The sequence below is a fragment of the Wocania arenilitoris genome (genome assembly GCF_021728535.1).
Lineage (GTDB): Bacteria > Bacteroidota > Bacteroidia > Flavobacteriales > Flavobacteriaceae > Wocania_A > Wocania_A arenilitoris.
In genome coordinates this window covers 148,195-205,865 of record NZ_JAKKDU010000004.1, presented here as the reverse complement: position 1 = coordinate 205,865, position 57,671 = coordinate 148,195, and the positions used below count along the sequence as shown (strand labels likewise).

The following is a 57,671-nucleotide window of genomic DNA, read 5'->3' as shown; positions in this document are numbered from 1 at the left end:
CATCCAACTCAAAAGTAACAATAACCCATTTTTCATTGGGTGACGATTGTGGAAACCTCCCTAAATACCCATTAAAAAGAGGTTCGCTATAGAGATCGTTTAGAAGGTAATTTGAAAAATCATCTTTATTAACTTGAGCATTTTGGGTTTCATAAAACCGAATATTAATAGCTCCTGCTTCTGGGTAATAAAACGTTAAAACATCGTTTGTTTTTTCATCACTTGCTGCACAAGCAATAACAGCTCCCATTTCAAAAGATTTATTTAAAATATAAACATCTAAAGTATTCCCTAAGTTGTCATCATTATCATTTAAACAAGATGTAAAAACTAAAAAACTAACAAATATGTACTTTATTTTGTTCATTTAGAATTTAATAAACTGTTCACGCAATACAGTTTCTACAGGTTTATTTTGTGGGGTAAATTGAGTGTTATCTAAACCCCCAACTTTATTATGATTAACAAACCATTTCCAAACAAAACCACCTGCAAACCAGTCTTCATTCCAAAAGGTTTCAAATAGAGCTTTAGTTGTATTAGTTTGAGCTTCTAAATTAACTTGATTCATGCTTCTATCGCTTTTCCAAGGTTCTTTTCCTGCATAATCTACACTTCTATAGCCAAACTCGGTAAACAAAATTGGTTTTTTAAAAGTACTCGAAAGTGCTTTAATAACTGGTTTATGCTCTTTCCATCCATTTAAACAATCTTCAACTGTTGGTGTTTTACTCTCACTAACGGGAAAATATGCATCAACCCCAATAAAATCTAAATCACTCCAAAATGGAGTGCGTTTAAACTCATCCCAATTTGCTGCATAAGTTAATTTGCCTTTATATATATTCTTTATTTTAGCTATTAAATTATTCCAATACTTTGGTCTGTTTACAATAAACTTTTCAAGTTCGGTACCAATACAAAATATTTCGGCATTTACTTCTTGAGCTAGTAAAGCATATTCCATTATAAAACTGGTATATGAATCTTCTAACAGTTTCCAATTAGTCTCATCTTTCATTTCAATATAACCAGTAAATTCGCCATGCCAAACCCAAATTTGGGGTTTTAACATGATTTTAATCTGCTGCTCTCTAAGTACTTCTATATATTGCTTTGCTCCTGCTCTAGTTTCTCCAAACCATTGTCTATCTGTGTTATGAACTATTTCTGGGTGGTTTAAATTTTTTATAAACCCAAAAGGCATGACTGCCGCATAATTTGCATTAACACTAGTAACAGGCTTTACATGAACCTTCTTAAGAGCTTCTCTTGAAGCCACAAAACTTACTCCGTTAATTTTTTCAATTTGACTTGAGCAAGCTTGAAAACTTAATATAAAAAAAACAATTAGAAGCTTAAATAGTTTCATTATAAAACAATTAATAAGCTTCTAATTTACATTATTAATTAGAATAATGCTCTTAAGCCTATATTAAACGTTTGTCCCAAACCTGTAGAATTTCCTCTAACAAAATTGGTGTACAAGGTTTCAATATTTAACTCATCAGTCAATTGATATTTTAAACCGCCTCCTAGAGCTGTAAAATCTTGAGAAAAATCATTTCCCACATCAATTAATTGCGAGTGTTGTATTAATGCTAAAATGGTGAATTTAGAACTTGGGAAATAACTTAAAAACACCCCTGGTGTTAAGCGCAAACTATTGTTAGCAAAACTTCCTTCAATTTGGTTTCCATTATTATCTCTAGTTAGTTTTTTACCAAAATTATATTCTGTGTTTAATTCAGAAAACAATTGCCAATCGCCACTTGTAAAACTATAATCATAAAAAAATCTGTTTTGGAAAATGAAGCCTTTTTGGTCTAAAAACACGCCGTTTTCATCTTCATTATCAACTAAAGGAATGTGAAAAGCGGTTTGAATAGTAAAATTACCTACATTTTTTATTGGATTGAATTTTATTGCAGGTGCAAATGATGTAAACCCAGAACGCGCAGATCCTCTTTGACCGTCGAACTTCAAAACATCTAAAGCTTTTCTTCCTCCAATTACATTTGAACGAAATTCTAAAATAAGCCCCAAATTAAATTTACCACTGTCTGATACCCCTGTAAATACATCCACTGTGGAAGTGAAAAAAGTATTTCTAGGAATATTCTGTTTTTGATTACCATTTGGACCACCAAATAAATCTTTTGTTTCAGTATAAAGATTATTGAACCATTTTATATCCCATTGACCCTTTTTAAGCAAAATTGATGGTGTATAAGTTTGAATAACACTGCGTTTTTGTTCTTGATCTTCTTCCTGAGAAAACCCTGAAAATGTTATCACTAAAAACACGAGTAATGCTATTATTTTTTTCATCTTATGTATTCTTAAATTTAATTGGTTAGTTATTGTTTGTTTAATTCCCAATCATAAGGAAAGTAGCTTAGTTTATACTTTCCTTCTAATTTTGTTGTTATGTATTTGTTTATAAAATCTATTTCATCCATTCCATTCATTGTAAAATCTTCTTTATACCATTCCATTATTTGAGATACTTGAACACGTTTTTTCTTAGCATTCACATTTATAAAACTTCCATTTATAGCCTTAACGGTTTGTGCTTCTAATTGCGAATCTAAAGTACTTGGTAAATACGCTTTATTAATTAATGGCGGACAACCAACGGCACCACAGACTAATACAAAATGAAACCGAGCATCGTTAAATTGGGCTCTCAGCAATTTGTGTTCAATATCATTTAAGGTAATGTTTTTACCTGCTAAACTATAAGTTGTTTTATCAAAAAAACCAGCGTTATCTATAGGCGATTGAGTAGGGTAATTATCTATAATTCCTTTTATTACAGATAAATTATAGGCATTAATCCAAAAGGCCTGATATGTTTTTGCATCATTTTTTGAAACCGAAACAACTTCTGCTATTTTTAATAATTCATTTAAATCACTTTGGTCCTTATGAATTTCTGAGTAAGCCACTTTTCCATTAACAACATGGGTTTTAAAAAACACATCAGCTTTATTAAGAAAGCCATTTATATCTTGCGAAAATCCTATACTACTAACTAAAATAATTACTAATATGATTATTTGTTTTTTCATTCGATTTAATTTTTCGTTTACAAAGCAACAACATCTATGTCGTATAAAATGTTAGTTAACTTACATTGTTAAAAAAAATTGCCCTCTGTAAAAAATTTAAACCTCACACTATTGTTTCAATTTAAAGCAATTCTAAATTAATACTTCAAGTTAAGTTATTATATTTAACTTCGACCTATTACAGCATAACTAACAAAATCATGGAACACATCGTTATTATAGGAAACGGAATTTCTGGCGTAACTGCTGCAAGACATATTAGAAAACTTTCCGACAAAAAAATTACTATTGTTTCTGCCGAAACTGATTATTTCTTTTCTCGTACTGCATTAATGTATGTGTACATGGGTCACATGAAGTTTGAACATACACAACCATATGAGGATTGGTTTTGGAAAAAAAACAGGATTGAACTTAAAAAGGGCTTTGTAAAGCAGATTGAAACTAAATCTAAAACCTTGCATTTTGCAGAAGGTGACACCTTACAGTATGATAAATTGATTATTGCTACGGGCAGTAAACCCAACAAATTTGGATGGCATGGGCAAGATTTAGATGGTGTGATGGGGATGTACCATAAACAGGATTTGGAAAAACTGGAAAAATATGCACCAAACAACAAAGTTTGCAAACGTGCTGTAATTGTTGGTGGTGGCTTAATTGGAATTGAGTTGGCAGAAATGTTACATTCCAGACATATTCCTGTTACTTTTTTGGTACGAGAAAGTAGTTTTTGGAATGGTGTGTTACCAGAAGAAGAAAGTACGATGATAAATCGCGAAATATTAGCCAACGGTATCGATTTAAGATTATCTACCAATTTAAAAGAAATAGTTTCCGATGAAAATGGACAAGTAAAATCGGTAATTATTCAGGAAACAGGTGAAGAAATTCTTTGTAATGTAGTTGGACTTACTGCTGGTGTTTCACCTAATATCGATTTTATAAAAGATTCTAGCATTGAAACAGGAAGAGGCGTAAAAGTAAATCGCTATTTAGAAACTAATATTCCTGATGTTTATGCCGTTGGAGATTGTGCCGAACAACATGAAGGTATTGACCAACGCAGAACCATTGAAGCGGTTTGGTACACAGGACGCATGATGGGAGAAACCGTTGCACAAACCATTTGTGGAAACCGTATTCAATATAAACCTGGACATTGGTTTAACTCTGCAAAATTCTTTGATATTGAATATCAAACTTATGGTTGGGTTTGGGCGCAACCTAGAGAAAATGAAGCGCGTTTTTATTGGGAACATAAAGATGGTAATAAATGTATTCACATTAATTATGATAAAAATACACGAGGATTTATAGGCATAAATACCTTCGGCATTAGAATGCGCCATGAGTTTTTTGATAAAGTTTTAACCAAAAAAGAGTCTGTAGATTATGTTTTAGAATACTTAGCAGACGCCAACTTCGATCCTGAGTTTTATAAACTTCACGAGAAAGACATCGTTAAAAAATTTAATACAGAAAACAATACTAACATTCAACTTAAAAAGAAAAGTTGGAAACGCATATTCGCTTAAAAAATAAAGACATGAAAATAATAAAACAGTTAGGATTAGTCTTATTTTTAATAGGCTTAGGCATTTTTACCGGAACACTCTTTACAGGTAGTTTTAGTTTATCAGAAGCTGAATTTGATGAATTCATAACATCAAAAAACTATAAAAGTGAAATTATAAAAGAGGAACTTAAAAAAGCTACAGTTACCGAGGAAGACTTAAATATTTTTGAGTTTTCTAGTCGCGTTCGAAATGCTTATGAAACTTCCAACAACCATTATGATACATTAATAGCAAAGTATGATGCTGAAAAAAACTGGGACAAAAAAGGTGAACAATACCAATATAAAATCTATGGAAAACCTCATACTTTAAGTTATGAAATAGCAAAAAAAGCGGGTTCTGGATTTGTGAAGAAACATGGTGGTTTACTATGGTGGTTCACGTTTGGGCTAGCAATTATTGGCGCACTACTCTTTATACTACCAAACATTATTTTATTAGGCAGACCTGGTATTAAACACAACGGTATTTATCATGAAGCAAGTACCAATCGTGGTTGGATTGCTTGGTTAGTTTTAGTGTATTTAGTGGTATTTTATTTATTGCTATATTTTATGGCAGATTATGTTGTTAATTGGACATATATTCTTGACCCTATAAGTAAATTTCTAAATGGTGGACCAGCAAGTCAATGGTTTGTTTATGGGTTTTTGTATTGTGTAATTATGCTAGTTATGGCAGCACGTATGTACATAAAATATAGACATAACAAATACCAAATCATTCGTACTACTTCGGTGTTGTTTTTTCAAATTGTTTTTGCGTTCCTTATTCCTGAAATCATGACAAGTCTTAATATGCCTGGATACGATTTTAAAAATGCATTTCCTTTAGATTACGATTTCTTTTTTGAATGGAATTTAGATAGCTTAAGAGATAGTGGAGCAATTGGGCTTTTTATATTGGTTTGGGGTATCATATTAACACTTATAATCGTACCCGTTATGGTATATTTCTTTGGAAAACGCTGGTATTGCTCATGGGTTTGTGGTTGTGGTGGTTTAGCTGAAACTTTAGGCGACCCGTATAGACAACACTCCGATAAAAGTTTGAATGCTTGGAAATTAGAGCGCTGGTTAATTCACTCCGTTCTAATGTTCTCATTAGTAATGACATTGGTGACTTTATACTGCTATTTTTCAGGAGATGAAGCATTTCTTGGTATAAAATCACAATGGATAAAAGACACCTATAGCTTCTTAATTGGAGCTTGGTTTGCAGGTGTAATTGGCACTGGCTTCTACCCTATTTTTGGTAATCGCGTGTGGTGTCGTTTTGGTTGCCCGTTAGCAGCCTATTTAGGTTTAGTACAGCGTTTTAAATCTCGATTTAGAATTACAACAAATGGAGGACAATGTATCTCTTGCGGAAACTGCTCTACCTATTGCGAGCAAGGAATTGATGTTCGTGCTTATGCGCAGAAAGGAGAAAATATAGTGCGCTCTAGTTGTGTAGGTTGTGGTATTTGTTCTGCAGTTTGCCCACGAGGTGTTTTAAAACTAGAAAATGGACCAGAAAAAGGTCGTATTAATCCGACTGATATTTTATTGGGCAACGATGTAGACCTTATGGATTTAGTAAACCAAAAATAAACCCTTTTGAAGTATTCAATTATAATTTTTAGTTTAATATGTTGCTTTACTATCGAGAGTAATGCGCAAAAAACATATAAGAGAATTTATTACAACAATGGGAGTCTGCAAGCTGAGGGTTGGCTAAATGGCGATACGAAAACCAAGTATTGGACATTTTATTATCCTAACGGTAAAGTGCAAAAAGAAGGTCATTTCAAAAACAATAAGCCTATAAAATATTGGTATTTTTACCGTGAAAATGGCACTAAAGAAAGTGAAGGACATTTTATAAATGGACAGAAGAATAATTGGTGGTTAATTTATGATAATATAGGGAAAATTAATCATAAATGCCAGCTAAAAAACAATTTGAAAAACGGTTATTGTTTCATGTATTTTAATAAAGAATTAGTTTCTGCTAAACGCTTTAAAGAAGGTAAACAGATTAATGAATGGACAGATTTTAAGTCTTTCAGAAAAGACAATAATCTTAAAGATTTAAAATGACTAAAATAAACGTAATTATTCCAGCTTATAACGAAGCTGACTCCATATCACATGTTATTAAAGATATTCCATCGATAGTTGAAGAAATTATTGTAGTGAGTAACAACTCAAGTGACGCTACTGAAGAAAACGCCAAAAAAGCTGGCGCTACAGTTCTTAAAGAAAATAAACGTGGGTATGGTTACGCATGTTTAAAAGGAATGGATTACATTTCTAACAAAAAAGATAAACCAGACATCATTGTTTTTTTAGATGGCGATTATAGTGATTACCCTGAAGAGCTTGAAAAAATAGTAGCACCAATAATTAAAGATGATGTAGATTTTGTAATTGGAGCGCGAGTAAAACGACTACGTGAAAAAGGTTCTATGACCATGCCTCAAATATTTGGGAATTGGTTAGCTACCTTTTTAATGAAATTAATGTTTAATGCAACGTTTTCAGACTTAGGCCCTTTTAGAGCAATAAAATACAATAAGCTTTTGGTTCTTAAAATGGAAGACAAAACCTATGGCTGGACAGTTGAGATGCAACTTAAAGCCCTAAAACAAAAACTAAGTTATGTTGAAGTGCCGGTAAATTATCGAAATAGAATTGGCATTTCAAAAGTTTCAGGAACAGTAAAAGGTGCTATATTTGCAGGCATAAAAATATTGACTTGGATTTTTAAATACAGTTTTAAATAATGTATATAGAAACCGTAATTATTGTTGTTTATACCATTGCGTTATTGCTCATTTTTATGTATGCATTGGCTCAGTTAAACCTATTATTTAACTACTTATCTGCAAAAAAAAGTACCACCGATTTAAAATTCAATTTATCTAATCCAGAAGAAGTACCCTTTGTAACTATTCAACTTCCTGTCTATAACGAAATGTATGTTATGGAACGCTTGCTGGATAATATTGCAAAAATTGATTACCCAAAGGAAAAACTAGAAATTCAAGTTTTAGATGATTCTACTGATGAAACTGTTGAAACTACTCGTACTCATATTAAAAAACTTCAGTCTAAAGGTTTAGACATAAAACATATTACCAGAAAAATACGAACAGGATTTAAAGCTGGTGCATTAAAAGAAGGACTTGAAGTTGCAAAAGGTGAGTTTATTGCCATTTTTGATTCAGATTTTCTACCTCAAAAAGATTGGTTAAAACGCACAGTGCCTTATTTTAAAAATAGCGATATTGGTGTTGTACAAACACGTTGGGGGCATATTAATAGAGACTTTTCAATACTTACCAAAATTCAAGCATTTGCCTTAGACGCACATTTTACTTTAGAGCAAGTAGGAAGAAATAGCAAAGGCCATTTTATAAACTTTAATGGTACAGCTGGTATTTGGAGAAAAACGTGTATAATAGATGCTGGAAATTGGGAAGGCGATACCCTTACAGAAGATTTAGATTTGAGTTATCGTGCTCAACTTAAAAACTGGAAATTTAAATACTTAGAGGATGTAGAAACACCAGCAGAGCTTCCTATAGTTATTAGTGCAGCACGTTCGCAACAATTTAGATGGAATAAAGGAGGTGCTGAAAACTTTAGAAAAATGATGTGGAAAGTATTAAAAAACAAAAATATTTCGTCTAAAACAAAAGTTCACGGTTTACTACATCTACTAAACAGCACTATGTTTTTAAACATATTAATAGTGGCAATTTTGAGTATTCCTATGCTTTATATAAAAAATGAATTTGAACACTTAAAACCTTACTTTATTGTTATGAGTTTCTTTGTAGCAAGCACGGTTATATTTTTTATTTGTTACTGGATTATGTATCGAAAAATTTACGGTGGTGGTATTAAAAACTTTATGAATTACATAGGGATGTTTTTTGTTTTTTTCTCTATAGCTATGGGCTTTTCTTTACATAATTCTATTGCCGTTTTAGAAGGGCATTTAGGCAAAAAAAGTGAATTTGTACGCACGCCTAAATTTAATATAGGCAACATTAAAGATGCTTGGAAAAAGAATAAATACCTTAAAAAAAGACTTTCGGTAAACGTTATTTTCGAAGGACTTTTAATGTTATACTTTGCCTTTGGAATGTACAGTGCATTTATAGTTGGTAATCAAGGTGGCGATTTTGGTCTTTTCCCATTTCACCTTATGCTCTTTTTTGGGTTTGGTTATGTGTTTGTAAAATCGTTAACTTCTAAAGTTTAGTTTTAATTTTTGTGCTAGTTGTTTTCTTTAAACTCATCAAACTTTGATTTTGCATCAACTTTTGGAAAGCTATTGTTATCCATATCAGTATCAGCAAACTCAAAATTAGGGTCTAGATTTACTTTAGCAACTTCCTTTTCTTTTATAAATGTTTGTTTAACCTCGTATTCATTTCTTCGCCAAATTTGAGCAGGTAATTTATCTAAGTCTTTTGATCCATCAGTATAAATCCATTCGATGGTAACAGGCATAATTAATCCGCCTTTATTTTTAATAGTTACTTCATAAATATTTTTTCCTGACACTTGTTTTCTAACTTCCGCTTCATCAATTCTAGATAAAAACTGGCCATAAGCTGCATCTGGAGTTGCAGCCATATTTATAACTTCTGGTCCGCTAGAAAAATCTTTAGCTTTTTTACCTGCGTTTTCACCTTCAATTTTAAATTGAGATTTTTTCTTTTGGTCTTCAATGTTTGTGTTTTCTTCAAAAACTTTAAACCATTTTACATCGGCTAGCTCCATGTCAACATTATCGGTTGTAAAAAACCAACCTCTAAAAAACCAATCTAAATCGGTTGCTGTGGCATCCTCTAAAGTTCTAAATAAATCTCCCGGATTTGGATGCTTGTATTTCCAGCGGTTAGCATACTCTTTAAAAGCTTGATCGAATAACTCTTTACCAATAATTGAGTTACGCAACATTTGTAAGCCAACAGTAGGTTTTAAATAAAAATTAGCCCCAAATTGACTCATCAATTCATTATCCGAAGTCGTCATTATAGGTCTCAAAATATTTTTATCACCACTCATAAATGGCACAATACTCTTTGGAGTTTTAGTATTAAAATCTGGATAACGCTCTGCCACAGTACGTATATTTAAAAATGTATTCAACCCTTCGTCCATCCACATCCATTTCCTTTCGTCTGAACTTACAATCATCGGAAACCAATTATGCCCTACTTCGTGAATTATAGTTCCAATCATACCCTGTTTAGCACGGTCACTTATTTTTCCATTTTTCGGTCGTCCACCATTAAAACTAATCATTGGAAATTCCATACCAATATTTGATGTATTTACCGAAATACAAACAGGGTAAGGATAATCAAAAGTTGCTTCAGAATATACTTCTAAAGCATGCATAATCGCTTTTGTAGATTCTTCTTTCCAAACAGGTAAACCTTCCTTTGGATAAAAAGACATCGCCATAACAGTATTAGTTGGCAACTTTACAGCCTGTGCATCCCAAATAAACTTACGCGACGATGCAAATGCAAAATCGCGAATATTTTTTGCATTGAATTTCCACGTTTTTAATTTTTTTGATTTTGTTTTTTCATTAGCCTCAGCTTCTTCTTTTGTAATAATCATTATAGGTTTATCGAGTGATTTACGAGCTTCATCTAATCGTTTCTGTTGTGTTTTTGACAATACTTTTTCGCTATTTTGAAGAACTCCTGTTGATGCTACAGTATGATCTTCAGGGACAGAAATTTCAACTTCGTAATCACCAAACTCTAAAGCAAACTCACCTAATTTCTGAAACTGCTGATTTTGCCAACCTTCAGTATCATTATAAACAGCCATTCTAGGAAACCAATGCGCAATTAAATAAACCGTATTATCATCTTCTGGAAAATACTCGTAACCTTCTCTAGAAAGCAAATACATGCTACGATCTGTTATTGGGTAAGACCAAGCGATAGAAAAACTCATTGATGCACCCGATTTTAAAGGTGTATCAAGCAAAACTTTCATCATTGTATTATTAACTAAAGATTTTATAGGGTTTCCATTTCCATCCTTTATATATTTTATAGAATAGCCAGCAGGAAAATCAATAGCTCTAGTGAGAAATTGCATTTGTCTGGCATTTATTCCTTCTCTTATATTGTTATTTATACTTCCAAAATCTTCATTTTCCTTTTTATTTACATTTTGTTCTAATTGAATCCATAAATAACTTAAATCATCTGGCGAATTATTAAAGTAAGTAATGGTTTCTTCACCAGAAATCGTATTATTAGCTTCATCTAAAACAGCCTTAATTTTATAATTAGCACGTTGTTGCCAGTATGCTTTTCCAGGTGCACCACTTGCCGTACGATATATATTTGGAGCTGCAATCATATTGTCAATGGGTTCAAATTTACCTTGCCACTTTTGGGCTTGAGCTTTAATTGAAAAAAGAATAAGAAATGCTAGGAGAATATGTCGCATGATTTTTAAAATATTTAAATGAGTTAGTCATGCACAATATAATAAATATTAGCAGTTTAACTTTTAAAAAGATTATGAAATTAACTTAAAATTAGGTAATTACAAATACTAGAAATTGTAAGTGCTTTTAGTTGTTTTAAGAATAAGTGTTCAGTACCTTTGCAGCCCAAAAAAGAGATTAAATATGAGTAAGAAAAAAGCATTAACTTTTGATGTATTGATTGAAATACCTAAAGGAAGTAGAAATAAATACGAATACGACTTTACATTACATAAAATTCGTTTTGATAGAACTTTATTTTCATCTATGATGTATCCAGGAGATTATGGATTTATTCCTGAAACTTTGGCCTTAGATCAAGACCCATTGGATGTGCTTGTACTAGGAACAGAACCAACTTACCCCATGGTGGTTATGGAAGTTAAACCTATTGGTGTGTTTCATATGACTGATGAAAAAGGTCCTGACGAAAAAATAATTTGCGTACCTGTTTCAGACCCTGTTTGGAGTAAAAGAACTGATATTTCAGATTTAAACCCTCACAGACTAAAAGAGATTGAACATTTTTTTCAAGTATACAAAGATTTAGAAAAGAAAAAAGTAGATACAGGCGGTTGGGGTAATTCTGAAGAAGCTACCAAAATTTACCACGAATGCATAAAGCGTTATGATGAAAGTGAACACAAGAAGAAAAGAACTTTCACTATTTAAACAGGCGCTAAAAACATATTAATTTAAAAATAAGCCACCTTGAATTTAAGGTGGTTTTTTTTATCACTTATATTTTCCTATTTTTAGCCTCGTTAAAAAAATAATAACTAAATAATTAACTAATTTTAATATGGAATTAATTGTAAAAATTTTACCACTTTTTGGTGTACTAGCACTTTTATTTGTGTTTATAAAAAGCGCATGGGTTTCTAAACAAGATCAAGGTACCGATAAAATGAAAAGAATAGCAAAAAACATTGCAGATGGTGCTATGTCTTTCCTTAAAGCTGAATACAAAATTTTATCAATTTTTGTAGTTGCTGTTGCTATTCTATTGTACTTTAAAGGAAATGCTGAAGCTGGGTCTAACGGAATGGTCGCTGTATCATTTATTGTTGGGGCTATTTGTTCTGCATTAGCAGGATTTATAGGAATGAAAGTTGCTACAAAAGCAAATGTAAGAACCACAAGTGCAGCAAGAACATCTCTTGGAAAAGCTTTAGAAGTTGCTTTTGCAGGTGGTGCTGTTATGGGGCTTGGTGTAGTAGGACTTGGTGTTTTAGGGCTAAGTGGTTTATTTGCCTTATATAGTGAAATGGGTTGGGGGCTAAACGAAGTACTTAATGTGCTTTCTGGATTCTCACTTGGTGCATCTTCAATTGCATTATTTGCTCGTGTTGGTGGTGGTATTTATACTAAAGCTGCAGATGTTGGTGCAGATTTAGTTGGTAAAGTTGAAGCTGGTATTCCAGAAGATCACCCATTAAACCCTGCAACAATTGCAGATAATGTTGGTGATAATGTTGGTGATGTTGCTGGTATGGGAGCCGATTTATTTGAATCGTATGTTGGTTCAATTATAGGTACTATGGTATTAGGTGCATTTATTTTAACACCAGATTTTAATGGTTTAGGCGCTGTATACTTACCATTAGTACTAGCCGCTGTTGGAATTATTATGTCTATTATAGGAACATTCTTTGTTAGAGTAAAAGATGGAGGAAATCCGCAAACAGCTTTAAATATTGGAGAATTTGGTTCGGCAGGCTTAATGGTTGTCGCATCTTATTTTATTATTAATGCTTTAATCCCAGAATCTGTTGAAGGTTTACCTTTCGGATCTTGGGGTGTTTTTATGGCGACTATTGCTGGTTTAGTAGCTGGTTTAGCTGTTGGTAAAGTAACCGAATATTATACGGGTACAGGTAAAAAACCTGTAAACTCTATTGTTGCTCAGTCAGAAACTGGAGCAGCTACAAATATTATTGCTGGATTAGGAATTGGGATGATGAGTACTGCAATTCCAATTATTTTAATTGCTGCTGCTATTTTAGTATCGCATCATTATGCAGGTTTATACGGTATCGCTATTGCTGCGGTAGGTATGTTAGCAAATACAGGTATTCAATTAGCTGTTGATGCTTACGGACCAATTTCTGATAACGCTGGTGGTATCGCTGAAATGGCAGAATTACCAAGTGAAGTTAGAGAACGTACAGATAAATTAGATGCTGTTGGCAATACAACTGCCGCCATTGGTAAAGGATTTGCTATTGCTTCTGCAGCATTAACTGCTTTGGCTTTATTTGCTGCTTTTATGAAAACTGCTGGTGTTACCGCAATTGATGTATCTAAGCCAAATATTATGGCTGGATTGTTAGTTGGCGGTATGTTGCCATTTGTGTTTTCAGCATTATCAATGAATGCAGTTGGTCGTGCTGCTATGGCAATGATTGAAGAAGTACGACGTCAATTTAGAGATATTCCACAATTGAAAGCGGCTCTAGAAGTAATGAGAGCAGTAGATTCTGATATGTCTAAAGCAACAAAAGAACAACGAGAAATTTTTGATGCTGCTGATGGTTATGCTGAATATGATAAATGTGTAGATATATCAACAAAGGCTTCTATTAAAGAAATGGTATTACCTGGGTTATTAGCTATTGCTGTTCCTGTTGCTGTTGGATTTATTGGTGGTGCAGAAATGCTTGGAGGTTTACTTGCTGGTGTTACAACTTGTGGTGTACTTATGGCAATCTTCCAATCTAATGCTGGTGGTGCTTGGGATAACGCTAAAAAAACTATTGAAGAACAAGGTAAAAAAGGAACAGACGCTCATAAAGCTGCAGTTGTAGGTGATACCGTTGGAGACCCTTTTAAAGATACTTCTGGACCTTCATTAAATATCTTATTAAAATTAATGAGTGTTGTAGCTTTAGTTATTGCTCCTAGTATTGCAATTACAGCAGAAGGTGTTGCAGCATACTCTGAAGAAAAAGAAACTACTGAGTTAGTTACTCAAAATATTTCAAAAGAAATTAAAGTAGAAATGAGTGAGCTTGAAGAAGGTGTTTTTAAAGCAATTGTAACTACTGTAGTAAACGAAAATGGAGAAAAAACTACAAATTACCAAACCTTTGAAGGTACTGAAGCTGAAGTAAAACAAGCTGTTTCAGACTTAAAAGAAGCAGATAATAGCTAATAAACCATAATTGATTAATAAAAATTAAGAAGCTGTCTCAAAATCGAGGCAGCTTTTTTTTTTGTTAAAAAAACAATGATTATGTGCATGATCTTTTGTGTCTTATATATTGAATATCAGACATATGAATACTAATTTTAAAAACTACAATCAGTAGCAAAATTGGCTTTTTCCACCTAGTATTGAAGAACTTATTCCTAGCGAGCATCCTGTACGTGTGGTTAACGGAGTTATTGAGCAACTTAACCTTGATTTATTGATTAATCAATACCATAGAGAAGGTAAGCCTAGTTATCACCCAAAGATGATGCTCAAGATTATGGTTTATGTCTACATGGATAACACCTATTCTTCACGTAAAATAGAAAAAGCCATACGCGAGAATATCAATTACATGTGGTTATCGGCTAATCAAATTGCCGACCATAATACTATTGCTCGTTTTCGAAGTAACAAACTCAAAACCATTTTTAAGGATATTTTAAAGCAAATCGTGTTATTATTAGCCGATGAAGGCTTGGTAACCCTTAAGGAAGTTTATACCGATGGCACTAAGATAGAATCCATGGCGGGCAGATATACTTTTGTATGGTGTAATGCTATTAAAACCCGTACAGAAAAATGTCTAAGCAGTTGGAAAAACTTTGGCAATATGCCCAGAGCATAGCCAATGTAGAAGACAAAGACCCTACGCCACCAGACTTTAAGTAAATAGATAAAGATAAAGGAACCAAAACTGCTGCAAAGATTAACAAAATACTTAAAGGCAATCCAAAGACAACAAGCAAACAAAAAGCCAAAGCACGCTATATTGAAAAGAATTTTCCAGCTAACCTTGAAAAGTACGAGCAGCAAGAAAAGGTACTTGCAGGGCGCAACAGTTAAAGCAAAACTGATCCTGATGCCACTTTTATGCGCATGAAAGAAGATCTCATGCTTAACGGCCAGCTTAAACCAGGCTATAATGTGCAAATCAGTTCAGAGTCTCAATTTGTTATCCATTACAGCATACATCAAACCACTAACGATATACATACTTTAAAACCTCATATAGCATCTTATGAGTATCTGTATGAAACGCTTCCCGATTACCTCACCGCAGATGCAGGCTATGGCAGTGAAGAAAACTATGATTTACTAGAGCAAAAAGGTATTCAAGCCTATGTGAAATACAACCCCTTTGATAAAGAAGAGCAAACTTATAAATCAAAGAAAAAGAAAAAAGCTAAAAATGATTTCCACAGAGATAATTTATACTATAATGCTGAAAAAGACTGTTACATCTGTCCGATGGGACAGCAAATAAACAACATCTATCACACAAAGAAAACTACAAAATCTGGCTATAAGCAAACTTATAGTGTCTATCAAACTCAAAACTGTCATGGTTGTCCATTACGAGCAGTATGCCATCGCTCTAAATACAATAATAGAAAAATAGAGAGAAATCACAATCTGGAGGGTCATAAACAGATTATGAGGGAAAGGTTAACAAGTAATGATGGATTAAAGCGGCGTAAAAAACGTACCGCTGATGTAGAACTTGTTTTTGGACAAATCAAACCGAAACTTCAAACGATTTAATCATAAAGGTATCGAAAAAGCAGAATTAGAGTTCGGTTTACATGCTTTAGCGCATAATATGAGCAAAAAAATGGCTTAAATGACTTAACTAAAATCAAAAATAGAATTTATCAAACCTATTTCTCCATAAAATGAAAAAACCGCCTCTTTTTGTTAATGAGACGGTTTCTTTTATTTAACACACTTTTATCAAATCCATGCAAAGGTTTTGTATCTTTATACGTCTATTAAAAAAGAAAAATATAAATCATGAAACGTATTATCCCTTTATTGGCATTAGCATTAACATTTAGTTGTCAAAATACTGCCCAAGTAAATAAAAAGCAACTCGATGTAATTAACGCAGAACCTATAGAAGTACCTATTAAAAAAGGAAAAGCACGTGCTTATTTTGCAAGCGGATGCTTTTGGTGCGTTGAGGCTATTTACGAAAGCGTAAAAGGTGTTGAAGAATCAATTTCGGGATATGCTGGCGGACATACAAAAAACCCAACTTATGCATCAAGTAACACAGGAAGCACAGGACATGCTGAAGCTGTAGAGATTATTTACGACCCAAAAGTTGTTAGCTTTGAAACTTTGGTTGATGTGTATTTTGCATCTCAAAATATAACTCAATTAAATGGGCAAGGTCCAGATCATGGTTCGCAATACCGTTCTATTATTTTTTATCAAAATGAAGCCCAAAAGCAAGTTATTTTAAAAAAGAAAGCGGCCTTAGCAAAAAAACTAAATGCAAAAATAGCTGCCGAAGTTTATCCATTTCAAAAGTTTTGGGTAGGCGAAGATTATCACCAAAACTACGAAAGATTACATCCAAATCATCCTTATATAAAAAATGTATCTATTCCTAGATTAAATAGGTTTAAAGCTAATTACCCAAAAGAGTTACTTAAAAGTAAAAGTCATTAGTTAATAAATTGAATCTTATAATATTAAAACCCCGATATAAACTATTGGCATTTTCTGTTTTTATAGTTTTATATTACTTCAATACTTCGTTAAGATTTTAGGCAGCTCTAGTACCGTAAAATCTTAACGAAGTATTGATAGACAGCATAAATTATAAATCGGGACATATGTGCACAATCTACAAACAAATAAACGAAACCTTATCAAATTAATTGTAAGAAAAAATATTAAAATTATTATCTATTTCGCCAGAAGAAAGGCGTAAATAAAATAAGCACAGTAAAGAGCTCTAAACGACCTAAGAGCATTAAAAAAGCACACCATAGCTTGCCAGTACTTGGTAAAGTAGCATAGCTATTAACGGGACCAAAATCGCCTAAAGCTGGACCCACATTACCCAAACTTGATGCTGCCAAACCTATGGAAGATCTAAAATCAATTTCCATCATAGAAAAACCTAAAGCACCAATAATAAAGGATAACATATATAAAATAAAAAAGGCCAGAATGTTAAAAACAATATCACCTGAAACAGCTCTTTTATTATAACGCACTGGTACTATAGCATTAGGATGCAAGGTACGTTTAAACTCTAAAAAACCATTTTTAATCATTAACAAATGTCTTACCACTTTTACACCTCCAGAGGTGCTACCTGCTGAACCACCAAGAAACATTAACCCAAAAAAGAACACAACTAAAAAGGGTGTCCACATGGTAAAATCTGCTGTAATAAAACCTGTTGTAGTAATAACAGATAACACTTGAAATAAAGCATGTCTAAAAGCACTTTCTGCTTCACCAAAAACCATTGGATGGTCTATTGAAGAAGCAGACACATCTGCCCTAAAATAAATGATTAATGCCGAAATAACTGTAAATACAATAATGAATTTAAAATAGAGCTTAAACTCTTCATCTTGAAGAATTTTTTGAATTTTCCCTTTAAACGCAAAATAACTCAACACAAAATTTGTTCCAGCTAAAAACATGAATAATATCACTATATATTGAATTATAGGTTGACCATTATAATGTGCTAAACTCGCATTTTTGGTAGAAAAACCACCCGTAGATAAGGTACACATACTATGATTTATGGCATCAAAAAAAGACATTCCTGCAACGTTTAACAAAATAGTTTCAGCTGCAGTATATCCAAAGTAAATAAGCCACAACCGTTTAGCAGTATCTGTAATTCTTGGATGCAATTTATCGGCACTTGGCCCTGGTGCTTCGGCAGCAAACAACTCCATACCTCCAATTCCTAGTAAAGGAAGAATAGCTATAGCTAAAACTATAATTCCCATGCCACCAATCCAATGTGTTAGACTTCTCCAAAATAGTATTCCTTTTGGTAATATTTCAATATCTGTTAAAATTGTAGCTCCTGTAGTGGTGTACCCTGAAATGGTTTCGAAAAAAGCATTAGTAAAGTTTGGGATAGCTCCTGTAAACATGTACGGGAAAGCACCTGAAAGTGCCATTATAATCCAACCAAAAGTTACAACAATATAACCTTCGCGCTTATTCATTTCTTTTTTATGCTTTAAAGACAACAGCATAAATACTACTCCCAAAACCAAAACCGAAACTCCTGCTAAAAATAAATTTAAGGTAATTCCGTCTTTGTAAATAAAGCTAACAATTGCTGACAAAAGCATAAAAGCTCCATTAAACAATAATAGTAGACCAAAAAAGTGGATTATAATTTTAAAATTAAGTTTCACACAAATGCTTTTAGGCTAAAAGAAAAAACTTTCAACTCTTTTAATTGAAGTTGGCAAACAGCACACTACTACTCTATCTCCTTCTATTATTTGAAAGTTACCAAGAGCAAGCATTCCTTCTCCATTTCTAATAACTCCTCCTATAATTGCTGTTTCTGGAAAGTTTAAATTTTTAATAATTTTATTACAAATTTTCGATTTTGGCTTTACTATAAACTCTAAAAGTTCAGCATCCATGCTACTAAGCTTTGTCATAGCTACAACATCTCCTTTTCTAATATATCTAAATATGCTATTTGCTGCTAAAAGTTTTTTATTTATTAAGGTATCTATACCAATAGAATGAGAAAGTTCAAAATAATCTATATTCTCAACGAGTGCAATGGTTTTTTTAACACCCTTATTTTTTGCTACTAGACTTGAAATAATATTCGTTTCAGAATTTCCTGTAACAGCAATAAAGGCATCCATTTCAGCTATATTTTCCTCTTCTAAAAGTTCTACATTTCTACCATCACCTTTAATTATCAATGTGTTTGGTAGTCTATCTGCTAATTCAAAAGCGCGTTCTTTACTATTTTCTATTAGCTTAACATTAAATCTTCCGTTGCTTTTTTTAGCTAAACTTTTTGATGTTTTCCTTCCTATTCTTCCACCACCAAGAATCATAACATCTCTAATCTCAGTTTTGTAAATACCTGCTAATTTACACAACTCCTCGTCACCACCTTTTGATGTAATAAACACCACATGGTCGCCTTCTTCTAATGTTGTATATCCTCTTGGAATTATTGTTAAATGAGAACCTTGACGCTGAATTGCTATTGGAAAAAAATGAACATCTGGAATCATTTGAGCAGCTTCTTTAACAGATTTACCAATAAATTTGGCGGTATTGGTTAAATTTAAACCTAACATGGTTAACGCGCCATTTTCAAACTCGTAAGTATCATTAAAAACCGATTGATTTAGTAATAATTCAATTTCTTGGGCTGCTAATTGCTCGGGAGAAATCAACTCATCAATTCCAAATTTAGTAAATCCTACTTCATCTTTAAAGTCAATAAATTCTGTATTAGAAATACGTGCAATGGTTTTTTTTGCACCTAATTGTTTGGCTAAAACACAAGCTGTAATATTAGTAGTTTGCGAAGAAGTTACCGCAATAAACAATTCTGTTGAACTGACTTTTGCTTCGTTAAGCATCTTTATCGATGTAGCATCTCCATTTAACGCTTTAATATCTAAATGCGACTCAGCATACACTAAACTAAGTTTGTTGGGATCTATTAACGTAATTTCCTGAGATTCGTACGATAATAGCTTTGCTAAATGAAATCCAACTTCACCAGCTCCTGCAATGATTATTTTCATTAGTAAATATCCATAATAAGTATAACAAATATATAGTATTTTAATGTAATACAATTATTTGTTTTGAAGTTTCTTAATAGGTCTTTAATAGTTTATATTTGTGCAAAAATTTGAGGTTTGTCAAAAATAAAACCATATAAAAATAGTGATTTAGGCAAAAAGGAACAGGTTACCAAAATGTTTGACACCATTTCTGGTGATTACGATGGATTAAACCGCGTAATATCCTTTGGTATAGATATTAAATGGCGAAAAAAGGTAGTTAAATTGGTTAAAGAAAAACAACCTGAAACTGTTTTAGATATTGCTACAGGAACAGGTGATTTAGCTATTAATCTTGCTGAAACCAATGCTACTAAAATTGTAGGTTTAGATATTAGTAGTGGCATGCTAGATATTGGAAAAGAAAAAATTAAAAAGAAAAAATTAGAATCTAAAATTGAAATGATTCTAGGTGATTCTGAAAGTATGCCTTTTAACAACAATAGCTTTGATGCTATTACTGTTGCTTTTGGTGTACGTAATTTTGAAACTTTAGAAAATGGTTTAAAAGAAATACTTCGCGTTTTAAAACCTAACGGCATTTTTGTGATTTTAGAAACATCAATACCAGAAAAGACACCATATAAACAAGGTTATAATTTTTATACAAAAAACATTTTACCTGTTATTGGCAAAGTATTTTCAAAAGATAGAACTGCTTATAAATATTTATGCGAATCAGCATCAGTTTTTCCTTATGGTGAAGCGTTAAACAATATTTTACGAGAAATTGGGTTTATTAATGTTGAAGATTTTCCGCAAACCTTTGGGGTTGCGACCATCTATACAGCATCAAAACAATAAAAATGAAGCACCTTTTTTTGTTATTAACATTTCTTTTAGTAGTTCAAACTTCTAAGGCTCAGCTCTTTAAAAAAGAAAAAGTAACTTATGATGCCAACCAAGGAAAAGGCAGCACAGATAATAATCTACTACGTTGGGGCTATTTTCTAGGTGTTAACAATTACGATTTTAACTTTGACTATAATAACGATTTACGAGATATTTATGTAAAAAGAAGTCCTGGTTTTAGTGTTGGCTTAATAGGAAATTTACGCATAAATAAGTTTATCGATTTACGTTTAGAACCTGGTTTATTAATTACTACAAGAGAGCTATATTATAGTCAAACCTATTTTCAAGGTTTTCCTGATTTTAACAGCTCCGATTTAACCAGAGAGGTAAAATCTACATACATTCATATTCCCTTGTTAGTAAAAGTTTCAACAAAACGTATTAATAATTTTAAGCCTTTTATTGTTGGAGGGTTTTCTACGGCTTTAAATCTTTCAAGTAACGAAACCAATCCAAATGATAATAGCAATGGGCAATTTAGAACCAAAAAAAATATGCTGTTTTATGAGCTTGGTTTTGGCATAGATTTGTATTTATATAATTTTAAGTTTACACCTTCTATTCGTGGTCTTTTTGCTATTAATGATGAGCTTATTAGAGATGAAGATCCTAATAGCCCATGGACAAGTAATATTGCTAACATGAAAACACGTGGGGTTTTTATTAATTTTACGTTTCAGTAAAAGCTTGTCGTTTAATTGTTTGTTGTAAAACCAATAACTTAACAATTAACTCCTCCTAAACTCACTTAAAAAAATAGCAGTTGCTGTAGCTACATTTAAACTTTCAGTAGCTTGTAAATTTCCAAATCTTGGAATAGATATTTTTTCTGTTATTATAGCCTCAACTTCTTTTGAAACACCATTGGCTTCATTTCCCATAACTAAAACACCTTCTTTTAGCAATTTTTTAGTGTAAACGGTTTCTCCATCCATAAAGGCACCAAAAACTGGCAAAGTTACTTCATTCAAAAAATCAACCAAATCCACGTAATTTATATTAACTCTAGCTATTGATCCCATTGTAGCTTGTATTACTTTGGGGTTAAAACAATCAACAGTAGCTTTGCTACAAACCAAATCTGTAACTCCAAACCAATCACAAAGTCTAATAATGGTACCTAAATTTCCAGGATCTCTAATGGCATCAAGTGCTACAATTAAACCTTTTCTATTAATAGATTTTGGTTCGGGTATTCTAAAAACTGCTAATGCTTTATTTGGTGTCGTTAAAAAACTAATACGTTTTAATTCGGTTTCAGAAATTAAAATTTCATCTTTGGCATCAATATTGAATGATTCTGTCGTATATAAAGCATGAAGTACAAATTTAGACTGCAACAGCTCTTGTATTGTTTTAACACCCTCAACAACAAAAAAACCATGTTGCATTCTATATTTTTTTTGCTTTAAACACGTTATAAATTTTATTTGGTTTTTAGAGAGCATTAAAATCTTTTTTTATTATTTCATTTTTATTTTTTATAAAGAAATGAAAAATATTAATAAGGTTACATTACACTTAAATAATTTAGGTGTTTTCTGAGGAAATAATGTATTTTTGAGTCCATAAGTTAGGCCTTTAGTATTATTTCTTTTTAATTAAAACAAACTCTTAAATACTTAACTTGAATTAAATACAATTTCGTTTGTACCAACAACTCTTAAAAATACTAATCTTATTTTTTATTGCAGGATATATAACCTCTTGTAATACCGTTAAAAGAGTTGCTGAAGATGAGCATTTGCTGGTAGAAAATACGGTTTATGTTAATGATAAAAAAAGTAAAACTGAAACCATAACCAGTTTATTACATCAAAAACCAAACAGCAAACTACCCTTAATTGGTAATTTAAGGCTTAATATATACAATTTAGCGCGCCCAAACAGGGATTCTATTTTTGAAGCTTGGCTTGATAAAAAACCCAATAGACGTGAACGATTAAACAAAGCGTATTCACAAAAGCAAGTTGATAGACTTAAAAACTCTGCTTTAGGGTTTAATAATTGGTTAAAAAAAACTGGCGAGCCACCAGTAATTGTTGATGAAGAGAAAACAAAAAAAACTGTAAAACGTTTAAAATCTTATTACAAATTAAATGGCTTGAGTAATGTTGATGTAAACTATAAAATAAACACAAAAGATAATAAAAGAGCAAGTATTGACTATTTTGTAAAACACGGCGAACCATATATTATTGATTCCATTACAAAAAATATTAAATCCCCTGTTATTGATTCTTTATACAAAAAAATTAAAAAAAGAGCTTTAATAAAAAAAGGTGATCAGTATATTATCGACCCTATTCTTGGCTTAGAGCGTGATAGAATTGCAACCGAAATGCGTAACTCTGGTGTCTATCATTTTAATCAAGATTATATTCGGTTTACAGTTGACACTGTAGAGACAGACAAAAAGGCAAATATCGATATTATCATTCAAGATAGAGCCATAAGAAGTCAAGACACTATTTTACGAGAACCTTTCAAGATTTATACCATTGACAACGTAAACATTATAACGGATTATACTTTTGAAAACAGAAATAAACCATTTCAAGATTCTATTTCATATGGCGGTTACAAATTACTGAGTTATGGAAAAATGAGGTATAGACCAAGAGCAATAACAGATGCTGTTGTTATTAATCCGGGGAGCATTTTTAAAGACATTAATAGAACTAGAACGTTTAGACATTTAAACGAATTACAAACATTTAAGTACCCAACTATTGAATATATAGAGAATAATGATAACACCCTTTCAAATACCATTAAATTAACACCTTTAAAAAAATTCGGTTTAGGATTTAGTGCCGAAGTATCTAAAAGCAACATACAAACCATTGGCTTAGCCTTAAACCCAAGCTTGCTTATTAGAAATATTTTTAGAGGCGCTGAAACTTTCGAAATTTCCGCCATTGGATCTATTGGCGCTTCAGATGATGCCGGCGATAATCGCAATCAGTTTTTTGATATTAATGAACTTGGAGTTGATTTAAAACTAACTATCCCTCGATTATTTTCGCCGTTTTATACTGAGAACCTAATACCAAAATACATGTCGCCAACAACCCGGATTGGTTTATCAGCTACAAGTCAAACAAATATAGGCTTAGATAAACAAACCTTTGTAGGTTCATTCAATTTTAAATGGAACCCTAATACTATTGCTACTAATAGACTCGATTTGTTTAATATACAATATGTTAGAAATCTTAATATTGGAAATTATTTTGGTGTTTATCAAAGTTCTTACAACGCGTTAAATAATATATCTAACACTATTAATTACAATAATGGAGAGGATTTGTTATTCCCAGAACAAACAGATGCTTTTCTAAGTGATGTTTTAAATGATAACACCTCTTTAACTCCTACTGATAATGACTACAAAACGGTATCTGCTATAAACGAGCGTAAAAATAGATTAACTGAAAACAATCTTATTCTCTCATCAAGCTTTAGTTTTACTCAAGATAAAAGACAAAATTTATTTGATGAAAATTTTTCAATCTTTCGTTTTAAAGTAGAAGCCGCTGGAAATTTACTTGCCAATACTTCAAAACTTTTAGGACTAAATAAAAATGAAGATAATCGCTACGAACTATTTAATGTCGCCTATTCTCAATATATAAAAACAGAATTCGACTATGTAAAACATTGGAATTTAGGCAGAAAAAATGTTTTAGCATTACGTAGCTTTTTTGGTATTGCAATCCCTTACGGAAACTCATCCAGTATACCTTTTGCTAAAAGTTTTTTTGCTGGTGGCCCCAACGACAATCGTGCTTGGACAGCTTATAACTTAGGCCCAGGCAGCTCTGTAACTAATGACGAATTTAATGAAGCTAACTTAAAATTGGCATTTAGTTTAGAACAACGCTTTAATATATTTGAAAACTTAAACGGTGCCGTATTTATTGATTCGGGTAACATATGGAATGCTCTCGATGATGTTGAAGACAACAATGCTACCTTTACAAGTTTAGACTCATTAAAAGATATTGCCATAGGGTCTGGTTTTGGTTTGCGCTACGACTTTAGTTTTTTTGTTTTTCGTTTCGATGTTGGCTTTAAAACATACGACCCTTTTTACAGAGACCAAAACCGATGGTTTAACGATTACAACTTCTCTAATGCCGTTTATAACATTGGCATAAACTATCCGTTTTAATCTGTTTATTTTTACATACAAACTATAACGTTTTAGTGTAGTTTTACGCTTTTCAACTTAAAAAAACACTCTTATTTATTTAAAAATTGATTACTTTTGAAACCTATTAATTTTTAATCAATTAAATAATAAAAATGGGACATAATATAAAACCAGGTGTTGCAACAGGTAAAGAGGTACAAGCTATTTTTAACCATGCTAAAGTTAATAATTATGCACTTCCTGCTGTTAACGTTATTGGTTCAGATACTATTAATGGTGTTTTAGAAACTGCTAGAGATTTAAACGCTCCTGTAATTATTCAATTTTCAAATGGTGGAGCACAGTTTAATGCTGGTAAAGGATTAAATAACGATGGACAAAAAGCAGCTATTGCAGGTGCAGTTGCTGGCGCTAAGCATGTTCACACCTTATCAGAAGCTTATGGTGTTCCCGTAATTTTACATACAGATCACTGTGCAAAAAAGCTATTACCTTGGATAGATGGATTGTTAGATGCTAGTGAAAAACATTTTGCTGAAACTGGAAAATCTTTGTTTAGCTCGCATATGATTGATCTTTCAGAAGAACCAATAGAAGATAATATTGAAATCTGCAAACAATATTTAGAAAGAATGTCTAAGATGGGCATGACATTAGAAATTGAATTAGGAATTACTGGCGGTGAAGAAGATGGCGTAGATAATACTGATGTCGATGATTCAAAGCTATATACTCAACCTGAAGAAGTTGCATATGCCTATGAAGAATTAAGTAAAGTAAGTTCACAATTTACAATTGCTGCAGCATTTGGTAATGTACACGGTGTTTACAAACCTGGAAACGTGAAATTGACACCTAAAATTTTGAAAAATTCTCAAGAATATATTTCAGAAAAATACGGTGTAGAGGATAATCATATCGATTTTGTATTTCATGGAGGTTCGGGCTCTACAGTTGAAGAAATTCGTGAGGGCATTAGCTACGGTGTAATTAAAATGAATATTGATACGGATTTACAATACGCTTTTATGAGTGGAATTCGTGATTATATGGATGACAAAGCTGATTATTTAAAAGCACAAATAGGTAATCCTGATGGCGATGATTCTCCAAATAAAAAATATTACGACCCAAGAGTTTGGCTACGTGAAGGTGAAAAAACTTTTGTAACAAGACTAAAAAAGGCCTTTGAAGATTTAAATAATGTAAATACTTTATAATAAATAATTTTACTACAATTATATAAAAAGACCCTCTTTAATTCATGGTCTTTTTTTTATTAAAACACTACAATACAAATAGTTACAAGTTAATAATTAATAAAATCATTGTGTATTACTCTAAAATTAAAAAAAGACTTAATTTTGTGCTTAGATTTACGATATACAAATTATCCTTAAAAAATTTTGTAAATCTTAAAACTTGTCCTTAGTACAATCAAAGGATTTAAAACCGTAATTTTAAATATGGCTTGGTTTAAAAGAAAAGATAAAGGAATACAAACAAGTACTCAAGAAAAAAAAGACACTCCAAAAGGGCTTTGGTATAAATCTCCAACTGGTAAAATTATTGACACAAAAGAGTTAGAACAAAACTTTTATGTCAGTCCAGAAGATGGCTATCACGTTAGAATTGGAAGCAAAGAATATTTCGAAATACTTTTTGATGATAATAAATTTAAAGAGTTAGATGCAAACTTAGAATCTAAAGACCCTTTAAAGTTTGTTGACACAAAAAAATATCCCGACCGTTTAAAGGCGGCACAAGAAAAAACTAAGTTAAAAGATGCAGTGCGTAGTGCAGTTGGAAAATCTAAAGGGAAAGATTTAGTAATAGCTTGTATGGATTTTGCTTTTATTGGGGGCTCTATGGGTAGTGTTGTTGGTGAAAAAATTGCCAGAGCAGCAGATTATGCCTTGAAGAAAAAATTGCCTTTTATGATTATCTCAAAATCTGGAGGAGCACGTATGATGGAAGCCGCATTATCATTAATGCAACTAGCAAAAACATCGGTAAAATTAGCACAATTGGCTGATGCAGGTATTCCATACATTTCACTTTGTACCGATCCAACAACTGGTGGTACAACAGCTTCGTTTGCTATGTTAGGTGATATTAACATTGCAGAACCTGGAGCTTTAATTGGTTTTGCAGGGCCACGTATTGTAAGAGATACTACCGGAAAGGAATTACCAGAAGGATTTCAAACATCCGAATTTTTATTAGAGCATGGCTTCTTAGATTTTATCTCTCACAGAAACGAATTAAAAAACAAGATTAATCAGTACATTGATTTAATTACAAATCAGCCCATAAGAGCTTAAAAATAAGACTTTTCTAGTGCTTATTCTTTTTTATTAATAACCTTGTAAATTAATAAAAAAGCGTATATTTGCCGCTCGAAAGAAAATCTTTCGTATACATAAAAATCATTTACAATAATATTAGCATGTATTTAGAAAAAAAAGAAAAGGAAAAACTTTTCAAGAAACACGGTAAAAATGCAAAGGACACTGGTTCTGCAGAAGGACAGATTGCATTGTTTACGCACAGAATTAATCACTTAACTGAACACTTAAAAAACAATCGTAAAGATTATAATACTGAGCGTTCTCTTGTGAAATTAGTAGGTAAGCGTCGTGCTTTACTTGATTATTTGACTAAGAAAGATATCTTAAGATATCGTGCCATAGTAAAAGAATTAGGATTAAGAAAATAATAAAAGAGGCTATAATAGCCTCTTTTTTGTTTTAATATAACTCTCGCACAGAGTTTAAACCGTGCATTGAAGAAGCTTATTACAGTTTTTTATTGGTCAACACACAACAACTACACACAACACAACGACCATTGTTTAACATGATTTGAGCACGATTATGCTTGAATTACAAGAAAAAATTTATGATTCCACAAACATTTAAAGAGGTTATAGACCTCGGTGACGGTAGAGAAATTTCTATTGAAACCGGAAAATTAGCAAAACAGGCACATGGTTCTGTTGTTGTGCAATCTGGAAAATGTATGCTTTTGTGTACAGTTGTTTCCAACTATCACGCTGCCGATGTAGACTTTTTACCTTTAACGGTAGACTACAGAGAAAAATTTGCTGCAGCAGGAAGATACCCTGGTGGTTTCTTTAAAAGAGAAGCTAGACCGAGTGACGGCGAAGTTTTAACAATGCGTTTGGTAGACCGTGTTTTACGTCCGTTATTCCCAAAAGATTATCATTCTGAAACTCAGGTGATGATTCAATTAATGTCTCATGACGATGAAGTTATGCCAGATGCCATGGCAGGTTTAGCAGCTTCTGCGGCTATTCAATTATCAGATTTCCCATTCGAATGCCCAATCTCTGAAGCCAGAGTTGGTCGTATTAATGGTGAATTTGTAATCAACCCAACCCGTGCTCAATTATTAGAGTCTGACATCGATATGATGATTGGCGCTTCAGCTGATTCTGTGATGATGGTTGAAGGTGAAATGGATGAGATTTCTGAAGAAGAAATGGCTGATGCTATTAAGTTTGCGCACGAAGCGATTAAAGTGCAATGTGCTGCTCAAGTTAGATTAGCTGAAGCGTTTGGCAAAAAAGAAGTTCGTGAATACGAGCCAGCAGTTGAAGATGAAGATTTAGCGAAGAAAATTCATCATATGGTTTACGATAAAACGTATACCATTGCTAAAGCAGGTTCTGCAAAGCATGAACGTGGAGAAGCATTTAGTAAGATAAAAGAAGACGTATTTGAGTCGTTCTCAGAAGAAGAGCAAGCAGAGTTAGGAAAACTAATACATAAATATGTAGCGAAAGCTCAAAAATCGGCCATTAGAAATTTAACTTTAGATGAAGGCTTACGTTTAGATGGTAGAAAAACGGATGAAATTAGACCCATTTGGTGTGAGGTAGATTATTTACCTTCTACTCATGGTTCTTCTATATTTACTCGTGGAGAAACTCAAGCCTTAGCTACTGTAACATTAGGAACAAGTAGAGAAGCCAACCAAATAGATATGCCATCATTCGAAGGTGAAGAGCGTTTTTATTTACATTATAACTTCCCTCCTTTTTCTACAGGTGAAGCAAGACCAATTCGTGGCACATCTCGTCGTGAGGTAGGACACGGTAACTTAGCGCAACGTGCTTTAAAAGGGATGGTACCAGAGGATTGCCCTTATACAGTACGTGTTGTTTCTGAGATTTTAGAATCTAATGGTTCTTCTTCTATGGCAACGGTTTGTGCTGGTACTATGGCAATGATGGATGCTGGGGTTCAATTAAAGAAACCTGTTTCTGGTATTGCAATGGGATTAATCTCGGATGCTGATTCTGGAAAATACGCTGTACTTTCAGATATTTTAGGTGATGAAGATCATTTAGGAGATATGGACTTTAAAGTAACAGGTACTGAAGATGGTATTACAGCTTGCCAAATGGACATTAAAGTAAAAGGATTATCATACGAGATTCTTGTAAATGCTTTAAAACAAGCTCGTGATGGTCGTTTACATATTTTAGGTAAGATTACTGAAACTATTGCTACGCCAAATGCTGAAGTTAAGGATCATGCTCCCACAATGGTTACAAGACGTATTCCTAACGAATTTATTGGCGCGTTAATTGGTCCTGGCGGAAAAGTAATTCAAGAATTACAGAAAGAAACTGAGACTACTATTGTTATTAATGAAGACCCAGTTACTGAAGAAGGTGTTGTTGAAGTTTTAGGCGTAGGCAGTAAAGGTATTGATGCTGTTATGGCAAAAATAGATTCTTTAATGTTTAAGCCTGAAGTTGGTAGCGTATACGAAGTAAAAGTAATTAAAATGCTTGATTTTGGTGCTGTTGTTGAATATGTAGATGCTCCAGGAAATGAGGTTTTATTACACGTAAGCGAATTGGCTTGGGAGCGTACTGAGAATGTATCTGATGTTGTAAACATGGGAGATGTATTTGATGTTAAGTATTTTGGCGTAGATTCTAGAACACGTAAAGAGAAAGTTTCTCGTAAAGCTATTTTACCAAAACCAGAAGGCTACGTGGCTAGACCACCAAGAGATAATAATCGTGGTAGAGATAACAGAGGTAGAGATAATCGTGGACGTGATAATCGCAACAGAGATAATCGCAGAGACGATAGAAAACCTAGAGAAGATAACAAAGAGGATTAATTCCTTTTTATTCTATAATTTAAAAGCCATCAGTTAAAATTGATGGCTTTTTTATTAATTAGAAATTCTAATCAATTTATCATGTTTTTATAGAAATTGTTTAAACCCCTTCCACTTATTAATATCTCCATTAATAATAAATGTTTCTGACTTTTTAAATATCGAACTACCTAAACCAATTAAAGCTCCACCTGCTAAACCTACCCCTCCTCCAATTAAAGCTCCAGTACCAGGTGATGTCCCTGTTGTGTATTCATATTCTCCAACAATAATTGCAGTTCCTGTTTTAGTTTCTTCTTTTGAAGTAGCTAAACCAATTACAACACCAACTCCCCCACCAATAAGACTCGTTGAGAGAACATTATTCCCAATTGAACGTTTTGTTTTTATTTGTCCAATATTCTTAACATTTATATTTATAAATTTCTCTCCTTTTTTTAGTCTAAGAATTGTATCATTAGTAAACACTTCATGCCCTTTATTTATTCTTTCACCATTTAAGTTTTAAACTCGAACAAATATGTTTTTATCTTTATTCGATTCTTGAGAATATAAGCTCATACTAAATAATAAAACTGCTGAAAGCATTAGCATTTTTGATTTGATTTTAATTGTTTTCATGATTATTAATTTTTGTTGGTTATTAATAAATTTAATTAAGGGGTAGTTCTTGTAGCTTCGCAATATTCATCTCCAACTTTTAAATTAACATCAGATGGATCGACTCTGTCAAACCTATTTGAACCATCACTCATTTGAACCGTCAAGTCTAAGAGGAGCCCCCAGCCATAATAAACCTCTGTAATTTCTGTTATTGTACCACAAGGAATAGGTGAATCTTTTGAGCATCTTAAACAAGTTGTGAGGCAAAAAATTATTATTGATACAAATTTTATTATAGTTTTCATATTGTTAGATTTTATTAACTCAATTTCTTTTAACATAAACTACTGGCTCTGTAGACAAATTATAATTATCCCAACTTATCTCTTCTGAAGAGATTTTAGTAAATCGATACCAATCATCACTATAGCCAGTTGATACTTTAATGGCATAACTATTTGTTGCTATAAATTCTTCAACAGTAACATCACTTCCTAAACCTTGTAAAATGATATAAGACAACATGACGCTATTTTCGGTTCCCTCTTCTCCAATTTTAAAAAAATGCTTTTCGGTAAACTTTAATCCGGACTGTCCCAATGTATCATCCTTTACAATCCAAGTACCTTGTATCCAAGCAGGAGGGTTAATTCCTAAGGCATCTATTTTCTCTTGTTCCTCTGGGGAACATGAAAAAAACAAAACCGTAAAAAAAAGTATTAAATTAGTTTTCATTTTTATTATTATTTAAAACTATATTTTAATCCAAAACTCATTAAAACATTTTCTACTGCATAAGATGTTTCCCCAAAAATGCTTTCAGTGTGACCTTTATTACTTCCATTATATTTCTCGATATCTAGATATACAGCCATTTTTTTATTTATAAAATAGTTTAATCCCACTCCAGCATTAACACTTCCGTATTGTTTTGGAAAATCTGTTGATAAATTGCTTGAGTAATTACTATAAGTGCTTTTAGTTTCTATGTTAAATGCATAACCAAGTTTAAGATTTGCTCCTAAATTTTTATAAACCCTAAACTCCCATTTTATGTAAATGGGTATTGCAATTACATTCCCTTTAAAAGTACCAGAACCTCCATAAGTTAAAGGAATACCAAACAAACTAGAATTTGGCTGATTAAACGAAACGCCAGTTTCAAAATATTTTATCTTGCCAGATACGCTCCAATGCCTTGCGAAATAATACTCAGTTAAAAAACCTCCTTGAAAAGAAGTCTTGGTTTTACCACTGGGAAAAAGATTAATCTTGTTTGTCCCCATCTCTACACCAAAAAACCATTTTCCTTTTGGATTTACAATTTCGTTTGTTTGTGATACAACTTTACCTGAAAACAAACTCAAGCCTATAATAATCAATATTGCTTTCATAATTTAAAATTAGATGCTTTATATGTTCCCATTAACCTATCCCAAAAAGTAAAATACAATCCAAAATTGAACTTAGAGTTTTGATGATGCACATCATGATCCATAGGCGTATTTTGCCACTTAAAAACTTTTAACGCCTTAATATTATAACCCAAATGAATAAAAGTATCATATAGTATTATACCCGAAATAAAAATGATTAAAGCTAAATTGTGCCATGGTATTAAAAACATAATTATAGGAATGATTCCCAATGTCAAAATAGCTTCAAATGGATGAAAGGCAAAAGCACACCAAGGTGATGGGTTTTTAAACTTATGATGTAATAAATGCGTATATTTAAATAGGTATTTATGGTGCATTAATCTATGTACCCAATACGAATAAGTATCATGTATTACAATCATTAAAAAAACACTCAAAACAAAATATGGCAATCCCAATTCGCTTATCTCAGTATAGTTTCTAGTGTAACCATTTCGCAACCAGTAAAGAAAAAGCCATATCCCCGAACTGTATATTAAAAGCGTTACAATAGAATATTTTACTTCCTTAAATACTTGCCCTTTTTCTGGATAAGAGGTTTGAATTTTGAATTGGTTATACTTTTTTCTTCTTATTACATAAAACCATAGATATGGAATTCCAGCCACTAATACGTACCTAACAATTAGCAACCCTAATAAAATTAGCCAGAGTTTAAAAGATGATATGTCTAAGATATGTTCCATAATACAACTTAATAAGAAGAACATCCTTTACTAGACATAACTTCAAGTTGATGCTCGAATGATTCATCTAAAACATTACCCGTTTTGGTATGACAAAAAGGACATGCATTCATATCTCCATTTGTATCTACATACATGCCTTTTTTTCCTGCATTGAAACAACCTATTTTTCGTTGATAAAAACCATGATAGGTTATTATAGGAAATGATTTAAATGCCTTTTCATAATTTAGTTTTGTGTAAAAAGTTTCTAGAATTTTAATATTATCACTAGTTAAGTAAACATTCTTATTTGCAAAATGGCCCACAGGCTTTGGCTCTAAAAACTGTACAAATGACACACCTAACTTTTTAGCCAATTCCATATAAGCCATCAAATTCGTTTCTGAAATAAACTCATTTGTTACACATACTGATAATGCCACAACTAAACTTGTTTTGTTAGCATTTTTTACGGCTTCCTCAACCCAATAATAAGCATCCTTAAAACCTCTAAACGCATTATGTTTTTCTGGATTAAAATGATCTAAACTTATTATTACTCCTGTTAAACCAGCTTCTTTTAAACGGTATGCATTATTTTCTGTAAGTTTAAAACCTGAAGTTGCAACCCAAAAATTTGTAGTCTTTTTTGAATTAGAAATCACATCTACCAAAGTATCCATTTTTAGAAGTGGTTCTCCTCCTGAAAATTGAATTTGACTAACTCCTTTTTTCTGTAACCTTGATACTATTTGCTTAATTATATCAGGAGACAAAACATCCTTTTTGTTTAAATTCTCCCATTCATAACAATGTTTACATTGTAACGCACATTTTTTTGTTATAGCTAAAAAAACAGAATTAAATCTATTTACAGATAGCTTTGTTTTTTTAAAATCATTTAGTTGAGACACTATAAACTTTTTATAAATAGCATCATTCCAACCAGGTGTATAAAGCCCCATGTAATACTTCCCATTAGCCTTTATCATTTTATTTAATTTATAATTACCTAAAAACTTTTTTCTTAGATTAACTAAATACTTAAATGCTAAAACCCAGTCTCTAAAATTCGAGTAAGTTGTAATAATTATAATTGCTAAACTCACTTTAATTTTGAAGTGTACCCATTCCTTTTCAAAACCACTAATAACTTTGTTTTTATTAAGATGATGCTCTTTATTCAAATCATCTATAATTGAATTAGTGATAAATTGCTCAGTTATTGATATTGATTCCAGACTATTCATAATGCGATAATGTTTTTGAATCAAAATTTGCAAAATCAAAGTATGCCTTTTCTGAAAATCTAGTAAAAGTATTATCTTCTCTAAAACCCTGTAACTTTTCAAAATCTGGTACCCCTTTATAATCTCTTATATAATTATAATAGCCTCTGTTTTTTAAGAAAACAGTTTGAGTTAATCCTGGTTCAGGTTTTTCTGCAGAAAATTTCACAATTACCTCATCACCCATATTTGGTTGAGTAAAATATTTTTTATCATTTTCTAACAAAAATGATGTAACATTATTCCCGTTTTGATCAATGGCTTCAGAAGGACTAATTTGGTTAATACTTAAATCTATATTATCAGAAAAGTCCATTCCAACATAGTCTACTTCCCAAAACATAAATCCAGTTTCAAGTTTAATCTGCACCTTAGCACCTTCAACTTCATCCAAATTTATTGCTACAGCCATATCTCTTGTAGCCATAGGACCAACAGTTTTTATTTGTTCTACCAGTTTCCAACCATGACGCGTTTTAAGATAAATGGACAAGGGAATGTTTTGAGCATTTGCCCATTTATTCATTTCATCAGCTGATAAATACTGCTGTTCTTTTTGAAAAGTCCCATAATACATCCCGAATTTTTCGTTAAACTTTCCGAAAATATAATCTAACCAGACTGAGTTTTTGGCAGTTAAATAGAGTTTTGCTTTATTATTATCCTCTTTTTTACTGAAAGTAAAAGTTACACTTCTTGTAGCATCAGAAGTTTGTTTCAAAGTATTAAAACCATAATAAACATTATCCTTTTTTAACACTTCGGTTTTACTATGAGATCCATCACCAAGAATAACTTTTGTTGGAGCTTCAATATTTTTAAAGGTCTGGACTTGCCCCTTAGCGTCTAATATAACTTTTACATCTTTGCCGTGATTAATTACTTGCAGCTGTAACATATCCGTATGTTGTATTTCCTTTAACTGATTGGTTACTTTTAAAACATACTCACCAGTATTAGCAGAAAAACTTGTGAGAGGCAAATAATCATCCACTTGCATATTAGCAGTAATTATACCTGGATATAACTCGCCCATAAAATCATATTTCTCTCCATTTTTTATATACACAAAAGGACATGAACTTTTTAATGCTGCATAAAGAAGTGCGGCAACAAACACAGTGCCAACTTTGGTTAAAGCAATATTTGCAATAGTTCTCCCTGTATTTTTATCATTAACAGAAATAGATTCAATATCAGACAATGCAATATTCACAGTTTTATTAAACTCAAATGCTCTGGCAGATTTTAAGTAAAAATGAATTTCATCTAATGGTTTTGTGATTTTCTGCTTATATCTATGTACACGCTTACTTTCTCTTGATTTTTGATACTGATGTTCAAAATTAATTGGCGTTATAGTTCCCGAAATGTTTTGCTCATCTTCATTGATAACCATGTTATCTAAATGCCATGAATTATTAATAGAATGAATCACAACATATTTCTTAGTTTCATTAAATGTTTTAATTTCCTTTACAAGGGTTTCCTTTGTAGTTGGAACATTCTTTACAGTAAAATAAGAACATGAGACTGAAAGGTTAATTATTGCTAAGGACAGTAAAACTGAAATAACAGTACCCACTTTCTTTTTTAACTTCAACAAACTATTTGTTCTTGTTTTAAATTTCCGTTTCATCTCTTTATAGATTTAAATTAAAAGACTAAAAGAAGTAACCCACTGAAATTTGAAACACTCCATTTTTAACACTACTATCAAAACCTTCTTCATCATTAATATTAGATAATCCAAAATTATACCTAGCACCAACTCCAATACCATTATCAAGCTGATAACCTATACCTAGATTAAATCCAAAATCAATATTTTTTACAAAATCTTTAATATCCTCATCTTCACCATCAAACTCAGACTCAGCAGAAAGTAAAACTCCAAATTGTGGACCTGCTTCAACACTTAGTCCTTTAGATACATAGTACTTCCCTTGAATTGGAAGGGTTAAATAATTCAATTTCAACTCTTCATTAACGCCTTCATATTCATCTCTAGCGCCTTGACCAGAGACAAGTAATTCTGGTTGAATTGAAAATTCTTCTGAAATTGGAACTTCGGTAACTATACCAAAATGAAATGAAGAGCGACTCTTGAGGTCATCAGAGACATCACCATTTATTGAAGCTAGATTTAATCCGCCTTTTATTCCAAACTTTACTTCTTGAGCTGTGGTTGTCATAATAATTCCTAATACAACAATCATTGTTAATACTTTTTTACTCATAATTTCTTGGTTTTAAATTGCACATTAACATGTAATTAATAGATGTACAACAGGTTAGTAGCACAAACATACTTTGCATTAATTGATAATAGCTTGACTAAAATGTTGAAAGAATTAATTATTTTTCTTATTTTTCACAAAAACCCATGCTTTCCTACTTGAAATTCTTGAAAAAATGCAAAAACAATTCATTACGTATTTAAAAGCTAAAACACAAGACAACACCTCGTTTGTAGAAGAAATAGCCAGCATTTTAGATATAGGCTATGACGCAGCTTACCGAAGAATTAATTTAAAAACATCATTATCGCTTGAAGAAACCGTAAAACTTGCAAAACATTATAAAATTTCATTAAATAAACTATTTGAAGTTGGTAGTCAAACTACAATACTTGCAGATTTATCGCCACCAATTCACAACAGAGAAGGTTTAGAAATGTGGTTAAAACAATCACACGATAGTGTTTATCCTTTAACAAAGCTTAAAAGTGCATCAATAATTTACTCCGCCAAGGATATTCCGCTTTTTCATACACTAAAAGACTCTTTTTTATCACGCTATAAAATATATGTTTGGTTAAAAGATGTTGATCCAGAAATGACAAGAAATAAAATATCTTTTGATGACTTTATAAAAGATATACCAGATTCATTACTAGAAAATGCTTTTAAATTGGGTGAAGTATATAAGGATATTAACATAACTGAGATATGGAATAACACCACTATTAATGGTACATTACAGCAAGTACTTTATTATTTTGAATCTGGAGCACTATCCAAAGAATTAGCTTTACTTATATGCACAGATATTGAAGATGTTATTAGACATGTTGAAAAACAAGCTATTCAACAATCATTAATCGGCTCTAAAAACAAGGCTATTTATAACTTATATATTAATGACATCCATACTATGAGTAATACTATTATGGTAAAAACGCCATATCAAAAAGTATTTTTTACGCCTTTTACAGTAATAAGTTATTTTAAAATAGAGCACCAACCCACTTGCGAGCTGATGTTCGAATTTTTTGAAAAACAAATGAGCATTTCCAAACTGTTAGTTAATGCTGGTGAAAAAGACCGCTCACTATTTTTTAATAGAATGCATCAAAAAATTAACAGATTAAGGGATCGTATTATTATTGACAATGATGCTTTTGATTTTGAATGATTGTATAATATATTATTCAGATAATACTTCCTTGTAATAAAAATGGGTACTGCCCTTAAAAAGTGACTTTTTTAGACTTTTTGTGTCATAATTATAATAAGGAATTTAAAATTATTTTTAATTTTTTGTAACATTTTTTAACGTTTGTACGTATAAATTATAGAAGGGAGTAGTAAATGCCCTAAAAATCAAGAACAATAATACATGAGACAACTTAAAATTACGAAGCAGGTTACCAATAGAGAAACAGCTTCGTTAGATAAATACCTGCAAGAAATAGGAAAAGTTGACTTAATTACCGCAGACGAAGAAGTAGAATTAGCACAACGCATTAAAGCTGGCGACCAGATAGCTTTAGAGAAGTTAACCAAAGCTAATTTACGTTTTGTAGTATCGGTAGCTAAGCAATACCAAAATCAAGGGCTTACATTACCAGATTTAATTAACGAAGGTAATTTAGGGCTAATTAAAGCGGCACAACGTTTTGATGAAACTCGTGGTTTTAAATTTATATCGTATGCGGTTTGGTGGATTCGTCAATCGATTCTTCAAGCATTAGCTGAACAATCGCGTATTGTACGTTTACCGTTAAATAAAATTGGTTCTATTAACAAGATTAATAAAACATTTGCTTTTTTGGAGCAAAGTCATGAACGCCCACCTTCTGCTGAAGAAATTGCAAAAGAATTGGATATGACCATTAACGACGTTAAGGAATCTATGAAAAATTCTGGACGCCATGTAAGTATGGATGCACCATTAGTTGAAGGCGAAGATTCTAACCTATACGATGTATTAAACAGTGGAGAATCGCCAAATCCAGATAAAGAATTATTACACGAATCCTTACGTACTGAAATTGAACGTGCTTTAGAAACCTTAACACCCCGTGAAGCAGATGTTATTCGTTTATATTTTGGTTTAGGTAATCAACACCCAATGACTTTAGAAGAAATAGGTGAGACTTTCGATTTAACTCGTGAGCGTGTAAGACAAATAAAAGAAAAAGCTATTCGTAGATTAAAACATACGTCTAGAAGCAAAATATTAAAAACATATTTAGGATAGTAATTAAATTACTACTAAATTACCACAACAAACAGTTTCACATAACTGTTCGTTTTTTGATTGATGAAAGAACCCGCGGCTGATTACCGCGGGTTTGTTTTTGCTCTTATTTTTTAAAAACATTGTAAGATTTTATCATAAAAATTGTGAGAAATATTTTTTTTTATTACCTTTATGTAAGATTTTAAGGATTTTTTGGTAAAACCAACCACAAATAACTTCTTATGCTAAAAACAATTTGTTACTTAAGCGACTTAAAAACTGAAGATTGTTATAGCAATTTAAGAGGCATTTATTCCAAAGCAAAAGAGAATAATAATAAAAATGGTATCTCTGGAATTCTTATTTATAAAAAGAAAAATTTCCTACAAGTTTTAGAAGGAGAAGAAGATGTCGTCAATGCAACTTTTAAAAGAATATTAAATGACAAAAGACATCACAATGTATTTTTGGTTATAGAAAATAACATTCGTTCTCGTTTTTTTGAGGATTATAATTTTGGCTTTACAATTATTAAAGACAAAGACACATGGGCAAGTTTAAAAGGTTATTTTAATTGGCTAAGAAATGCCGACAACAGAATAGCAAATGAAATTATAACAATGGTTGAAAACTTTATAGCACATTAATCTATTACTCTCAAAAAACTATTATTTTTGCTATAATTTCAACATATAAAAATGAATTATAAATTAATTGCCCCCTCTATTTTAGCAGCCGATTTTGCTAACCTTCAACGTGATATAGAAATGGTTAATCAAAGTGAAGCCGACTGGTTTCATATTGATATTATGGATGGTGTTTTTGTACCTAATATTTCCTTTGGCATGCCTGTTTTACAAGCTATTAGTAAACACGCTAAAAAAACTATTGATGTACATTTAATGATTGTTGACCCAGACCGATACATAAAAACCTTTGCAGAATTGGGAAGCAATGTATTAACGGTTCATTATGAAGCCTGTACCCATTTACACAGAACACTTCAAGCCATAAAAACAGAGGGCATGAAAGCAGGTGTAGCCTTAAACCCTCATACCAATATAAGCCTGTTAGAAGACACTATTAACGACATAGATCTTGTTTGCTTAATGAGCGTTAATCCTGGTTTTGGTGGTCAAAGTTTTATTAAAAACACTTATAAAAAAATAAAACAGTTAAAAGAACTTATTGTTAAAAAAGGAGCTTCTACACTAATAGAAATTGACGGAGGTGTTACTAATAAAAATGCGAAACAATTAGTTGATTCTGGAGCAGATGTTTTAGTTGCTGGTAGTTATGTTTTTAAAAGCGACAACCAAATAGGAACTATTAAAAGCCTGAAAGAAATTGCTAATTCTTAAAAATCAACTCAAAATATCTTTTACTACATGACCATGAACATCGGTTAACCTAAAACGTCTTCCCTGATGTTTAAAAACCAATCGCTCATGATTTATACCAAATAAGTGTAATAATGTAGCCTGAAAATCATGTACATGAACAGGGTCTTTTAGAATATTATAACTAAAATCATCTGTTTCTCCATAAGTAAAACCAGGTTTAACTCCAGCACCAGCCATAAACATAGTAAATGCTTTAGGATGGTGATCACGACCGTAATTAGTCTTTGTAAGCTGCCCTTGAGAATAAACCGTTCTTCCAAATTCTCCACCCCAAACAACCAAGGTATCATCAAGCATTCCGCGTTGTTTTAAATCTTTTATTAGAGCAGCATTTGCCTGATCTGTTTTTTTGCTTTGCGCTTTTACACCACCAGGACAGTCACCATGCCCATCCCATCCTTGATGATACAACTGTACAAACTTGACATCTTTTTCTAATAATTTTCTTGCCATTAAGCAATTTGCAGCATAAGTCCCAGGGTCTCTGCTATCTTCTCCATACATATCAAAAATATATTCTGGTTCGTCTGAAGTATCTGTGACTTCTGGAACTGAAGTTTGCATACGAAAAGCCATTTCATATTGAGACATGCGTGCTTTAATTTCAGGATCGCCATAAGTATCTGTTGCTACATCATTTAGCTTTCCTAAATAATCTATCATATTCCTCCTATCATTTCCATCATAATTTTCCGGATCGCTTAAATATAAAACAGGATCTTTACCTGATCTAAACTGTACACCTTGATGCTCTGTGGGCAAAAACCCATTACCCCATAAACGTGAGTATAAGGGTTGCCCTCCACCATTTTTAGATACTAAAGTTATAAAGGTTGGAAGGTTATCATTGTCTGAACCTAACCCATAACTTAACCAAGAACCTATTGAAGGTCGTCCAGGAAGTTGACTTCCTGTTTGAAAAAATGTTATTGCTGGATCGTGATTAATGGCATCAGTATGCATACTTTTTATAAAACATAAATCATCCACTACTTCAGACAAAAATGGCATTGCATCACTTACCCATGCTCTAGATTCACCATACTGCTTAAATTTTAAAGTTGAGGCTGCAATTGGAAAAGCGGTTTGGTCAGCACTCATTCCTGTTAGTCGTTGACCTTTACGAATAGATGCGGGAAGGTCTTTACCAAACATATCGACTAGTTTTGGTTTGTAATCAAACAAATCTATTTGAGAAGGTCCTCCACTTTGAAACAAATACACAATGCGGTTTGCCTTTGGTAAATGATGTGGTAATCCTAATCGGTTTTTATTATAAGCGTTTAAAACATCTGTGGCGTTTGAATTTGTATTTATTGCTCCAAAGGCTTTTTCGGTATTTAATAGAGAACCCAACGCTATTGCTCCAATTCCTAATGAGGTTTTCTTTAAAAAATTCCTTCTATCTATTTGCCTTTCAATATCCTGAAAATCTTTATTATTAGATTTTAATATGTTATGATGATTGCACATGAATATAATCTATCTTTTAGTAATTGTTGCATCCGAATTCATAATTGTACTAGCCACAACAGCATTAGCTGCAATTAAAGCTAGGTCTTTATTCTTTTTAATTTGATAAGCACCAGCATTAATCCAACCTTTTATTTTTGACTTATTGCTTTGAAATTTTTGGTATTCTTCTTTTTGAAGTTCAACTAAAATAGCAATCTCTTTAGGTTTAATTTGTCGACCTGTTAATTGCCTAAATACCCATGAAATCGCTTCTTTTGTATTAGAGTAACTTAACATTTTTTCACCTATAACTTTAGAAGCTTCAATAAATGTTGGGTCGTTTAACATAACTAAAGCTTGTAATGGTGTATTGGTTTCTTGTCGTCTTATTGTACAAACGCTTCTTGAAGGTGTATCGAAAGTTGATATTGTAGGATGCGGAACTGATCGCTTCCAAATGGTATACATACTTCTTCTATAAAGTTTATCACCTTTATCTTGCTTATACGATGCATTATTAACTCGCCACAAACCATCTGGTTGATAAGGTTTAACACTTTCTCCTCCAATTTTTTTGTTTAATAATCCTGAACCAGCTAAAACATTATCTCGTAGCATTTCTCCAGATAAACGTTTAGAAGGCCCTCTTGCTAAAAGCCTATTTTCTTTATCTATTTCATATAATTGTTTAGATACTACAGATGATTGTTGATAGGTATTAGACATTACAATTAACTTTTGCAAAGCTTTTACATCCCATCCAGATTCCATAAAATGAAGTGATAACCAATCTAATAATTCTGGATGAGTAGGCATTTCTCCTTGGTTTCCAAAATCTTCGCTGGTTTTAACTAATCCGTTACCAAAATAATGTTGCCAAAAACGATTTACTGCTACACGAGCTGTTAAAGGGTGGTCTTTATGAAATAGCCATTTTGCAAATCCTAATCTATTTTTAGGATAGTCTTTTGGCATAGGCATTAGCTTTTCTGGTACGTTTGGAAAAACAGCTTCTCCATAGGCATCATAAATTCCACGTTCTAATATATACGACTGTGTTGGCTCTTTTTTTTCTTTCATTACCATAACTTCCTGAATTTGTTCTACAGAGTCAACATACGTTTTCTTTAGTTTTGCCAATTCTTTTTGTAAAGGTTTTGTTTTTTGCAATGCTGTATTTAGGTAAAATAATTGCAACGCCTTTTTATCTGCTATAGTAAGAGATTCAACATCTTTAGAAAGTAACTCGTTTAAATTTGGGTTTTCAGATAATTTCAATAATTCTAATGGTGATAACGCTTTATTAAAAACTTTAATTTCATCTACAATAGCTCCTTTTATACCTTTACCTCTCCATCTTGCACCTAATTGTAGCGCAGGTTCATTACCGTTTCTAAATAAAATATCTTTATAAAGGTCATCAACCTTAACTTTAGTTTCCAGTTCTATTCCATTTAGGTATAATTTAAAACCTGATGCTTTACTTGTACCATTATAAGTTATTGCCAGATGAATCCATTTATTTTTCGGAACATCGTCAATAGATGTTTCAATAATGGCATTTCCAGGTGCAGTATTCGCCATTAATAATTCTAATTTATTATCGACAATTTTAAGATGATAACCACGCCAATTATATAAAATAGCACCATTTCCTTTATGAAATATGGTACCATTTTTAATATCTTCAGGAATCTTTGCCCATAACCCAATACTAAAAGAATCATTTCTACCAAATACACCTGTGTTTTTTAGGTGCAACCAAGTATCACCATCAAACTGAAGCCCTTTTCCAAATTTTCCATCTGCAAGATTTACTAAATGTTTCCCTTTTGTACCAAAACCAAACATAGCTCCTTTAATACTAGGGTTTAAAGCGTCTCGCAATTGTGTATTATCTAATTTGAAATGCGAAACTAAACCATTTAAAGATTTAGACTTAAGATTAGTTTTATAACTTTTATCAGAAACCCATTTATCAAAATTCTTGTCAATATCAGCCTTTTCTACATTTTTAATTTTACTCTCTGAGTCTTTAATAAGTTGCTCTAAGTAACTTATCATTTTTTCTTCTTCATCTGTAGTCAATAATAAAGTAGGGACTGGCATAGCATTATTAAGTGAAATTTGACCAGACTCATTTATATTATTAAAATAGCTAGTCATCTCATAAAAATTCTTTTGAGAAATGGGGTCGTATTTATGATCATGACAACGAGCGCAGGCTACCGTAAGCCCCATAAAAGCTTGCCCAACCGTACTAACTCTATCTACAGCGTATTCGACTAAAAACTCTTCATTTACAATACCACCTTCCATATTATTAGGATGCACCCTATTAAAGGCTGTTGCAAGTTTCATCTCTTTAGTTGCATTTTCTAATAAATCTCCTGCCAACTGCCATGTAACAAATTGGTTGTAAGGTATATTATCATTAAATGATTTAATTACCCAATCTCTCCATGGAGACATATCTCGATAGCGATCTACACTGTAGCCATGTGTATCTGCAAAACGAGACAAATCCATCCAACCCAGTGCCATTTGCTCTCCATAATGAGGAGAATTAAGCAATCTATTAACTTGTTTTTCATAAGCTTTTGGCGAGTTATCGTTTAAAAACGCATCTAATTCTTCAATAGTTGGTGGCAAACCTGTTAAATCAAAAGACAGTCTTCTAAGTAACAGCTCTTTATTAGCCTTTTCTGCAAGTGTAACACCCTCTTTTCGCAACCTTTTTAAAACAAAATTATCAATAGGATTATTTAAATTTTCTCTAAATTCAACTTCAGGAATTTCATATTTTTGAGGCTTGATAAATGCCCAATGATCTTTATATTCTGCACCTTTTTCTATCCACTTTATCAATGCTGCTTTTTCGTAATTTGATAAAGAAAGATGAGAATCTGGAGTAGGCATTATATAATTAGGATCATCAGAAAGGATGCGATGAAACAACTCACTTTTATTTAAATTACCAGGTTTAATAGCATATTTTCCTGGAGTATTTTGTAGTTCGGCATAAGCTAATTCTGGAAGATGTAATTGTAATCCAGCAGATATGGTATTATTATCTGGCCCGTGGCACAGATAGCATTTATCTGAAAGAATAGGTTTTATGTGTCTATTAAAATCAATATCCTTTGGAAGTTTTTCATACTCTTGTTGCACCATTTCAGGAAGTTCTTTACCACCACAGGAAAATAATACTAGTAAAATAAGAAGCCTAAATAAACTACCCTTTAACATAAAGTTTGTTTATATTTTTGTTAATTAACAAAAATATAAATTTTAAAGACAATTTCTTTCAATTATCAAGCTTATTTTAACTATGTATGTATGTACACTTGCTAAATACAAGCTTGATTTTTAACTGAATTTTATTTTAAAATTGTTTTAATAAATACTTTATTAAATCTGTAGTAGTAACAATACCTACTAAAATAGAATCGTCTACTACTGGAAGTGCATGAAATTCGTTTTCGGCTAAAATTTCTGCCGCTTCTTTAATGGTAGTATTACTGGATACACTAATAAGGTTTTTGGTCATAACTTGCTCTATAGTAAACATATTATAAACCACAAAATCTACATTACGCTCATCATTTGTAGCATCTGCAAAACTAATTCTAAGTAAATCTGAATAACTTAGCATACCTATTATAGTTTCTTCTGCAACTACAGGAATATGTCTAATATTATGTCTTTTAAAAAGCATTTCTGCTCTATCTAAATCATCAGCCCGTGTTAGAGCAATTACTTCTTTAGACATTATTTCTGAAACTGGAGTTCTTTTTTTCATGTTACTTTGTTTTAAATTCTACACTAAAATATAAATGAAAAAATGAAAAAAGCATGATAAAAATCATGAATTACTATATTTTTAATACCCTACAACATTAAAATTAAGCGTCTGCTTAACTTTATCATAAATTTTTGGGAATTGAGATTTGAATTCTTGCGGAGTTTCAATAAAATTTTCAATGACAACAGCAATAAATAAGTATAAAACTCTTTCCAATACACTTCTTTGTTTCTATTTAATTTTATAACTAAAAAGGTTATCATTTAGTATTGAATTTTATATTTTTTTATTACTTCAAAAACCCCTAGGTCTTTTGCTTCTCTTTTAAAATTGGTTGGAGGTATTCCAAACTCTTCTTTAAAACACTTTGTAAAATATTTAGAATCTTTATAACCTACCATATATGAAGCTTCAGATATATTATAGCCTTTTTGAATAATAAGTAGAGCAGCTTTTTTTATCTTAAGCGATCTAACTAACTCAACAATTGTTTTACCTGTAATATCTTGACATTTTCTATAAATTACGGAGTAACTCATATTTAATGAATTTGACAATTCTTCTAGTTTAAAATCTGGATTTTCTATTTGTTTTTTTAATTCTTCAACTAAATCTTTGATAAAAATATCATCCTTTGAAAGTTCTTCTATTTGGCTGGGGTTACTTAACCTGTCAATTTTATATTTTGACAAAACCTTTTCTTTTGATTCTATAATATTCTTTATTTTTAAAGAAAGCTCTTGAAAATTAAAAGGCTTTACAATATACTCTATCGCTCCTGATTTTAAACCCGCAAGTCTTGTTGGAGTTGAATTTTTAGCAGTAAGTAAAATAACAGGTATATGCATAGTAGATTTCTTTTTATGGAGCTTTTTACTCATTTCTATTCCATCCATAACAGGCATCATAATGTCACTAATTATCAAATCTGGAGTGTGTTTTTCTGCCAATTTTAAACCTACTTTTCCATTTTCTGCTATAAGTAAATTATAAGTATCGCTTAAAACGTCGCGCAAAAATATTTGCATTTCAATATTATCTTCAACAATTAATAATGTATGGGTATGTTTTTCTTTTTTATCTACTTTTAAACCAAACTCTTTTTCAAGTGAATTAAAATTGGATGCTAAAGTGTCCGAAATAGGTTTCGTATTATGAATAAATACTTTTTCGTCTTCAGAAAAAATATCATCTTTTGTAGAAAGTTTAATCGAGAAACAGGTTCCTAATTCAGAAGAAGATTCAACGTTAATCTCACCTTTGTGTAATGATACTAGTTCTTTTGTAAGTGCTAAACCAATACCAATACCTTTTTTATGTTTCCCAATATCAGTTTGGTAAAAAAGTTTAAAAATATCTTCAAGTTCTGTTTCTGGAATACCTGGACCTGAATCAGTTACAGATATCTCAACAAAATCATCATCAGTATTACAAACTGTTTTCAAAGAGATTTCGCCTTCCTTTGGGGTAAACTTAAAAGCATTTGAAAGTAGATTATAAATTACATGTTCAATTTTATCTCTATCATACCAAATATTAACTGGTTTATTTGGATATTCTTGTACAAAATCTATATTTTTAAACCTTGCCTGCTCGCTAAATGATAAAGCGATATGCTTTAGGTGATCAATTAAATTATTATTTGAAGCAAAAACACGTAGCTTGCCAAGTTCTTTGTTTCTAACAGTCATGAGTTCCATGGCTATTCTAGAGAGCCTGTTAGCATTATTGCTTATAATTTGCAAGCGCTGCTTTAATAACTGATTTTTATTTGCAGAAGCTCGTTCTAACATATCTTCTATGGGACCTAAAATTAAAGTTAGAGGTGTTTGAATCTCGTGAGACATTTTTGCGAAAAAATTCATTTTCATTGCATATAACTCTTTTTCTTTATTATTTTGCCACGCTTCTTTAGCTAATTTGTTTTTTAAGCGAACCCATATGGTAATACCATAAATTAATAGTAGACTCGCTATAAAGTATACTATGTAGGCCATATTGCTATGCCACCAAGGCGGTTTAATATTAATGGCAACTTGTATTGGAGCAATATTCCATTCTCCTTTTTTTGATCCAGCTTTTACTTCAAATATATAATCTCCGTAAGGTATGTTGGTATAAGTAGCTATGCGGTCATTTTTCGGGATAATCCAATCGGCATCAAAACCATTCAATTTATAGGCATAGTGATAATTAGGATTTATTACGTTATCAATTGCTGAAAATTGAAATGAAAACGACGATTGGTTAGAGTTTAAGTTAAGTTCTTGTATATATTCAATACCGCCTTTTATTTGATCTCCAATTATAGAACGAGCCGGTTTGTTTAAAATTTCAATGTTATTTATATACAATTTCGCTTTGACTTCTTCTTTATTTAACTGAGAGGGTAAAAAAGAATTAACACCATCTTCACTTCCAAAATATAATATTCCTTCAGAGTCCTTAAAAGCACTTCTTCGGGTAAAACTATTACTTTGAAATCCATCAATTCTATAGAAAGACTTAAATGTGTCATCTTCTATATTATAATGATGTACCCCATTATTACTGGAAATCCATAAATTATTTGAGTCTTCAAATAAAATAGAGTTTAGCACTATATTTTTAAAATGATTTTTGTTTGCTAACGACTCATAGGTATTGTCCTTAAGTTTAAATTTTTGTAGCATTCCAGAGGCACACAAAATCCATAAATTCCCTTTATAATCAGGTAATAATGAATGAATATTATAGTTACGCGAATCATTTTTTTGTTTTAAAAAATAATTGTGTTTTGTAAAATAAGATTTGTTAATGTCATTAAAGTTTTCATTAAACTTAAACAATTTATTAGGATTTATGCCCGCCCAAATTGTTCCATTTTCATCTTCATTTATTGCCATGGATATACTCCCAAATAAACCATTATCATCATAATCAAAGTTTGCAACTTGTTCTTGGTTGTCTGAAAAAACATTTATTGAATTTGATGAGGCCACCCAAATTCTATTTTTTGAATCTTTAAACAAGGCTCTAATATCTGAAGCATATATTCCACTTGAGTTGGAAGTGTTAACTTTAGTAAAATATCTAGAGTCTTTATTATAAACCCATAATCCCTTTTGATAAGTGCCTATCCAGATGTTTCCTTTGGCATCTTCAACAAGAGATTGAACATATCTTCCTTCAAAAAAGTATTCTCCCTTTTTGTTTATATCATATTGAACTTTGGTATTGTTGGGGAAAACCCTATTCAATCCTTTTCCATCTGTACCTAACCATAAAGAATTATCTGAAGATTTTAATATAGAAAGCACATTAGTGGGAGTATTGTTTTCTAAACCGTTATAATATTTAATATTGTTGTTGTTGTTTGGAAGAATATTTATCTCACCTTTTTTTGCTAAAACCCAAATATTACCTTTTGAATCTTCATTGATGTTAATGATAGTGTTATTACTAATAGAAAATTTGTTTGTTTCTTCATGCTTGTAAGTAGTTATTTTATCATTTACAGGATTAATTGAATAAAGCCCGTCTCCATCTGTTCCTGCCCATATTTTTCCTGACTTATCACAGAAAACAGAAATGTACATGTGATGCTTTTGCCCAGTTTTTGAGGAATCTAAATTATTATATTGTTTAAAACTATTATTATTTTGTTTAGGACTATACCTAAATAACCCATCTAATTCAGTAGCAATCCAAAGTTCTCCATTTTTATCATTTACTATTTTAATTGTTTGCGTTTTATCCTTTATAGGAAGTTTTAAAGCTTTAAACGTGTTTGTTGTTAATGAGTAACTGTAAACTTTTCCCCTAAATGTACTAATCCATATTTCTTTAAAGTTAGTAATAGCAATACTTCCTACTCTTTGAGGCAAATCATTTAAACTAGGTAAAGCAGCAATACTATCAATTTTAGAGTTAATAAAATCATGCTTATACAGTATGCCATTTATGCTTCCAAACCACATATCTTTTGCATAGGCTTTCATGGCAGAGATTTGTTGAGGAGCTTTGTTATATAAAATCTCTTTTTTATATGATGTATTAACTCCATTTGCTCCAATTTTGGTTAATTCACCATTAAAAGAAGAAATCCAAATATTATTATTGCCATCTTTATTCATTAAAAAATCCCTATCTCTTACATACTCAGCACCAAAAAGAGATTTGTATGGTGTTAATGAAAAGCTATAACCATCATACTTGCCAAGTCCTTCGGTTCCAAAAACTCTAATAAATCCTAAATTGTCTTCAACAATGTTTGAATTACCAAAAAAAATTTCATTCAACTTTATGAAATTTGATTTTTCTTGACTAAAACCTATTGCATTTACAAACAGTAAAAATTTAAATAGAATAAAGGTTTTTGAAAAGTAGTTCATCTTTAGTCAAGAATAAAAGTAAACAGTTTTGATATTATTTTTTATTTAAAAAATGTGTAAAACTATTTTGAGAGGATTTGTTCAAATTTACAAGTTTAGATTTATTAACAAAAGATTTATCAATCAAAAAAAAAAAAAAACTAGTGTGATTTAATAGATTAATACTTATAAGAGACATGTTAATCAAAAATGGTAGGTATATTTATCTAAACTTGCTTTTTTGAGTAAAATACAAGTCGTTTTAGATAAAAAAACCCACCATAATATACTAGGAATATTTAAATATTTGTATAGATGAATTGTACTTTGTTAAGTACATTATTGTTAATAAAAGAAATTTATATAATGAATAGACGTCGAAATTTTGTTAAGCAAGCTGCATTGGCAAGTGCAGGACTTACCATATTGCCAAGTTTAACCTATGCTAAAACTATTAATGACAATACAAACAAGTTAAAACTAGCATTTATTGGTGTTGGTTTAAGAGGAACTAATCATTTAAACAATGCTTTAATAAGAAAAGATGTAGAGATAACAGCTATTTGTGACATAGACCCTAATCGTATAAAAATAGCTTTAGATAAGATTAGCAAGGCAGGAAAGAAAGAACCACAAGTTTTTGGAAAAAGTGATTATGATTACAGAAATCTATTAGAATTAAAAGAAGTAGATGCTGTTATTATATCAACACCATGGCTTTGGCATACCAGAATGGCAGTAGATACTATGAAAGCTGGCAAGTACACAGGTTTAGAAGTATCGGCAGCCAATACATTGGAAGAATGCTGGGATTTAGTAAATACACATGAACAAACAGGAACACATTTAATGTTGTTGGAAAATGTAAATTACCGTCGGGATGTTTTAGCTGTTTTAAATATGGTAAAACAAAATGTTTTTGGCGAATTGGTTCATTTTAGATGTGGTTACCAACACGATTTACGTTTCGTTATGCTTAATGATGGAAAGACAGCTTATGGTAAAGGTGTAGAGTTTGGTGATAAAGGTATATCGGAGTCGGCTTGGAGAACACAACATTCAGTATTAAGAAACGCAGATGTTTACCCAACCCACGGCGCTGGGCCAATAGCTGCTATGTGCGACATCAACAGAGGCAATAGGTTTGTATCACTAACCTCTCATGCCACAAAAAGTAGGGGGATGCATAATTATATTGTTGAACATGGCGGAGAAAATCATCCAAATGCAAAAGTAAACTTTAAAATGGGCGATGTTATTACATCAACCATAGAAACAGCCAATGGAGAAACCATTATAGTTACCCATGATGTACACTTACCAAGACCTTATTCATTAGGTTTTAGGGTTCAGGGCACAAAGGGGCTATGGGAAAAGGATGGAGACAGAATACATGTAGAAGGCATTTCTAAACCTCACAAGTGGGATGATTCTAAAGCTTGGTTGGAAAAATACGATCATCCACTTTGGAAAAAATATGGCGAACATGCCACAGGTGCAGGTCATGGCGGTATGGACTTTTTTGTGTTACATGCTTTTGTAGAATCTGCAAAACAAAATATAGCACCTCCAATGGATGCCTACGACGCTGCTGCGTGGAGTGCTATTACCCCATTATCTGAACTATCCATAGAAAACAATGGCGAACCACAGGATTTTCCTGATTTCACAAGAGGTATGTGGGTAAAGAACAAACCTTATAACTGGATTAAAGACAGCTATTAAATAAAAATTAGAATATGAAAACTAAATCAAACTTTAAATTATGAGAAAACTATTAACTTTAAAACTTTTAGGGATTTTGTTGGTGCTTACCTGTTCGATGCAGGCTCAGCAAAAGACCGTTGAAGGTACGGTTACGGACGAAGCAGGATTTCCTTTAGCAGGTGCTACTATAGCCGTAAAAGGAACAACTACAGGAGCTTCGGCAGACTTTGACGGGAAATATTCATTAACTGTTAATGAAAATGCAACACTTGTGGTGTCCTACATAGGATATCTTGTTCAAGAAGTTGCAGTTGCTGGCAGAACCACTATAAATATTACTTTACAGGAAGATGTTTCACAGCTTGATGAGGTAGTAGTAGTAGGTTTTGGTACACAGAAAAAGGACAACGTTTCTGGAGCGACATCCTTTGTTAAAATGGATGAAATTATTGCAGATCGGCCAATTGTTAATGCTGCAGAAGCACTGCAAGGTGTAGCTGCTGGATTGCAAGTAACCAATAGTACGGGCCAGCCAGGATCAAACGGCGTTGGTATTAATATTCGTGGATTTACTTCTATTAATGGAGGTACACCATTAATTTTAATTAATAATGTACCTGGAAGTATTAACGATATAAACCCAAGTGATATTGAGTCTATTTCTGTACTTAAAGATGCGGCATCTTCTTCTATTTATGGAGCTAGAGCTGCTTTTGGGGTGGTTATTATTACTACAAAGCAGGCTAAACGTAATGAAAAAGTCAAGTTTTCGTACAATACGACTACAAGTATTTCTAATCCTTCTGATTTACCCGAAAAAGCGACAACAAGAGAATTTATTGAAGCTTTAAACGATTGGGGTGAAAGAAGTTATTTTGCTGGTCAAAATGTGCAAGATTGGCTAGGATATTTAGATTTATATGATTCTAATCCAGGTCAATTAAATTTAATTAAGGATCCTGTTAATGGAACAACCTATCCCATTCATTTTGATACAGCAACTAATCAACATTATCCTTTAGCAGATTCTAATCATATTGATGAGTTTTTAAATAGTTTTGGATATCAAACTATTCATAATTTCACAATTGCTGGAGGAGGAGAAAAAGTAGCTTATCGCTTAGGTACTGGTTATAGCTACGAAGATGGTATTATGGTAACAAATCAAGATAATTTTAAAAAGTATAATATTAATGGGTTAGTAACTGCTGATATTGCTTCTAACCTTGTATCAACAACTAATATTTTATACAGATCTAGTGTACAAAGCCGACCTAGAGCTTCATATTCTGCAGCTATTCAAAATCGTATGTACGATCCAACAGGTTGGTTTGAGTACGAACCAGAGGGCGTAATATTACCCTTTGGATCTACAGCTAATAAAGTTCGGTATACAGTCCCTTCAAAAACATATGATGATAACCTGAGGCTTTTTGAAAAACTCGAGTGGAAACCAATTAAAAATGTTAGTCTTACAGGAGAATATACTTATGAAAAAAATAATGTAAGTACATTAAGTATAAATAATGGACAACGCTTTATTAGCACCTTTAGGTTTAATCCTGAAACATTAGCCGAAAATGTATTTACTAATACAAGTTTGGCGCGTTCAAAAAATCAAAGAGTTTATAATGGTTTAAACTTATATGCAAAATACAATGTTAGTTTAGGAGATCACAATATTAATGTGTTAGCCGGTTTAAACAGAGAAAGTGAGAGTTTCGAATCTTTATCAACTTCTAGAAATGGCTTAATCGATCCAACAACGGCTACTTTCGAGCTGGCAGAAGGTGAAAATTTCGACATTAGTGAATCGTTTTATGATTGGGCAGTAGTTGGTTATTTTGGACGTTTAAATTACAACTATAAAGAACGCTATTTTGCAGAAGCTAATTTACGATATGACGGTTCTTCTATTTTTGATGAAGGCGATCGTTATGTGCTTTTACCTTCATTTTCTGTTGCTTGGAATGTAGCTAAAGAACCGTTTATGCAGAATGTAGATTTTATATCTATGCTAAAACCAAGAGCCTCTTGGGGAGAAATTGGAAATCAAATTGCAAGAAAGCTTAATGGAAGTAGAGATTATTATCCATTTAATCCTGGATATGAAAGCTTCTTTGCTTCGTGGACGAATTTAGAAACCGATTTGCGCTATTTAACTTTTAATCCTGCACAGTTAATTAGTGCTGGATTAACTTGGGAAAGAGTAATATCCAGTAATATTGGGCTAGATTTAAGAATGTTTAAAAATCGCCTAAGCACTAGTTTTGAAATATATAAAAGAGAAACTATAGGGATGTTAGCAGCAGGACAACCACTACCAGATATACTTGGTACTGCTGCTCCATTTCAAAATGTAGCAGATTTAGAAACTAAAGGATGGGAAGTAGAAGTAGGTTGGAATGACCGTATTGGAGACTTAACATATAATATTAATGTGAATCTATTCGATAACACATCTAAAATTACAAAATTCGATAACCCTGGTGGCTTAATAGGTCGTAATTACGTTGGTCGAGAAATTGGAGAAATTTGGGGTTATGTAACCGATGGCTATTACACCGCAGATGATTTTGTGCCAGGAACACTTAATGCTGATCTAGAGGGACCTAATAGGGAGCTAAAACCTGGAGTGCCTACTTTTATAGGTAACACACCATATCCGGGCGATGTGAAATTTAAAGATTTAGATGGCGACGGTTATATAGCGGCTGGAAATTCATCATTAATAACAGAATTAGACGATCAAGGAAACCCAGTAGTTAATGCCGACGGCGTAATTACTACAGGACTAGGTGATAGAAAAGTGATTGGCAACAACCAAAAACATTACCAATTTGGTATTAATGGTGCTGTTCAATATAAGGGCTTTGATGTCTCTTTTGTGTTAAGTGGTGTTGCTAAAGAAGATGGCAATAGAAATTCAGACCTCATTTGGCCTTTTCGAGGAGGTTTTGATCATATTTATAAACATCAACTCGATTATTGGACTCCAGACAATCAAGATGCTTATTACCCTAGAATGTATGGCGATGCGAGTAATGGCAATACAGGCGGTAATTATGGAAGAAATAGAAGAACCCAAACCAAATATTTAAGCGACGAAAGCTATTTACGTATCCAAAATATTACATTTGGATATAGTTTAGATGGTAAACTTCTTGATAAATTAAACATTGATAAGTTAAGAGTGTTTGTTTCTGGAAACAACATACATACCTTCGATAAATTACCCAAGGGGCTAGACCCAGATCAAAGTTCTAATGGGGTATATCCTATTATGACCAGATATTCAATGGGTATTAATCTTTCATTTTAAATAAAAATAATTATGAAAAACTTAAAATACATATTAATAATTCTTTTAAGCGGTATCCTTTTTACAGCTTGTAACGAAGAAGATTTTTTAGATAAAACTCCTAAAGACGAACTGTCTGCTGCGACTATTTTTAGCACATACAACAATATAAAAACATATTCATGGAGTTTTTATGATTTTTTAGAGTCTTATGGGAGGAGCACAAGTTGGGCCGCTACTAGAGATTTAGATGGCGATTTAATGCAAACTAACGGTAGACGAAGTTACTTATATGCATCATACAATATTCCTAATAGTGATGGCAGATACAGTTCTAGCTATTCAAACATTCGTAAAGTAAATATAATGCTAGATCATTTAGATGAATCTAATATCACAGAAGAAGAAAAAAATCATTGGCGTGGTGTAGGCTTGTTTTTTAGAGCACACGAATACTTTACATTGTTATCTACTTTTGGTGGTGTAACTTGGGTAGAGAATGAATTAACAGATTTAGATACCGATCTTTTATACGCACCAAGAGATAGTCGTGATTTGGTAGCAGACAATATACTTAGAGACCTTTTGTTTGCAGTCGATAATATTAAAGAAAATGGTGATGGAGATAACACTATTACGGCAGATGTTGCCAGAGCTTTGCTTTCGCGTTTTGGATTGTTTGAAGGGACGTGGCGTAAATATCATGGTCTAGCTAGTTCAGAAAAATTTCTTAATGCCTGTATTACCGCATCTCAAGAATTAGTAAATAAGCACCCATCTATAATGAGTAATTACGACCATGTATTTAATAGCGAAAATTTAGCTGGACAACCTGGTATTTTATTGTATAAGCATTATATTATTGATGAATTAACACATTGGGTGTCAACAGATACGAGATCAACCAATAATAAGTACGATATTACTAGAAAAGGAATCGACAAATTTTTAACTAAAAATGGAATGCCAATTTATAATGCAGGAAATACGCAATATCTTGGAGATAAGAATTTTAATGATGAATTTAAAAATCGAGATAATCGTTTGTTGATTATGACACCTCCTCCATATAAAGTTACAGGTGATGGTGGGCAGGAATTTGACTTTCTATCTACAGATCTAAATGATCCAACTAGAGAATATTTTTCAATATTAGAATCTATTACTAGCGGCTTTCCGTATAAGAATTTACCAGATCGTAATTGGTCAGGACGTGTTACGGGTGAAGTGCCAAACTTTACAAAATTAGTACCTACTCAAACAAATAACGGGTATCGTTTTTGGAAAGTATGGAATGAGCATAATTATAAAGTGTCTTCTGCAGATGTAAGTGACTGTCCAATATTTAGAATGGGTGAGGTGATGTTAAATTATGCAGAAGCGGCCTTTGAAATGGGACAATTTAATCAAGCCATTGCCGATGCTACTATTACAAAATTAAGAGCAAGAGGTGGTGTGGATCCTATGGATGTGGGTGCTATAACTGCAGATTGGGACCCGATGCGCGACCAAAGTGTAGATCCAGTTTTATGGGAAATACGTCGTGAACGCGCTATTGAACTTATGGGTGATGGTTATAGACGAGATGATTTAAGACGATGGAAAAAAATGGATTATGCAACCGAAATAAAATTAGGTCGCTGGGTAAGTAAATCCGATTACCCAACAGTAAAAATTCAAAATAATGCTTCAGAAGGGTATATTCAAGCAATTGACGATATCCCTCCGGCATTCCCAGAGTATTATTACTTATACCCTATACCTTCTAATGAGCGTGTAATTAATCCAAATTTGGATCAAAATCCAGATTGGTAATCGTTAATAAATAACATAAAACTAGATGTTATCAATATCCAGTTTTATTAAAATAAATAAAAATGAATAAAATAAATATATATACTAAAGCTAAGTTGAGCATTTTGGCTCTGACAGTTATAGGTGTTTTTATAGCATGTTCACCTAATGAAAATGGTTATCGTAAAGATTCAAATATTGATCCAAGCCTTTTGCCAGTGCCAGATTTCACAGCATCGGCTACATCAATTTTTCAATTTGAGACCATAAATTTTGCAACTGCCGAAATAAACGAAGGCGATTTATATTCTTGGACCTTTACTGGGGGTAGCCCTGGTGATAGTAATCAAGCAAATGTAACAGTAAAGTATACAGTAAGAGGAACTTATCCGGTATCCCTTAAAATAAGAAACCAATATGGAGCAAACGAAGTCGTTAAAGAAGGCTTTATAACTGTTGAAGGCGAGCCTTTAGATCCAGCAGTTGAAGTGCGTTTAAACTTTGAACAAAGTTTATATGAGGAAGTTTCAGAAACAAACGCCATTGGAGCAGTTTCAGGTTATGAAGAAGGTGCAATCAATGATTTTGCAGCCACTTTTAGTGGAAGTGGTATTACCATAGAGGGGTATAACGGTATAACAGGTAACAATCCCAGAACAGTTTCCGCTTGGATTAAGACAACTAATACGGCAAGACAAGGTGTAGCTACTTGGGGTAACAGTGGAACTTTTAGTCGAAATACGTTTGTTGTTAACGGTAATGGAACGGTAAGGTTTGAGTATCAGGGTGGTGGTCAAAACTCTACGGGTAAGGTAAATGACGGGGAATGGCATCATATTGCCTATACTTATGATGGAGCTGATATTAAAGTGTATATCGATGCAGTTTTAGACTTTACTAGACCCGAAACTCGAATTAACACAGCAGTTGCTGGAGACAGACAAATTACTATCGGTTCAGAAGGTGCATCTGATGGGAGTTTAACATTCAGGCGGTTTAAAGGCGCTATCGATGATTTAAGAGTCTATAACAGAGCTTTAACTGCAGTAGAAATTGCTGCATTGGCAGGATTGTAATGTGTTAGATTTTAACGAAGAGCAATTGACTTTCGCTGAATCCTAAAATAATTTATTTGAGTCAATCTAAAAAGATGTTTATTGAATCTACGATTCCATCGTATGGAGATAAATATCTTTTTTTAATTTATGAATATTAAAGCAGCAAAAAAATAAAAATAAAAAC

General features: G+C 32.2%; 43 protein-coding genes and 1 pseudogene (1 of these 44 running past the window's edge). 24 read left to right on the top strand and 20 right to left on the bottom strand.

Going from position 1 to position 57,671, the window contains the following annotated elements; translation table 11 throughout:
- The 4 genes in view from L3X37_RS04785 to L3X37_RS04770 are tightly spaced (at most 38 nt apart) and all read right to left on the bottom strand, a layout consistent with a single transcriptional unit that may run on beyond the window.
- Positions 1-367, bottom strand: the 5' portion of a protein-coding gene (locus L3X37_RS04785; protein WP_237239028.1) for a hypothetical protein. The gene continues 365 nt to the left of window position 1, outside the view; the window shows 367 of its 732 coding nt (coding positions 1-367); it begins with the start codon at positions 365-367; the stop codon falls past the left edge of the window.
- Positions 368-1,372, bottom strand: coding sequence for a glycoside hydrolase family 113 (locus L3X37_RS04780; RefSeq protein WP_237239027.1), 1,005 nt, complete (start codon positions 1,370-1,372; stop codon positions 368-370).
- 38 nt (positions 1,373-1,410) lie between these two features.
- On the bottom strand, positions 1,411-2,331 hold the full coding sequence (locus L3X37_RS04775; protein WP_237239026.1) for a transporter: 921 nt from the start codon (positions 2,329-2,331) through the stop codon (positions 1,411-1,413).
- Between the two features lie 29 nt (positions 2,332-2,360).
- The gene (locus L3X37_RS04770) at positions 2,361-3,074 is read right to left on the bottom strand and encodes a DUF547 domain-containing protein (RefSeq protein ID WP_237239025.1); all 714 of its coding nucleotides are present in this window, start codon (positions 3,072-3,074) and stop codon (positions 2,361-2,363) included.
- 200 nt (positions 3,075-3,274) lie between these two features.
- Between L3X37_RS04770 and L3X37_RS04765 the strand changes: the two genes are divergently transcribed.
- Genes L3X37_RS04765 through L3X37_RS04745 form a run of 5 tightly spaced genes read left to right on the top strand, consistent with a single transcriptional unit; the run spans position 3,275 to position 8,908 of the window.
- Positions 3,275-4,612 carry an NAD(P)/FAD-dependent oxidoreductase gene (locus L3X37_RS04765; protein ID WP_237239024.1) on the top strand — a complete coding sequence of 446 codons (1,338 nt, stop codon included), beginning with the start codon at positions 3,275-3,277 and terminating at the stop codon, positions 4,610-4,612.
- Between the two features lie 11 nt (positions 4,613-4,623).
- Positions 4,624-6,246, top strand: coding sequence for a 4Fe-4S binding protein (locus tag L3X37_RS04760; protein ID WP_237239023.1), 1,623 nt, complete (start codon positions 4,624-4,626; stop codon positions 6,244-6,246).
- 6 nt (positions 6,247-6,252) lie between these two features.
- A complete protein-coding gene (locus L3X37_RS04755; RefSeq protein ID WP_237239022.1) occupies positions 6,253-6,735 on the top strand; it encodes a toxin-antitoxin system YwqK family antitoxin in 483 nt (160 codons plus the stop codon).
- The gene (locus L3X37_RS04750; protein ID WP_237239021.1) at positions 6,732-7,421 is read left to right on the top strand and encodes a glycosyltransferase family 2 protein; all 690 of its coding nucleotides are present in this window, start codon (positions 6,732-6,734) and stop codon (positions 7,419-7,421) included. The genes L3X37_RS04755 and L3X37_RS04750 overlap by 4 nt, the downstream gene beginning before the upstream one ends.
- The gene (locus L3X37_RS04745; protein WP_237239020.1) at positions 7,421-8,908 is read left to right on the top strand and encodes a cellulose synthase family protein; all 1,488 of its coding nucleotides are present in this window, start codon (positions 7,421-7,423) and stop codon (positions 8,906-8,908) included. The genes L3X37_RS04750 and L3X37_RS04745 overlap by 1 nt, the downstream gene beginning before the upstream one ends.
- Before the next feature lie 14 nt (positions 8,909-8,922).
- Here the strand turns inward: L3X37_RS04745 and L3X37_RS04740 are convergent, their stop codons facing one another.
- Entirely contained in the window at positions 8,923-11,133 is a 2,211-nt protein-coding gene (locus L3X37_RS04740; protein WP_237239019.1) for a M1 family metallopeptidase, read from the bottom strand.
- A 184-nt stretch (positions 11,134-11,317) separates the two neighbouring features.
- Between L3X37_RS04740 and L3X37_RS04735 the strand changes: the two genes are divergently transcribed.
- The 4 genes and pseudogenes from L3X37_RS04735 (at position 11,318) to msrA (ending at position 16,823) form a co-directional block, all read left to right on the top strand.
- A complete protein-coding gene (locus L3X37_RS04735; RefSeq protein ID WP_237239018.1) occupies positions 11,318-11,845 on the top strand; it encodes an inorganic diphosphatase in 528 nt (175 codons plus the stop codon).
- A 130-nt stretch (positions 11,846-11,975) separates the two neighbouring features.
- Entirely contained in the window at positions 11,976-14,327 is a 2,352-nt protein-coding gene (locus L3X37_RS04730; RefSeq protein ID WP_237239017.1) for a sodium-translocating pyrophosphatase, read from the top strand.
- A 181-nt stretch (positions 14,328-14,508) separates the two neighbouring features.
- Positions 14,509-15,990 (top strand): annotated as a pseudogene (locus tag L3X37_RS04725) (IS1182 family transposase).
- A 170-nt stretch (positions 15,991-16,160) separates the two neighbouring features.
- Positions 16,161-16,823 carry a peptide-methionine (S)-S-oxide reductase MsrA gene (msrA, locus tag L3X37_RS04720; protein WP_237239016.1) on the top strand — a complete coding sequence of 221 codons (663 nt, stop codon included), beginning with the start codon at positions 16,161-16,163 and terminating at the stop codon, positions 16,821-16,823.
- A gap of 236 nt (positions 16,824-17,059) precedes the next feature.
- On the opposite strand, the gene L3X37_RS04715 is transcribed toward msrA, so the two are convergent.
- Positions 17,060-18,487: a TrkH family potassium uptake protein gene (locus tag L3X37_RS04715; protein WP_237239015.1), complete on the bottom strand. Its 1,428-nt coding sequence runs from the start codon at positions 18,485-18,487 to the stop codon at positions 17,060-17,062.
- An 81-nt stretch (positions 18,488-18,568) separates the two neighbouring features.
- A complete protein-coding gene (trkA, locus tag L3X37_RS04710) occupies positions 18,569-19,927 on the bottom strand; it encodes a Trk system potassium transporter TrkA (protein WP_237239014.1) in 1,359 nt (452 codons plus the stop codon).
- Between the two features lie 117 nt (positions 19,928-20,044).
- Here trkA and ubiE point away from each other — a divergent pair, with 117 nt between their 5' ends.
- The gene (ubiE, locus tag L3X37_RS04705) at positions 20,045-20,773 is read left to right on the top strand and encodes a bifunctional demethylmenaquinone methyltransferase/2-methoxy-6-polyprenyl-1,4-benzoquinol methylase UbiE (RefSeq protein ID WP_237239013.1); all 729 of its coding nucleotides are present in this window, start codon (positions 20,045-20,047) and stop codon (positions 20,771-20,773) included.
- A gap of 2 nt (positions 20,774-20,775) precedes the next feature.
- Positions 20,776-21,507 (top strand): type IX secretion/gliding motility protein PorT/SprT, encoded by a 732-nt coding sequence (gene porT, locus L3X37_RS04700; RefSeq protein WP_237239012.1) that lies wholly within the window; start codon positions 20,776-20,778, stop codon positions 21,505-21,507.
- A gap of 45 nt (positions 21,508-21,552) precedes the next feature.
- Here the strand turns inward: porT and L3X37_RS04695 are convergent, their stop codons facing one another.
- Positions 21,553-22,272, bottom strand: a complete 720-nt coding sequence (locus tag L3X37_RS04695) for a TrmH family RNA methyltransferase (RefSeq protein WP_237239011.1) — start codon at positions 22,270-22,272, stop codon at positions 21,553-21,555.
- 200 nt (positions 22,273-22,472) lie between these two features.
- Here L3X37_RS04695 and tamL point away from each other — a divergent pair, with 200 nt between their 5' ends.
- The 5 genes from tamL (at position 22,473) to L3X37_RS04670 (ending at position 30,146) form a co-directional block, all read left to right on the top strand.
- A complete protein-coding gene (gene tamL / locus L3X37_RS04690) occupies positions 22,473-25,001 on the top strand; it encodes a translocation and assembly module lipoprotein TamL (protein WP_237239010.1) in 2,529 nt (842 codons plus the stop codon).
- 134 nt (positions 25,002-25,135) lie between these two features.
- On the top strand, positions 25,136-26,203 hold the full coding sequence (gene fbaA, locus L3X37_RS04685; protein ID WP_237239009.1) for a class II fructose-bisphosphate aldolase: 1,068 nt from the start codon (positions 25,136-25,138) through the stop codon (positions 26,201-26,203).
- Positions 26,204-26,449: 246 nt separating this feature from the next.
- On the top strand, positions 26,450-27,307 hold the full coding sequence (accD, locus tag L3X37_RS04680; protein WP_237239008.1) for an acetyl-CoA carboxylase, carboxyltransferase subunit beta: 858 nt from the start codon (positions 26,450-26,452) through the stop codon (positions 27,305-27,307).
- Positions 27,308-27,432: 125 nt separating this feature from the next.
- The gene (rpsO, locus tag L3X37_RS04675; protein ID WP_237239007.1) at positions 27,433-27,702 is read left to right on the top strand and encodes a 30S ribosomal protein S15; all 270 of its coding nucleotides are present in this window, start codon (positions 27,433-27,435) and stop codon (positions 27,700-27,702) included.
- 182 nt (positions 27,703-27,884) lie between these two features.
- Positions 27,885-30,146, top strand: coding sequence for a polyribonucleotide nucleotidyltransferase (locus L3X37_RS04670; RefSeq protein ID WP_237239006.1), 2,262 nt, complete (start codon positions 27,885-27,887; stop codon positions 30,144-30,146).
- Positions 30,147-30,233: 87 nt separating this feature from the next.
- Here L3X37_RS04670 and L3X37_RS04665 read toward each other — a convergent pair whose 3' ends face one another.
- The 8 genes from L3X37_RS04665 to L3X37_RS04630 all read right to left on the bottom strand — a co-directional run bounded on the left by L3X37_RS04665 (position 30,234) and on the right by L3X37_RS04630 (position 36,385).
- On the bottom strand, positions 30,234-30,614 hold the full coding sequence (locus L3X37_RS04665; protein ID WP_237239005.1) for a hypothetical protein: 381 nt from the start codon (positions 30,612-30,614) through the stop codon (positions 30,234-30,236).
- A 188-nt stretch (positions 30,615-30,802) separates the two neighbouring features.
- Entirely contained in the window at positions 30,803-31,054 is a 252-nt protein-coding gene (locus L3X37_RS04660) for a hypothetical protein (RefSeq protein ID WP_237239004.1), read from the bottom strand.
- A 19-nt stretch (positions 31,055-31,073) separates the two neighbouring features.
- Positions 31,074-31,484, bottom strand: a complete 411-nt coding sequence (locus L3X37_RS04655) for a hypothetical protein (protein ID WP_237239003.1) — start codon at positions 31,482-31,484, stop codon at positions 31,074-31,076.
- Between the two features lie 8 nt (positions 31,485-31,492).
- Positions 31,493-32,143 carry an outer membrane beta-barrel protein gene (locus tag L3X37_RS04650; RefSeq protein WP_237239002.1) on the bottom strand — a complete coding sequence of 217 codons (651 nt, stop codon included), beginning with the start codon at positions 32,141-32,143 and terminating at the stop codon, positions 31,493-31,495.
- A complete protein-coding gene (locus L3X37_RS04645; RefSeq protein WP_237239001.1) occupies positions 32,140-32,874 on the bottom strand; it encodes a sterol desaturase family protein in 735 nt (244 codons plus the stop codon). Before L3X37_RS04645 ends, L3X37_RS04650 begins: the two co-directional genes overlap by 4 nt.
- 8 nt (positions 32,875-32,882) lie before the next feature.
- Complete coding sequence (locus L3X37_RS04640; protein WP_237239000.1) at positions 32,883-34,106, bottom strand: radical SAM/SPASM domain-containing protein; 1,224 nt, start codon at positions 34,104-34,106, stop codon at positions 32,883-32,885.
- A complete protein-coding gene (locus tag L3X37_RS04635) occupies positions 34,099-35,784 on the bottom strand; it encodes a hypothetical protein (protein WP_237238999.1) in 1,686 nt (561 codons plus the stop codon). The genes L3X37_RS04640 and L3X37_RS04635 overlap by 8 nt, the downstream gene beginning before the upstream one ends.
- 25 nt (positions 35,785-35,809) lie before the next feature.
- Positions 35,810-36,385 (bottom strand): porin family protein, encoded by a 576-nt coding sequence (locus L3X37_RS04630; protein WP_237238998.1) that lies wholly within the window; start codon positions 36,383-36,385, stop codon positions 35,810-35,812.
- A 175-nt stretch (positions 36,386-36,560) separates the two neighbouring features.
- On the opposite strand from L3X37_RS04630, the gene L3X37_RS04625 reads away from it, so the two are divergent.
- The 4 genes from L3X37_RS04625 (at position 36,561) to rpe (ending at position 39,973) form a co-directional block, all read left to right on the top strand.
- Positions 36,561-37,562 (top strand): hypothetical protein, encoded by a 1,002-nt coding sequence (locus L3X37_RS04625; protein ID WP_237238997.1) that lies wholly within the window; start codon positions 36,561-36,563, stop codon positions 37,560-37,562.
- Between the two features lie 204 nt (positions 37,563-37,766).
- On the top strand, positions 37,767-38,630 hold the full coding sequence (locus L3X37_RS04620) for a sigma-70 family RNA polymerase sigma factor (RefSeq protein WP_019387909.1): 864 nt from the start codon (positions 37,767-37,769) through the stop codon (positions 38,628-38,630).
- Positions 38,631-38,854: 224 nt separating this feature from the next.
- Positions 38,855-39,259: a BLUF domain-containing protein gene (locus tag L3X37_RS04615; RefSeq protein ID WP_237238996.1), complete on the top strand. Its 405-nt coding sequence runs from the start codon at positions 38,855-38,857 to the stop codon at positions 39,257-39,259.
- 51 nt (positions 39,260-39,310) lie between these two features.
- Positions 39,311-39,973, top strand: a complete 663-nt coding sequence (rpe, locus tag L3X37_RS04610; RefSeq protein ID WP_237238995.1) for a ribulose-phosphate 3-epimerase — start codon at positions 39,311-39,313, stop codon at positions 39,971-39,973.
- Positions 39,974-39,976: 3 nt separating this feature from the next.
- Here rpe and L3X37_RS04605 read toward each other — a convergent pair whose 3' ends face one another.
- From L3X37_RS04605 to L3X37_RS04590, 4 genes are all read right to left on the bottom strand, one after another.
- Positions 39,977-41,488, bottom strand: coding sequence for a DUF1501 domain-containing protein (locus L3X37_RS04605; protein ID WP_237238994.1), 1,512 nt, complete (start codon positions 41,486-41,488; stop codon positions 39,977-39,979).
- A gap of 9 nt (positions 41,489-41,497) precedes the next feature.
- Entirely contained in the window at positions 41,498-44,719 is a 3,222-nt protein-coding gene (locus tag L3X37_RS04600) for a DUF1553 domain-containing protein (protein WP_237238993.1), read from the bottom strand.
- Positions 44,720-44,855: 136 nt separating this feature from the next.
- Positions 44,856-45,272: a CBS domain-containing protein gene (locus L3X37_RS04595; protein ID WP_237238992.1), complete on the bottom strand. Its 417-nt coding sequence runs from the start codon at positions 45,270-45,272 to the stop codon at positions 44,856-44,858.
- 266 nt (positions 45,273-45,538) lie between these two features.
- Complete coding sequence (locus L3X37_RS04590) at positions 45,539-49,555, bottom strand: two-component regulator propeller domain-containing protein (RefSeq protein WP_237238991.1); 4,017 nt, start codon at positions 49,553-49,555, stop codon at positions 45,539-45,541.
- Positions 49,556-49,993: 438 nt separating this feature from the next.
- On the opposite strand from L3X37_RS04590, the gene L3X37_RS04585 reads away from it, so the two are divergent.
- The 4 genes from L3X37_RS04585 (at position 49,994) to L3X37_RS04570 (ending at position 57,505) form a co-directional block, all read left to right on the top strand.
- Positions 49,994-51,352, top strand: coding sequence for a Gfo/Idh/MocA family protein (locus L3X37_RS04585; protein WP_237238990.1), 1,359 nt, complete (start codon positions 49,994-49,996; stop codon positions 51,350-51,352).
- A gap of 40 nt (positions 51,353-51,392) precedes the next feature.
- Positions 51,393-54,656 carry a SusC/RagA family TonB-linked outer membrane protein gene (locus L3X37_RS04580; RefSeq protein ID WP_237238989.1) on the top strand — a complete coding sequence of 1,088 codons (3,264 nt, stop codon included), beginning with the start codon at positions 51,393-51,395 and terminating at the stop codon, positions 54,654-54,656.
- A gap of 12 nt (positions 54,657-54,668) precedes the next feature.
- The gene (locus tag L3X37_RS04575) at positions 54,669-56,450 is read left to right on the top strand and encodes a RagB/SusD family nutrient uptake outer membrane protein (RefSeq protein WP_237238988.1); all 1,782 of its coding nucleotides are present in this window, start codon (positions 54,669-54,671) and stop codon (positions 56,448-56,450) included.
- Between the two features lie 62 nt (positions 56,451-56,512).
- The gene (locus L3X37_RS04570) at positions 56,513-57,505 is read left to right on the top strand and encodes a LamG-like jellyroll fold domain-containing protein (protein WP_237238987.1); all 993 of its coding nucleotides are present in this window, start codon (positions 56,513-56,515) and stop codon (positions 57,503-57,505) included.
- Positions 57,506-57,671 lie beyond the last annotated feature (166 nt).

Bases quoted from the DNA above. Each gene is read 5' to 3' on its own strand.
- L3X37_RS04780 (WP_237239027.1), bottom strand. From the start codon at position 1,372: ATGAAACTATTTAAGCTTCTAATTGTTTTTTTTATATTAAGTTTTCAA.
- L3X37_RS04775 (WP_237239026.1), bottom strand. From the start codon at position 2,331: ATGAAAAAAATAATAGCATTACTCGTGTTTTTAGTGATAACATTTTCA.
- L3X37_RS04770 (WP_237239025.1), bottom strand. From the start codon at position 3,074: ATGAAAAAACAAATAATCATATTAGTAATTATTTTAGTTAGTAGTATA.
- L3X37_RS04765 (WP_237239024.1), top strand. From the start codon at position 3,275: ATGGAACACATCGTTATTATAGGAAACGGAATTTCTGGCGTAACTGCT.
- L3X37_RS04760 (WP_237239023.1), top strand. From the start codon at position 4,624: ATGAAAATAATAAAACAGTTAGGATTAGTCTTATTTTTAATAGGCTTA.
- L3X37_RS04750 (WP_237239021.1), top strand. From the start codon at position 6,732: ATGACTAAAATAAACGTAATTATTCCAGCTTATAACGAAGCTGACTCC.
- L3X37_RS04745 (WP_237239020.1), top strand. From the start codon at position 7,421: ATGTATATAGAAACCGTAATTATTGTTGTTTATACCATTGCGTTATTG.
- L3X37_RS04740 (WP_237239019.1), bottom strand. From the start codon at position 11,133: ATGCGACATATTCTCCTAGCATTTCTTATTCTTTTTTCAATTAAAGCT.
- L3X37_RS04735 (WP_237239018.1), top strand. From the start codon at position 11,318: ATGAGTAAGAAAAAAGCATTAACTTTTGATGTATTGATTGAAATACCT.
- L3X37_RS04730 (WP_237239017.1), top strand. From the start codon at position 11,976: ATGGAATTAATTGTAAAAATTTTACCACTTTTTGGTGTACTAGCACTT.
- msrA (WP_237239016.1), top strand. From the start codon at position 16,161: ATGAAACGTATTATCCCTTTATTGGCATTAGCATTAACATTTAGTTGT.
- L3X37_RS04715 (WP_237239015.1), bottom strand. From the start codon at position 18,487: ATGCTTTTGTCAGCAATTGTTAGCTTTATTTACAAAGACGGAATTACC.
- trkA (WP_237239014.1), bottom strand. From the start codon at position 19,927: ATGAAAATAATCATTGCAGGAGCTGGTGAAGTTGGATTTCATTTAGCA.
- porT (WP_237239012.1), top strand. From the start codon at position 20,776: ATGAAGCACCTTTTTTTGTTATTAACATTTCTTTTAGTAGTTCAAACT.
- L3X37_RS04695 (WP_237239011.1), bottom strand. From the start codon at position 22,272: ATGCTCTCTAAAAACCAAATAAAATTTATAACGTGTTTAAAGCAAAAA.
- fbaA (WP_237239009.1), top strand. From the start codon at position 25,136: ATGGGACATAATATAAAACCAGGTGTTGCAACAGGTAAAGAGGTACAA.
- accD (WP_237239008.1), top strand. From the start codon at position 26,450: ATGGCTTGGTTTAAAAGAAAAGATAAAGGAATACAAACAAGTACTCAA.
- rpsO (WP_237239007.1), top strand. From the start codon at position 27,433: ATGTATTTAGAAAAAAAAGAAAAGGAAAAACTTTTCAAGAAACACGGT.
- L3X37_RS04670 (WP_237239006.1), top strand. From the start codon at position 27,885: ATGATTCCACAAACATTTAAAGAGGTTATAGACCTCGGTGACGGTAGA.
- L3X37_RS04660 (WP_237239004.1), bottom strand. From the start codon at position 31,054: ATGAAAACTATAATAAAATTTGTATCAATAATAATTTTTTGCCTCACA.
- L3X37_RS04655 (WP_237239003.1), bottom strand. From the start codon at position 31,484: ATGAAAACTAATTTAATACTTTTTTTTACGGTTTTGTTTTTTTCATGT.
- L3X37_RS04650 (WP_237239002.1), bottom strand. From the start codon at position 32,143: ATGAAAGCAATATTGATTATTATAGGCTTGAGTTTGTTTTCAGGTAAA.
- L3X37_RS04645 (WP_237239001.1), bottom strand. From the start codon at position 32,874: ATGGAACATATCTTAGACATATCATCTTTTAAACTCTGGCTAATTTTA.
- L3X37_RS04640 (WP_237239000.1), bottom strand. From the start codon at position 34,106: ATGAATAGTCTGGAATCAATATCAATAACTGAGCAATTTATCACTAAT.
- L3X37_RS04635 (WP_237238999.1), bottom strand. From the start codon at position 35,784: ATGAAACGGAAATTTAAAACAAGAACAAATAGTTTGTTGAAGTTAAAA.
- L3X37_RS04630 (WP_237238998.1), bottom strand. From the start codon at position 36,385: ATGAGTAAAAAAGTATTAACAATGATTGTTGTATTAGGAATTATTATG.
- L3X37_RS04625 (WP_237238997.1), top strand. From the start codon at position 36,561: ATGCAAAAACAATTCATTACGTATTTAAAAGCTAAAACACAAGACAAC.
- L3X37_RS04620 (WP_019387909.1), top strand. From the start codon at position 37,767: ATGAGACAACTTAAAATTACGAAGCAGGTTACCAATAGAGAAACAGCT.
- L3X37_RS04615 (WP_237238996.1), top strand. From the start codon at position 38,855: ATGCTAAAAACAATTTGTTACTTAAGCGACTTAAAAACTGAAGATTGT.
- rpe (WP_237238995.1), top strand. From the start codon at position 39,311: ATGAATTATAAATTAATTGCCCCCTCTATTTTAGCAGCCGATTTTGCT.
- L3X37_RS04605 (WP_237238994.1), bottom strand. From the start codon at position 41,488: ATGTGCAATCATCATAACATATTAAAATCTAATAATAAAGATTTTCAG.
- L3X37_RS04600 (WP_237238993.1), bottom strand. From the start codon at position 44,719: ATGTTAAAGGGTAGTTTATTTAGGCTTCTTATTTTACTAGTATTATTT.
- L3X37_RS04595 (WP_237238992.1), bottom strand. From the start codon at position 45,272: ATGAAAAAAAGAACTCCAGTTTCAGAAATAATGTCTAAAGAAGTAATT.
- L3X37_RS04585 (WP_237238990.1), top strand. From the start codon at position 49,994: ATGAATAGACGTCGAAATTTTGTTAAGCAAGCTGCATTGGCAAGTGCA.
- L3X37_RS04580 (WP_237238989.1), top strand. From the start codon at position 51,393: ATGAGAAAACTATTAACTTTAAAACTTTTAGGGATTTTGTTGGTGCTT.
- L3X37_RS04575 (WP_237238988.1), top strand. From the start codon at position 54,669: ATGAAAAACTTAAAATACATATTAATAATTCTTTTAAGCGGTATCCTT.
- L3X37_RS04570 (WP_237238987.1), top strand. From the start codon at position 56,513: ATGAATAAAATAAATATATATACTAAAGCTAAGTTGAGCATTTTGGCT.